The sequence below is a fragment of the Streptomyces sp. NPDC005791 genome (genome assembly GCF_042871485.1).
Classification (GTDB): Bacteria; Actinomycetota; Actinomycetes; order Streptomycetales; family Streptomycetaceae; genus Streptomyces.
On sequence record NZ_JBIAIP010000007.1, the window covers coordinates 1 to 56495 of the forward strand.

Below are 56495 nucleotides of genomic sequence, written 5' to 3' on the forward strand. Positions count from 1 at the left end.
ACTCTATCAGACTCTTTCGTGTCCGATTCCCGGCCGAAGCGGGTTCCTGCTGTTTCGCTTTCCAGTTCTTCGCTTTCGCGTTTCCCTTTCCGGCGGTTCCAACCTTACCAGACTCATTTCGTTCCGTTTCCGGTCCGAATTTTGATTCCGGCGGCCTTTGGAGTGGCCTTTGCCTTTCGGCTGATCCGACTTTATCAGAAGCAATTCGACCGAAGCGAATCCGGCGATTGCTTGAAAGAGAAGAATCGATCGGCTCTTGCGAGGACCATGTCCTCCGCACGAGCGAGATGAACTTTAGACGTTCCCTAGCGAACTGTCCAGCTCGCTCGAACCGTTAAAATCTACCTCTCCACGCGAACTGTGTCAACAGTTTTTGTGGGCGACCAGAAGACTAGCAGGTCAGCGGTCCCCCACGCACATCGGTCTTCAGGCTGCGGTCGGGAGCTCCGCGCTTCGCTCCCCTGCTTCGAGGTCGCCGGTGTCCCCGGCACGGGCCGCCCGGCCTCCTAGGACGTAGACGTAGGCGAGAAAGGCCAGCTCAGCCACGACTCCAATGGTGATGCGAGCCCAGGTGGGGAGGCCCGACGGGGTGACGAAGCCTTCTATGACGCCGGAGACGAACAGGACCAGCGCCAGGCCGATGGCCATGCCCAGGGCAGCCCGGCCCTGCTGGGCCAGGGCCGCGCGCCTCGTGCGCGGGCCCGGGTCGATGACCGTCCAGCCGAGGCGGAGTCCTGTGCCCGCCGCCACGAAGACAGCGGTGAGCTCGAGAAGTCCGTGCGGCAGGACGAGCCCGAGGAAGGTGTCCAGACGGCCGGCCGATGACATCAGGCCGATGCCGACGGCGAGGTTGAGCACGTTGACGAAGAGGATCCAGATCACGAATATGCCGAGAAAGGCCCCCAGCACCAGGCACATGGCTGCCGCCTGGGCGTTGTTCGTCCAGACCTGGGCGGCGAACGAGGCGGCCGGGTGGCTCGAGTAGTACGTCTCGTACTCGCCCCCGGGCCGGGTAAGGGCGCGCAGATCCTCCGGAGCGGCGATCGACGCCTGTACCTCCGGATGTGTGCCTATCCACCACCCGATGACCGCCGCCAGCAGTGTGGAGAGCACCGCCGTGGGAATCCACCAGCGCCGCGAGCGGTAGACCGCCGCGGGAAACCCCTCGGTCAGGAAGCGGGCGGCGTCGCGCCACGAGGAGCGGCGCGTCCCCGTCACGGTGGCCCGTGCGCGGGCCACCAGCTGGGTGAGGCGCGCGGTCAGCAGGGGATCCGGGGCGCTGGACTGGATCAGGGAAAGATGAGTGGCGGTGCGCTGGTACAGGGCGACGAGTTCGTCCGCCTCGGCACCTGTCAGGCTGCGCCCTCGGTGCAGGAGATGGTCCAGGCGGTCCCACTCGATGCGGTGGGTGGTCACGAAGACGTCGAGATCCATGGTCGGCTGCTGCTCCAGGCATGGGGGCGTACGGGTCCGTACTACGGCGGCGCGCTGCGGGTCAGCTTGGCAGACTGTGGCCCCGAGGGGCAGGCAAGGGCGGCGAGGGGTGGCTGGCGATGAATGAACTCGTGACCGGAGACGCGGTCGTACTGGGCTTGCGGCCGGCGAGGTTGCCCAGCCGGGCGCTGGCGACAGCCATCGATCTCGCGGTACTTCTGACCGTTTACGTGGTGCTGTCCGTCGGTCTGGCGGTGGCGACCGTGACGCTCGACGAAGCCGCGACCGCCGCTGTCGGCGTCGCAACGTTTCTGCTGGTCCTGGTGGGCGGGCCGGTCGCCGTCGAGACACTCACCCACGGCCGCTCGCTCGGAAAGCTCGCCTGCGGGCTTCGTGTGGTGCGGGATGACGGCGGACCGATCCGGTTCCGGCACGCACTCGTGCGGGGGGCGATGGGAGTGGTCGAGATTCTGGGGACCTTCGGAGTCGTGGGCTGCATCTCCTCCCTGGTGTCCGCCCGTGGCCGTCGGCTCGGAGACGTATTCGCAGGCACGCTCGTCGTGCGTGAGCGGGTGCCGGCAGGGAGGGCACTCACTGTGCCGCCGCCACCGCCCTGGCTCGTGGGACGTTTCGCGCAGCTGGACCTCTCGGGGGTGCCGGACGGCCTCTGGCTGGCGGTCCGGCAGTACCTGACGCGGATGAACCATCTGGACGGTGCGGTGCGCGGGGCCATGGCCGAGCGGCTGTCCACGGATCTCGCCGCGCGTACGGGTGTTCCGGTGCCGCAGGGGGTACCGGCGGCTGCTTACCTTGCGGCCGTGGTGCACGAGCGACAGGTGCGTGATTTCCGGCGGGTGGCCTCGGCGGTCGGTCGCAGTCACCCGACGCCGGGGGTGCCCGCGCCGGGGCCCCTGCCGCAGCCCGTGACCGGGAACCGGGAGGCCTCCGGCGGCCCGAGGTCCACCGAAGTCCGGCCGGGAGGGGCGGTCGTGCCCGTGGCGACGGCCGACGCGGGCCGGAACGGGGCCGTCGCTCCGCCCGCCACCGGGTTCGCCCCGCCGGCCTGAGCCCCCGCCCGAACCCCTCTGCGGCCTCTGGCCTGTCAGACGGGTCCGGGCCTCGCCGAAGGCGGGGATTCGAGGTGCTCGAGCTCGATGCCCGGTGCTGCCAGCACCACGTCACCCGCGAGGTGAACGACGTGCTGCTCACCGGTGTCCAGTGCGTTGACCTGGTACTCGTCCACGATCAGGGGTCCGTTGTCAGTGGCGTGCGCTTCACTGTTCAGCAGCGACCAGGACTGGTCGACGGTACGGGGGGCGAGAACCGGGTCCGTGAAGGTGACCAGACGGACGCGGGTCACGGGGGAATCGGGGGTGAGGCGCAGAAGTCGGGCAGTGGCGACGAGGAAAGCGGGGGATGTGCCGGAGAAGGTGTGGGCGCGGACATTGCCTTCGGTGGCATGAGTGCCGGTGGGATCGTTCCGCACCCAGGTGACCCCGTCGAGGGCGGCGCCCCGGATCTGCCAGCTCGCCGCGTGCAGTTCCAGACGGATGGGGCGGCCGAGATCGTCCAGGGCCAGATCGACGGAACCCAGGTGGGCACCTGAGGGGCCCGTCGTCTGGGAGACATAGCGCCAGCCGGAGGGGCCGGGCGCGCAGTGGAAGTGTTCTTCGCCGAGGGGGGTGTGGTCGTGGACATCGTGGAGCGAATAACGGCCGCGGGGCATGGGGTCCTTCGGGTTCCTCGGGCTGTGCGGGTGCGGTACGGGGCAGGCCCCCGACACGGGGGTGCGGGGGCCTGCGCTCGTACCTGCTGCTGAGAGCTGCGCCGGCCGGCGGCCGACGGCCGGCTCAGTAGCGGTAGAGGTCGGACTTGTACGGACCTTCGACCGGGACACCGATGTAGTCGGCCTGCTCCTGGCGCAGGGTCGTGAGCTTCACGCCCAGCGCGTCGAGGTGGAGTCGGGCGACCTTCTCGTCCAGGTGCTTCGGCAGCACGTAGACGTCGGTCGGGTACGCCTCGGGCTTGGTGAACAGCTCGATCTGGGCCAGCGTCTGGTCCGCGAAGGAGTTGGACATGACGAACGAGGGGTGACCGGTGGCGTTGCCGAGGTTCAGCAGGCGGCCCTCGGACAGCACGATCAGGACCTTGCCGTCCGGGAACTTCCAGGTGTGGACCTGCGGCTTGACCTCGTCCTTGACGATGCCGTCGATCTTCGCCAGGCCGGCCATGTCGATCTCGTTGTCGAAGTGGCCGATGTTGCCGACGATGGCCTGGTGCTTCATCCGGGCCATGTCGGAGGCCATGATGATGTCCTTGTTGCCCGTCGTCGTGACGAAGATGTCCGCGGTCTCCACCACGTCGTCCAGCGTCGTGACCTGGTAACCGTCCATCGCGGCCTGCAGGGCGCAGATCGGGTCGATCTCCGTGATGATCACCCGGGCGCCCTGGCCCCGGAGGGACTCGGCACAGCCCTTGCCCACGTCGCCGTAGCCGCAGACGACGGCGGTCTTGCCACCGATCAGGACGTCGGTGGCGCGGTTGATGCCGTCGATCAGCGAGTGGCGGCAGCCGTACTTGTTGTCGAACTTCGACTTGGTGACCGCGTCGTTGACGTTGATCGCCGGGAAAAGGAGGGTGCCGTCGCGGTGCATCTCGTACAGCCGGTGCACACCGGTCGTCGTCTCCTCGGTCACGCCGCGGATCTCGGACGCCAGCTGGGTCCACTTCTGCGGCGCCTCCCCGAGGGTCCGGTTCAGCAGGGTGAGGATGTAGGCGTACTCCTCGCTGTCCGCGGTCGAGGGGTCCGGGGCTTCACCGGCCTTCTCGAACTCGACGCCCTTGTGGACGAGGAGGGTGGCGTCGCCACCGTCGTCGAGGATCATGTTCGGGCCGCCGGTGGGGGTGTTCGGCCAGGTCAGAGCCTGCTCCGTGCACCACCAGTACTCCTCGAGGGTCTCGCCCTTCCAGGCGAAGACCGGGACGCCGGCGGGGGCGTCCGGGGTGCCGTTCGGACCGACCGCGATCGCTGCGGCGGCGTGGTCCTGGGTCGAGTAGATGTTGCAGGAGGCCCAGCGGACCTCGGCGCCCAGGGCGACCAGGGTCTCGATGAGTACCGCGGTCTGCACGGTCATGTGCAGGGAGCCGGTGATCCGGGCGCCGGCCAGCGGCTGGGCGTCGGTGTACTCCTTGCGGATCGACATCAGGCCGGGCATCTCGTGCTCGGCGAGGGTGATCTCCTTGCGCCCGAAGGCTGCGAGGGAAAGGTCTGCGACCTTGAAGTCCTGGCGATTGGCGGCCGTCGTCATAACGGGCTGCTCCTCGTGATGGGTCGAGGGTGGACTGGCTGGCTCTGCGGCGGCCACGGGCACACGAATGCCCGGGCGATCCGCAGTGCAGTCCGTCGGAGGCCCTCTCTCCCTCGGCCGGCCCGCTCCTGCGAACCGATCGACCGCCATCAGCAGCGACGTCTGGTACTGCCCCGAATCTACACCGAACGGCCCAGCGCGCCCCAGTCCGCCTGGGTGGCGGAGTGGGTCACGGGGCCGTTCGGGGCTGATCCTCAGCAGGTCAGTGGCCGGATCCGGCCGGTACGTCGCCGGGAGAGGCGGGGCCTCCCGGGGCCTTGCCCGGGTTGGTACCGGACGCGGCGGCCGCCTCGTCGTAGATGTCGGGCTCGAGGTAGATGACCCGGGCGATCGGGACGGCCGCGCGGATCCGGTTCTCGGCGGCGTTGATCGCCTCCGCGACCTCGGCGGCGGACTCCTCGGCCCGCACCGCGATCTTGGCTGCCACCAGCAGTTCTTCCGGGCCGAGGTGCAGTGTGCGCATGTGGATGATGCGGGTGACCGTGTCGCCGTCGACCACAGCGGCCTGGATCCTCTGGACGTCCTCGGTGCCGGCTGCCTCACCGAGCAGCAGCGACTTCGTCTCGGCGGCGAGGACGATGGCGATGACGATGAGCAGGATGCCGATGCACAGGGTGCCGATGCCGTCCCACACGCCGTTGCCGGTGCCGAGCGCCAGCCCGACGCCTCCGAGGGCCAGGATCAGACCGACGAGTGCGCCGAGGTCCTCGAGGAGGACGACGGGAAGCTCGGGTGCCTTGGCGCGGCGGACGAACTGCGTCCAGGACAGCTTGCCGCGGGTCTGGTTGGACTCCTTGATGGCCGTACGGAAGGAGAAGCTCTCGGCGATGATCGCGAAGACCAGCACGCCGACCGGCCAGTACCAGGCCTCGATCTCGTGCGGGTGCTTGATCTTCTCGTAGCCCTCGTAGATCGCGAACATGCCACCGACCGAGAACAGGACGATGGACACGAGGAAGGCGTAGATGTAGCGCTCGCGCCCGTAGCCGAAGGGGTGCTGGGGGGTCGCCTCGCGCTGCGCCTTCTTGCCGCCGAGCAACAGGAGTCCCTGGTTGCCCGAGTCCGCCAGTGAGTGGACGCTCTCCGCCAGCATCGATGACGAGCCACTGAAGAGGAACGCCACGAATTTGGCCACTGCGATCGCGAGGTTGGCGGCGAGTGCCGCCACGATCGCCTTGGTTCCGCCTGACGCGCTCATGGGTGCCTGGTGTCCCTTCCTCGGTGCTGCGGCACGGACGCCGCGTTACGGCCGGACATTGTTGCAGCCGCTGGTGCGGACGGTACGTCAGACCACCACGGTCGCACGGAAGAGTGTTCCCGTACCGGACACTTCGACCGTTTCGTCCGCAGGGACGAACACGGAATCACCGGGGGCGAGGCCGATTCCGCCGCCGGTCCCCGCGGCCTGCGGAGCACCTGCCGTGCAGAGCAGGATCTGCGGGGTGGCCGCCGTGAGGTCGACGGGGGCGCCGCCGGCCGGCAGGACGTAGCGCGACAGCCGGAATTCGTCGACCGGGGTCTCGTAGAGCTCCTCGCCGGTGGGTGAGGCCTCCGGGCGCAGGATGCCGGGCTCGGTGGCTTCGAAGCGGACGATGCGCAGCAGTTCGGGGACGTCGACGTGCTTCGGGGTGAGACCGCAGCGCAGCACGTTGTCCGAGTTGGCCATGATCTCGACCCCCAGGCCGCCGAGATAGGCGTGCGGGACTCCCGCGCCGAGGAACATGGCCTCACCGGGCTGGAGTTGTACGTAGTTCAGCAGCATGGCCGCGATGACGCCCGGGTCACCGGGGTAATGGTGGGCGATCTGCGCGTACGGGGCGTGGGCACCGCCGAGCCGTCCTGCGGCCTCGGCCGCGTCGGCGACCGTGTGTGCCATCTCGTCGGGGTCCGCCGTGAGGATCGCCGTGAGGACCTCGCGCAGGGCCCCCTCCTCGGGGTGGGCACGGAGCAGGTCCACGTAGGGCTTGAGCGAGTCGACGCCGAGGGCGGCTATCAGATCGGCGGCTTCGGCGGGCCTGCGGAAACCGCACAGGCCGTCGAAGGGCGTGAGGGCGCAGATCAGCTCGGGCTTGTGGTTGGCGTCCTTGTAGGTGCGGTGCGGCGCGTCGGCCGGGATGCCCCGGCGCTCCTCGTCCGCGTAGCCGTGCTGTGCCTGCGCGAGGTCGGGGTGCACCTGGAGGGACAAGGGGGCGCCGGCAGCGAGCAGCTTGAGCAGGAAGGGGAGGCAGGGGCCGAAGGCGCGGACGGCCGCGGCACCGAGTTCGCGTTCGGGGTCGGCCGCGATGACGTCCGTGAGGGCCTGCTCGCCCGCGCCGGAACTCGCGGTGTCCGCTTCGGCGGGCCGGGTGAGGCGTGAAGGGGCTCCCGGGTGGGCTCCCATCCACATCTCGGCCTGCGGTTCGCCGGTCGGGGCGGTGCCGAGCAGTTCGGGAATGGCGGTGGTGGACCCCCAGGCGTAGGGGCGCACGGTGTTGGAGAGCCGGTCCATGGAGATGTGTCCTCGTGGAAAGCGCGGGCGCGCGGGCGCCCGGGGCGGGGGCGGGCGGTCAGGCCCGGTAGGCGAGAGAGGCGTAGACGGCGGCGAAGTCGGTGACCGCGAGGAGCTCGGCGAGGGCTTCCAGCTCGGTGCCCTCCTCCGGTTCGAGTTCGCTGATGGCCGTGTCGTGGCTCAGGGCGAGCTCACGGGCGGCCGGGCTCGCGGTCAGGCCGCCGGCGGGACGGTCCCGGAGCAGGACGACACGGGCACGCATGGTTTCGGGCTCGTCCACCCGGTCCCGGAAGAAGTCGTCGGGGTCTCCCCCGGCGGCGAAGGCACCGGCGAGCAGTCCGCCGTGGGAGGGCAGCGCCTGCGGCAGTTCGGCCACGAGGGCCGGGCGTCCGGCGAGCTCGGCCAGGACGGCGGCGAACCGGCGTCCAACGGGGCCTGCCGCCTCGCCTTCGGTCCAGACGAGGGGGAGGCTGTCGGCGAGTTCCGCGGCGAGGGTCTTGGCCGGGTTGCTGTACGTGGCGATCGCCGGCCCGCAGCGCTCGGCGGTGCGGTCGAGGCGGTCGGCGACCTTCCGCAGCGTCTCCGGGGGCGCGTCGATCAGGCCCACCCGGTCCAGGAGGGCGAGCAGCGGGGTGAGCAGGGCCCAGAGCGTGCCGGGGCCCGCTGCCGAGGTCTCCGCGTCGTACTCGCCGTGCGGGGCGGACGCCATGGGTACGACGAGCCCGTGCACCCCGTCGACGGCTTCGCGCAGCGGGGACCGGACGGGGGCGACGGCGACGACCGTGCAGCCGCGGCGGTACGCCTGCTCGGCGAGCAGGGCGAGGCCGGGTTCCGAGCCGTCGGCCGTGGCGATCAGCAGCAGGTCCACGGGTCCGGCCCAGCCCGGCAGTGCCCAGCGCAGCGCTCCGGCGGCTGCCGCGACCCCGGTGGGGCGGATGGCGGTGACGGGCGCGGAGGCGCCCGCGAGCGCGCCGATCAGGTCGGCGACGCCGGATGCGGCGGTGCCGGGGCCCGCGACCAGGACGGCGCGGGGCCGGCCTTCGGGGGCCAGGGTTCCGATACCCGCCTCGGCGGCGTGCCGGGTGGCGGTGCGGACGCGGGCACCGGCCTCGGCGGCACCGCGCAGCAGACCTCGCCGGTCGGCTCGTGCCAGGGCTTCCGGTGCGTCGAGCAGCGACTCGTCGAGCATGTGGTGGGCCTCCGATCACCGTGCTGATCAGGGTGCGGGTTACGCGGGGCGGCGGGCCTCGTCGACGAGGAGCACCGGGATTCCGTCCCGGACCGGATAGGCGAGACCGCAGTCCGTGCCGGTGCAGACGAGCTCGGGGCTTTCGGCCGCGGACCGGTCGTCGAGCCCGGCGTGACAGGCCGGGCAGGCGAGGATCTCCAGGAGGCCGGCTTCGAGCGGCATGGGGTGGGTCCCTTCGGGCATGCGGTGCGGATCCGGTCCGGACCCGGTTTCGGGTCGGCGGAGCCTCGGGCGTGGTCAGCCTACCGCCGGGCCGAGAGGGTCGCGGCCCGGCGGGCCCCGCCCGACGGGGCATGCGTCGGTGGCACGCCTACGGCGGGCGGAGCGGGCCTCGCTGGTACACGGTGCGTGTGCCCCCGAGTGTCCCGGTCACGCGCGGACGAGGGCGAGGACCTCGTCGCGTACCGCCGTCATCGTCCTCTCGTCCCGTGCTTCGACGTTCAGGCGCAGCAGTGGCTCGGTGTTGGAGGCGCGGAGGTTGAACCACCAGTCGCCGCCGGTCACGGTGAGTCCGTCGAGCTCGTCGAACCGCACGTCGTCGCGGCCGTCGTACGCCGCCCTGATCGCCACCAGGCTGGCCGACTGATCGGCCACGGTGGAGTTGATCTCTCCGGAGCCCGCGTAGCGGTCGTACCGGTCGAGGAGTCCGGAGAGCGGGCCCTCCTGACCGCCGAGCGCGGCGAGGACGTGGAGTGCGGCGAGCATGCCCGTGTCGGCGTTCCAGAAGTCGCGGAAGTAGTAGTGCGCGGAGTGCTCACCGCCGAAGATCGCGCCGTGTTCGGCCATCTCGGCCTTGATGAAGGAGTGGCCGACACGGGTGCGGACGGGGGTGCCGCCGTTCTCGCGTACGACCTCGGGGACCGACCAGGAGGTGATCAGGTTGTGGATGACGGTGCCCTTGCCGCCGTTACGGGCCAGCTCGCGGGCGGCGACCAGGGCCGTGATCGCGGACGGGGACACGCCTTCGCCGCGCTCGTCGACGACGAAGCAGCGGTCCGCGTCGCCGTCGAAGGCGAGGCCGAGGTCGGCGCCCTCGGCGAGGACGCGGGCCTGGAGGTCGACGATGTTCTTCGGGTCGAGGGGGTTGGCCTCGTGGTTCGGGAAGGTGCCGTCGAGCTCGAAGTACATGGGTACGAGGTCGAGGGGGAGGCCCGCGAAGACGGTGGGGACGGTGTGGCCGCCCATGCCGTTGCCCGCGTCCACGACGACCTTGAGCGGCCGGATCCCTGACAGGCCGACGAGGCCCAGCAGGTGCGCGGCGTAGTCGGCGAGGGTGTCGCGCTCGGTGACCGTGCCGGGGACGGTGGCGGCCGTGGCGGGGAGGCCGTGTTCCGACCACTGCTCGACCAGCGTGCGGATCTCGGTCAGGCCGGTGTCCTGACCCACGGGCGCGGCGCCGGCGCGGCACAGCTTGATGCCGTTGTACCGCGCCGGGTTGTGCGAGGCGGTGAACATCGCGCCGGGCAGGTCCAGCGCCCCGGAGGCGTAGTACAGCTGGTCCGTCGAGCAGAGCCCGATGAGGGTGACGTCGGCGCCGCGCGCCGTCGCGCCGCGGGCGAAGGCGGCGGCCAGACCGGGTGAGGACGGCCGCATGTCGTGGCCGATCACGATCGCGTCCGCGTCGGTGACCTGGACGAAGGCGGCACCGAACAGTTCGGCGAGCCGCTCGTCCCACTGGTCGGGCACGACTCCGCGCACGTCGTACGCCTTCACGAGCTGCGACAGGTCAGCAACCACGGCCGGTCCTCCTGGGGATCTCTACGGACCGCCCAAACTACCCGGCGGTCCCGGGCCTCCGGTCAGGGGAGCATCCAGCCCAGTACCGCCGTGCTCTGGGCCATCACGACCAGGCACATGACCAGCAGCAGGCCGAGGCTCCACGGCAGGACCTTGCGCAGCAGATCGCCCTCGCGCCCGGCGAGACCGACGGCCGCGCAGGCGATCGTCAGATTCTGCGGGGAGATCATCTTGCCCAGCACTCCGCCGGAGCTGTTGGCCGCGGCGAGGAGTACCGGCGAGAGGCCGGACTCCCGTGCGGCGGACACCTGGAGCGCGCCGAAGAGGGCGTTGGCGGAGGTGTCGGAGCCGGAGACGGCGACGCCGAACCAGCCGAGCACCGGTGAGAGGAAGGCGAGTCCGGCGCCGGCTGCGGCGACGGACTGCCCGATGGCGGCGGCCTGTCCGGAGAGGTTCATGACGTAGGCGAGGGCGAGCACGGACGTGACGGTGAGGATCGCGTAGCGCAGTTCGTGCACGGTGGCCGCCCACTCCCGCGCGGCGGCGCCGGCCCGTACGCCGATGACGCCGGCGGTGACCAGGCCGGCGAGCAGGACGAGGGTGCCGCCCGTGCCGAGGAGCGGGAGGGAGAAGACGTTGGCGCCGACCGGTGCGCCGCCGGGTCCCGCGACGTCGAGGAACGGCCAGTCGAAGACCTGTGTCGCCTCGGCCAGCAGGCGCTTGACGGGCGGGATCTGGGCGACGGAGAACACCACCACGATCAGTGCGTACGGGGCGTAGGCGCGCAGCACCTCGCGGCGCGGGTCCTCCTGGTCCAGGTCCTCGGTGCGTACGCCCGTGAGCACGGCCGCGCGTACGGGTTCTTCGGCGGGCCTGCGTGCGCCGGGGACGGCGATCAGCGCGCCGGCGCCGACCAGCGCCGCCGCGATGTCGGCGAGTTGGGCGGAGACGAAGTTGGACGCGGCGAACTGGGCGACGGCGAAGGCCACTCCGCAGACGAGCGCGGGCAGCCAGGTCTCGCGCAGCCCTCGCCTGCCGTCGACGAGGAAGACCAGGATCAGCGGGACGACGAGCGCGAGCAGCGGCGTCTGGCGGCCGACGACGGTCGCGACGTCGTCCAGCGGCAGTCCGGTGACCTGAGCGAGGGTCACCACGGGTGTGCCCATCGCGCCGAAGGCGACGGGAGCGGTGTTGGCGACCAGCGCGACGACGGCGGCCTTCACCGGGTCGAAGCCGAGCGCGACGAGCATGACGGAGCAGATGGCGACGGGGGCGCCGAAGCCGGCCAGCGCCTCCAGGAGCGCGCCGAAGCAGAAGGCGATGACCAGGGCCTGGATGCGGGGGTCGTCGGAGACCCGGCCGAAGGAGCGTCGCAGGATGTCGAAGTGCCGGGTGCGGACGGTCATCCGGTACACCCAGAGGGCGTTGACGACGATCCACATGATGGGGAAGAGCCCGAAGAGGACACCTTGCGCCCCGGCGGACAGGGTCTGCCCGACGGGCATCTTGAACGCCAGCCAGCCGACGAGCACGGCGACGGCGAGCCCGATGAGTCCGGCGCGGTGGGCCTTCATGCGGACGGCGCCCAGCAGCACCAGGACGGTCACCAGTGGCAGGGAAGCGACGAGGGCGGACAGAGCGAGCGAATCGGCTACGGGTTCGAGTTGCTGGACAAACACACAGACCTCCCCGGATTCCGTGATGCGGAAGCGATCTCTCACGGGTGGGGGAATGGTCGTGTCCGCGACAAGCCGACGTCAATGCTCCGTGCCGGAGAACTTCCGCCGGACGGAGAGGTGGCGGGCGGGACCGGTGGGACGGAAGGGGTGTCAGGAGTCCGGGGAGCGCAGCACCCTGAGATGCCCCCGGCGCGCGACCTCCACCGGATCCGCCGCACGCGGTCCCCTGCCGCCCTGCTGGCGGTCCTGTGGCCGCGCCGCCTCGCGCACGGCGTTGGCGAGCGCTTCCAGATCGTCACCGCTGGGGCGGGTGGGGGCCGAGGGGTCGGAGAGCCGGACGACTTCCCAGCCGCGCGGCGCGGTGAGACGCTCACCGTGCTCGGCGCAGAGGTCGTAGCAGTGGGGCTCGGCATAGGTGGCGAGCGGGCCGAGGACCGCGGTCGAGTCGGCATAGACGTACGTCAGTGTCGCGACGGCGGGACGGCCGCACGCGGTTCGCGAACAGCGACGTACAGGGCTCACGATGTTGGACGGTACCGCACTCTTGAGCGGGCTGCGACGACGCGCCCCTGGCTCACCCCCTCGTGTCGCCCGGGAAGCCGCGCCCCGCACCGCTCCGGCGCACCCGCGCCGACCTGCGCGCCGGCCGGTACGCGCGGGCTGAGACACGGTCACCCGAAGGAACTCCGGCGGTCGGTCTACGACGGGTCGGCGATCGGAGCAGGGGCCAAAACCGCACCCAAGCCTGGCCTGAATGTTCATCCGGGAACATCCGAGGAGCATCCAGAGGCATCCGGCGGACCCCTGGAGAAGCCGTGATCGCCCCGGCCCGCGGAGCGTTACGCTGCGTCGGTGATGGACAGTCCCGTACCGCCCCACCCGTCCGAACCACGGCCCCGCCGCCGCGACCGCCATGGCCGCGGCATGCGCGGACCGGTCGCCCCGCCCCAGGTGCCGCTGTCCGTCAGCAGGGCCGAGACCTTCCGCGATCTCGTCCAGGACTCGGTGGAACGGCTGGAGCGGCGCTGGCCGCAGCTGGCGGATGTCGACTTCCTGGTCCTCGACGTGCCGGGATCGCTCGAGGAGACGGTGCCACTGGGGCGCGCGCTGTCGGCCGTGAAAGGGCAGCCCGCCCAGATCGTCGTCTACCGGCGCCCGGTCGAGATCCGCACCAAGAGCCGCGACGAGCGCGCCATGCTGGTGCACGAGGTCGTCGTGGAGCAGGTCGCGGAGCTGCTCGGCCTCTCACCCGAGTCGGTCGACCCGCGCTACGGGCAGGACTGAGAGCCCGTAGCGCGCTGCCTCAGTCGTCCAGGACCGACAGGTCCTGCTCCACGGCGGGCACCTCGACCGTGCCCCCGTCGTCCGGCAGTGTCTGCACGGTGAACATGTCGATGCCGCCTTCGGCGATCGTCAGCGTGCGGGCGGCGTGCACCGGGCCGCCCGACTCCGTCTCCACCGTCAGTGCGTAGCCGCCCTTCAGGCCCGCCGGAGTCTCGGGCGTGACCTCGAGCGTCGTACCGCCCTTGACCGTGTAGGTCTTGACGGTCGCCTCGCCGCTCCCGCTGCCCGCCGAAGCCGTGACCTTGACCTCGGCCGTTGCGCCCGGAGCTGCCAGGGAGAGCACCGAACCCTTCGCCCGGTTGTCGGCGACGCTCGCGCGTTCGCCCACGGGGCCGGTCGCCGGGATGAACGCGACCTCCTGCTTGGCGCCCGTACCGCGCACCACGCGCAGCGCGGCGACCACCGGGGTCCCACTGCCGTCCACGGGCGACAGCCGGAGCGTGCCGGGCTCTCCCCGGGTGACGTTCTTGAGGTCGACGCTCGCGGTCATCTGCGACTTGATGTGCAAAGTGGCGTTCCCCGCCGGTGCGAACGTCGAGTTCTTCCCCAGGAGCTGGACCTTCACATCGGCGTCGTCCTCCCCGGGCGCGTACGCCACCAGGCGTACGGAGGTGGCGTCGGCCGGGATGCCGGGCAGGACCTGGGTGCCTGCCGGGTCCGCGGAGGCGGCCAGCCAGTCGCTGCCCACCCCGTCCTCGGCGGAGTTCACGACCGCGCCGACACGTCCGGACCGGGTGGTGACACGAATGGTGACATTCTCGGCGACCTCGCTGGTCAGGGTCGAGATCAGCATCGGGACGCTCGACCTCGCCGGGACCGTGATGCCCTCCCCCACATCGGAGTCGAGGGGGCCCTCGGCGCCGTACAGCTCGATGTCGGCGACGGCTGCGGTGTCATCGGGGTTGGTCAGGTGGACGTAGTCCTGACGATCCGCGCCGGTGCTCGCGCCCGGGAACCAGAAGTCCGTGTCGGGAGCGGTGCAGCTGACACCGAGCAGGCCGCGGGCACCGCCCGCAGCGGCCGTGGTGGTCTGCTGGGCGGTCCAGCCGGGGGCGAACTTCCCGGTGGCGGTGCCGACGAGTGCGGGGGCGTCGGACTCGGCGGTGTCGGCCGTGACCGGCTTGCCGAGTTCCTTCAGGGAGACGACGGACTTGCCGTCCGCCGTCTTCTCCTGGTCCTTGTCGTCCTTCTTCTTGTCCGTCGGCTCCTCCTCGCTCGCCGGGAGGGGCTCGGCCGGCTCCAGCTCGGCCGCACCGGTCTCCCCGCCGCCCTCCCCCGACGGGGTGACGGAGGTGTACGTCGTCTCCGCCACCTCGGACGTGCTCGGCGCCGGGCAGAGCAGGCTGGAGCGCTCGACGGGGAGCCGGGCCGCGGCCTTCGTCTCCACCACGCTCTCGTCACCGGGCGCGGTGACCGCGGCGAGACCGGTGACGGCTGCGAGGGCGACGACGCCCGCGATGAGGGACAGGGGGGTGGACTTCACTCGGACTCGCCTCGCGATGCGTTGCCGTTGCCGTTGCCGTTCGGCCACGGGTCCTGGCCCGGGGTCGTGTTCTCGTCGTGCCCGTCCTGCCCTTGGTACGGAGCGGCTTCGCCCGTCCCCGTGGCGTAGGGCTGCTGCTGGGCGTATCCGTACGGGTCGTAGGTGCCCTGCTGCTGGTACGGGTCCTGCTGGTAGGGATCGGCCTGGTAGTACTGGCCGGCGTCCTGGCCGCCCTGGTACTGGCCGTAGTCGGCGCCCTGGTACTGCTGCGCCTCCCACTCCCCGTAGTTCTGCTGCGGGACCGCCGCATAGGTGTGGGTGCCGTCCTGGTCCGGGACCGCCGCGTACGTACCCGTGCCGTCCTGGTCCGGGACCGCCGCGTACGGATCGGCGCTCTGCTGGGCCGGGATGTACTCCGCCGCCTGCTCGGCCACGCCGGGAGCCGCCTCGCCGTACCCGGCCGCCGTACCGCCCTCCGCGTGTGCCGTCCCTGCGACGGCTTCGTCGCCCGCGTCCGCCGCTTCCGCCTGGGCCGCCGCGCGCAGCCTGCGTGCCCGGCGCCCCTCCCCGGCGACCGGCTCGGCTGCGACGGCCTCGGTCTCCTCGGGCAGGTCGTCGTCGATCTCCCGGCGACGCCCCGGCAGGGCCAGCACCACCAGGACGACCCCGAGCGCCACCTGCGCCCAGACCCAGACGGTGTGCGTGAGGGGTGCGTCGTAGGTCAGGTCCAGCCTGCCGCCCTCGGTGGGCAGCTCGAAGGCCTGCGCCCAGCCGTCCACGGTCTTCGGTGTGAGGGCCCGGCCGTCCAGCGTGGCCTGCCAGCCCGGGGCGGCCGCGTCGGCGAGGCGCAGCACCCGGCCGGAGTCGCCCTCGGGGATCTCGGTGTGGGCCTCGACGGCCAGCGATCCGACGGGAACGGGTTCGGCCCCGTCGCCGGAGGGGACGATCGCGAGCCGGGAGACCTGGCGGTCGACCCGCCACAGTGCGCTGCCGTCCAACTGGCTGAGCCGGCTCAGACCCGGCGTCGCATCCAGCACCCGGCTCATCTGCCGCGGCGCTCCGTCCCGTACGAGGACGTAGCGGATCGCGAAGCCGCTGAGCTGGCTGCCCTGGTCGGCGCCGGAGCCCGCGACCAGGTTGGCGACGACCTTGTCGAGGTGGGTGTTGCTGCCGCCCGCCTCGGTGAGCTCGGCGTCGCCCAGCCGGGCGCCCGAGCCGCGGACCAGGCTGTAGGAGACGGCGGACGGCGACGTGCCGCCGAGCACGAGGGTGCGCGCCTGGTCGCGGGTATTGCTCTCCTCCGCGACGAAGGCGGGCACCTGCACGGGGTCACGGCGCTCCACCGGGCCGGCCGCACCGTCGATCATCCAGCCGGCCGCGGCCAGCACCGGGGCTAGCCCGGCGGCCAGGGCGATCAGCGCGGCGACCGGCTGGCGCCAGCCGAAGCTCAGTGCGGCGACCCGCACCCGGGCGCCGTCCGCGCCGAGCAGGGCGGCGGCGAGCAGGGCGATGCCGTAGACGAGTGTGGCGGGCCCCGCCCAGGTGGAGCCGTTGGAGACCCCCGCGAAGACCAGGGAGACGAGCACGACGACCCAGGCGGAACGGATCGCGAACTGCCGCTCCCCGCGCAGCAGGGCGGCCAGCGCCGCCAGCACGATGCCGAGCAGCAGCACGCCGCCCGCGGCCTTGGGACCGCCCGGGCTGATGCCGAGCAGGTCGAGGGCGGACGCCGTACCCGCACCGATGTCGAACCCGGCCTCCTTCAGGAAGCCGGACGGGCTGGTCAGCAGGGACAGCGACCAGGGTGCGAGGACCAGCATCGGGGTGCCGACGGTGGCCAGGAAGCGCAGCCCGTACGCGGCGATGTCACCCCGGCGCAGCACGAGTACGCCGATGCCGAGGACCACCGCGAGCGGCCAGACGATCGGCGTGAAGGCCGTCGTGAGGGTGAGCAGCAGGGTGTACGCCCAGGTGGCGCGCCAGCTGCCGCGTGCGCCGGAGTCGTCGCCCCGCAGCCCGTGCGCGGCGACGGCCGCGCGGGCGATCAGCGGGAGCAGGACGGCCAGGACGGCGGTCCCGAGACGCCCGGTGGCCAGCGCACCGGTGGCGGCGGGCAGGAAGGCGTAGGCGACACTCGCCCAGGCCCGCAGCAGCCGGGACTCGAGCAGCGGCCGGGAGGCGAAGTACGCGGTGAGTCCGGCGAGCGGGACCGAGCAGACGAGCAGGAGGGTGAGCGCGAAACCCGTGGAGCCGAGGAACAACGCCGACAGGGCGGCGATCACACCGAGGTAGGGCGGCGCGGTCTGGGTCCCGCCGGTACCGACCGGATGCCACCCGTCCGCGTAACGCCCCCAGAGGTCGGCGACGTCGGAGGGGGCGGGAAGCAGCGCGCCGCCCGCGAGGGCGCCGCTGCCGAGGAGGCCACGGCAGGCCACCAGCGAGACGAGGAGGAGGAGCGCGAAGAGCACGGGGCCCGGCTTGCGGCCGACCTTCTTGAGCCGTGCGAACTGTTCGATCTCCAGGAAGTCGGCGTCGTCACCGCCGGGCCCGGACTCGACCGCTCCGTGCCGTGAGCCGCCGGAGTCGGAGTCGGTGCTGCTGCTGAAGTTGCCCGCGACCTGTTCGACGGTGGCGCGGACCGTGGCACCCGACGGCGGGAACAGTGACCGCAGTTCCGCCGCGTCCACCGTCCCTCTGCCGCGCGCGCGGCGTGCGGCGATGATCCGCCCGGGACGCAGCAGGGTGCCGAAGAGCCCGGCGACCTCGTCGAGTGCCTGCCCGGGCACCTTGCCGACGAGGTAGGCGAGGGTGCGGAGCAGGGTGCCGACGACGATGCGGAACACGGCCCACGGCAACTGCTTGCCGCGGGCGTTGACGAGCATCGTGTAGACGGCGCCCGCCTTGTCGACGCGGTGCGGGCTGGTGACGGAGCGTCCGGCACAGTCGATCGGGCGGCGTTCCCTGGCGGAGGCCTCGGCATGCCGGAGAACCGCGTCCGGGGCGACGAGAACCCGGTGGCCGGCCATGTGGGCGCGCCAGCAGAGGTCGACGTCGTCACGCATCAGCGGGAGCCTGCGGTCGAAGCCGCCGAGCTCCTCCCAGACGTCGCGGCGCACGAGCATGCCCGCGGAGGAGACGGAGAGCACCGTACGGACCTGGTCGTGCTGGCCCTGGTCCTGCTCGCGGCGGTCCAGTCCGGTCCAGCGGCGTCCGCTGTTGGCGATGGAGACGCCGACCTCGAGGAGTTGCTTGCGGTCGTACCAGCCGCGCAGTTTGGGTCCGACGATCGCCGCGTGCTTGTCGTTGTCGACGACGCGCAGCATCTCGGCGAGCGCGTCCGGCTCGGGAGCGCTGTCGTCGTGCAGCAGCCAGAGCCACTGGACGGGTTCACCGTGCGGAAGCTCCGGCAGGTCGTACGCGTCGTCGCGCCAGCTGCGGGTGACCGGGTCCCAGCCGCTCGGCCGCTTCAGGTACGGCAGGTCGTCGGGGGTGAGGACCCCCGCCGTGCGCGTCGCCTCGTCGACGGCTGTGCCGAAGCTCGTACGCCGTGCCAGGTGGAGGACGCGCTCGTCGCCGAGCGCCTCGGTGACCAGGCGGGCGGAGTCGTCGGCGCTGCCGGTGTCGGCGGCGACGACGTTCTGTACGGGGCGTTCCTGCCCGAGCAGTCCGCCGAGCACGCGGGGCAGCCAGCGTGCGCCGTCGTGCGAGACGAGCACGGCGGTGACGACGTGCCTGGGAAACTCTGGGGCGGCGGCGGCCTCGTTCGGCGCCGCCGAGTGGCTGTGCACGGACATCGGGGTACGGGCCCTCCGGCCGGGTCCGGAGGGGGTCCCCCCGGGGGCTGCATCGGTGTACACGCCCGCCCCGGCGGGGCGTTGGCGCGTCTCTCGGACGGGGCCCCACACTAACGGTACGGATGTCCGCCCCGCGCCGAGCGGTTGACCTGCGGGAACCGGAGACGGCCGGAGATGGTTGGACATGGCCGGACATGCCGGTGGCCTGGGGGCCGCACCCGGTGTACGGGGTGCGGCCCCAGGCCACCGTGGTTCCGGCTCCCGGGGGGCGTCCGGTTGTGCGGTGTCAGACGGCCGCCTTCTTCAGGCGCCGCCGCTCACGCTCGGAGAGACCGCCCCAGATTCCGAAGCGTTCGTCGTTGTTGAGGGCGTACTCAAGGCATTCGGAACGGACTTCACAGGCGAGACAGACCTTCTTGGCCTCGCGGGTGGAGCCGCCCTTCTCAGGAAAGAAGGATTCGGGGTCGGTCTGGGCGCACAGCGCGCGCTCCTGCCAGCCGAGCTCCTCGTCCGCGTCCTCGACCAGCAGTTGCTGGAACAGCTCGGTCATGTGCGCCCCTCGTCCGTCTCTTGCGTCCCCGTGATGCGGCCGTTATCGCCACGGCCGAACGACACGAGTGAAATTACAAGTGTGTAGCTCTGGGCCAGTCAAGCGAAGATCTGCTATTGGCCTCGGTATTCACTCTGCGGAACCAAGCGTATGCAGAAAGTGTTTAAATCACCAAAAACCTGACATATGCCATCGGCGCCGTCCACCGCCACTTCCCCGTGCGTGAGACGAGTGGCACCGCTCCGATGTTTCGATTTGATCACTGAAGCGACCAAGATCACAGTAGGGTCACGGTCCCTCGATCGCGTTTACGGACATGGCTGATGCGCCACCTTGCCTCCCCGACGGCTGCCAAAACCTTTCTTCACCCTCGGCAACCGATCGGGGTGAAACATTGCCGCCAAATCGGGCATTGGGTTGACAGAGGGAGGATCCAGCCGGTCTCCTTGACCTCATGCCAGCGACCGCAGCCACGTACACGACCCACATCCGTGGGTTCCGCACGGCTGTCCAGGCCCGCTGTTGCTGTTCCAGCTGTCACAGCTGTTGAAGCCCTGACGCTCCAGCTCTGATCCAGCCCCGTTTCACCGCATTCCGGTCCCCGTGACACCCCCATGCACGCGCATCCACATGCCGAGGAACCACCGCACCCATGAACAGCGACAGCGACCTTTCGATCGCCGGCGACATCCTCGAGGTCCAGCACCTCCTCCAGCCGGCCCGCTCCCACCCGTCCACCGTGGCCGGGTTCGTCGGACTCGCCCGCTCCATCGCCGCCGACCGCGACCGATGGGCCCCGCTCGTCCGGTACGACACCACGACCCGCTGGTACCACCGGCTGCACTCGGGCCCCGGCTACGAGGTGTGGCTGCTCAGCTGGGCCCCCGGCCAGGGCAGCGGCCGCCACGACCACGGCCCCTCCTCCGGCGTACTCACCCTCCTGGAGGGCGAGTTGACCGAGCACACGGCCCGCGGGGCGCAGGCCCTGGGCGCGGGCGCGCAGCGCGTCTTCGCGCCGGGATACGTCCACGAGGTCGTCAACGACTCCCTCGGGCCCGCCGTCAGCCTGCACATCTACTTCCCGGGCCTGACCGACATGCCGATGCACACGGCGCGGTGCGCCCGGGTGGCCGAGGACGTCGTCAGGGCCTGACACCACCGCCACGCGTACCGGGCCGCGCCTGACACACTGCTCTTCATGCGCATTGTGGTTCTGGCCGGCGGTATCGGTGGTGCTCGTTTCCTGCGTGGCCTCAAACAGGCCGCGCCCGACGCGGACATCACGGTGATCGGCAACACCGGCGACGACATCCATCTGTTCGGGCTGAAGGTCTGCCCCGACCTCGACACCGTGATGTACACCCTGGGCGGTGGCATCGACGAGGAGCAGGGCTGGGGGCGTGCCGACGAGAGCTTCCGGGTCAAGGAGGAACTCGCGGCCTACGGCGTGGGACCCGAGTGGTTCGGGCTCGGCGACCGTGACTTCGCCACCCACATCGTCCGTACGCAGATGCTCGGCGCGGGCTATCCGCTGAGCGCGGTCACCGAGGCGCTCTGTGCGCGGTGGAAGCCCGGGGTCCGGCTGATCCCGATGTCCGACGACCGTGTGGAGACGCATGTCGCGGTGGACGTCGACGGCGAGAGCAAGGCCGTCCACTTCCAGGAGTACTGGGTCAAGATGCGCGCCTCCGTGCCCGCGCAGGCCGTCGTACCGGTGGGGGCGGAGCAGGCCGAGCCCGCACCGGGCGTCCTGGAAGCCATCGCCGGATCGGACGTCATCGTCTTCCCGCCGTCCAACCCCGTCGTCTCGGTGGGCACCATCCTCGCCGTGCCCGGTGTCCGGGAGGCGATCGCCGAGGCCGGGGTCCCCGTCGTCGGGCTCTCCCCCATCGTCGGCGACGCGCCCGTGCGCGGCATGGCCGACAAGGTGCTGGCCGCGGTGGGCGTCGAGTCCACCGCCGCGGCCGTCGCCCGGCACTACGGTTCGGGGCTGCTCGACGGCTGGCTCGTCGACAGCGTGGACGCCGGAGCGGTCGACGAGGTCGAGTCGGCGGGGATCCGCTGCCGCGCCGTCCCGCTGATGATGACCGACCTGGACGCCACCGCGGAGATGGCCCGGCAGGCACTGGCGCTGGCCGAGGAGGTACGGGTATGAGCGGCGGCCCGGCCGACGGGGCACCCTCGTTCCGGGTGTGGGCCCTGCCCGGGATTCCCGAGGTGCGGGAGGGTGACGACCTCGCGAAGTTGATCGCCGGCACGGAACCGGGCCTGGTGGACGGCGATGTCCTGCTGGTCACCTCGAAGATCGTCTCCAAGGCGGAGGGCCGGATCGTCGAGGCCACGGACCGCGAGGCGGCGATCGATGCCGAGACCGTCCGGGTGGTCGCCCGGCGCGGGACGCTCAGGATCGTGGAGAACCGGCAGGGGCTCGTCATGGCCGCCGCCGGGGTCGACGCGTCGAACACGCCGGCCGGGACGGTGCTGCTGCTCCCCGAGGACCCGGACGCCTCGGCCCGGCTGATCCGGGACGGCTTGCGGGACACGCTCGGGGTCGAGGTCGGGGTCGTCGTCACGGACACCTTCGGACGCCCCTGGCGCAGCGGCCTGACGGACGTGGCGATCGGAGCAGCGGGGGTCAAGGTCCTCGACGACCTCCGGGGCGGCACCGACGGGTACGGCAATCCGCTGAGTTCCACCGTCGTCGCCACGGCCGACGAACTGGCCTCGGCCGGTGACCTGGTGAAGGGCAAGGCGTCCGGGCTCCCGGTCGCGGTGGTGCGGGGACTCCCTCATGTGGTGGCGGGCCCCGGCACGTCCGACGAGGGCGCCCGGGCGATGGTGCGGGTCGCTGCGGACGACATGTTCCGGCTGGGTACGTCCGAGGCTGTGCGGGAGGCACTGAACCTGCGGCGCACGGTACGGGAGTTCACGGACGAACCGGTCGACCCCGGAGCCGTGCGGCGTGCGGTGGCGGCTGCGGTGACGGCTCCGGCGCCCCACCACACGACACCGTGGCGGTTCGTCCTGCTGGAGTCGGCGGCGTCGCGGCACCGACTGCTCGACGCCATGCGTGACGCGTGGATCGCGGACCTGCGGCGGGACGGGCGCGGCGAGGAGTCGATCGCCAAGCGGGTGCGGCGGGGCGATGTCCTGCGCAACGCACCGTATCTGGCGGTGCCGTGCCTCGTGATGGACGGCTCGCACACCTACGGGGACGAGCGCCGGGACGCCGCGGAACGCGAGATGTTCGTCGTCGCGGCCGGTGCGGGCGTGCAGAACTTCCTGGTGGCACTCGCGGGTGAACGGCTCGGTTCGGCGTGGGTGTCCTCCACGATGTTCTGCCGCTCCGTCGTGCGTGAGGTGCTGGACCTGCCGGACTCCTGGGATCCGCTGGGCGCGGTGGCCGTCGGACACCCCGAGTCCACACCTCCGCCGCGGGCCACCCGGGACGCGGAGGCGTTCATCACGGTGCGCTGAGGCGGACCGTGGGCCTCCTGCCGGGGCGGACCCGGCCGGTCACAGCCGGGCGATGTCGCGCGGCGTCATCCGAGGGGCCCGGCGGGCCGGGAGCTGCCCCGAGAGCATGATCAGCCGGGTCGCGCGGTGACGCTGGCCCTCGTACGGGGCGAGGAGCGCGAGCATTTCCTCGTCGTCGGCGTCCCTGTTGCCCCCGAGCACGTGGCCCACGATGCCCGGCAGGTGGAGGTCGCCGACCGTCACCGCGTCCGCCGCGCCGTTCGAGCGCTGCAGTGTCTCCGCCGCGGTCCAGGGGCCGATGCCCGGGATCAGCTGCAGCCGGGCCATCGCCTCGGGGAGCTCCATCGCGGCCGCCTCCTCCATGCGCCGCGCCACCCGGACCGCGCGCAGGATCGTGGCGGAGCGCTTGGCGTCCACGCCCGCGCGGTGCCACTCCCAGGACGGGATCAGCGACCAGGTCCTGGCGTCCGGCATCACGTACAGGCCGTACGCGGCGAACGCCTGGCCGGCGGGGCCGGGGGCGGGGGTGCCGTAGGTGCGGAGCAGCAGCCGCCAGGCGCGGTAGGCCTCGTCGGTGGTGACCTTCTGTTCCAGGACCGAGGGGATCAGGGACTCCATGACCAGCCCGGTGCGCAGCAGGCGCAGACCCGGGCGGCTGCGCTGGGTCAGGGCGACCAGCCGGTGGCGCGGGCGGAAGGCGTCCGGGGTGTCGTCCGCGCCGAGCAGCGCCGGGAGCCCGTCCAGGAGCCACTGGGCGCCCGGCCCCCAGGCCGCGGCGTGGATCACGCCGTCGCCGGAGGCCGAGACGCGCAGGGTGCCGGGACCGGCCGGGGTGCGCGTGGCGCGCCAGAAGGTGCCGTCGGGCAGCGCCCGGTAGGCGGGGTCCGCAGGGCCGCGCCGCAGAGGGCTCAGGACCAGCCTCAGGTCGAGCGGACCCGGCGGTGTCCAGCTCCGGGTCCGCGCCGGGGCGCACTCCTCCGCAGCCGCCGGATTCTGCCGGGGCACGGCGGTGGTGCGGGGTACGAAGCGTCCTGCCACGGATGAGGTCCTCGGTCGTCGGGGGGTGCCTGTCGAGGGTACGGCCGACGACGACCGTTCACGGGCCGACGAGACCGTTCACGGGACGACGAGACCGTTCACCGGCCGACGACACCGTTCACTGGTCGGACGAGAAGCGGACCGAGCCGGCCGGAAGGACCGCGCCGCACCAGATCCGGATCCCGTCGCGCAGCTCGTTGTCGGCGCCGACCTGGGCGCCGTCACCGATCACCGCGCCCGTGAGGACGGAGCGGCTGCCGATCCGCGCGCCGGCTCCGACCAGCGAGTCGGTGATCACCGCGCCCGGTTCCACGACGGCGCCGGCCAGCACGGTGGAGCCCGAGATCCTGGCGCCCTGACCGATCAGCGCGCCCTCACCGATGACCGTACCGCCGGTGAGCTTGGCGTCGGCGGCCACGGAGGCGGTGGGCAGGACGAGCCGGTCGCCGCAGCGGCCGGGGACCGCGGGGGACGGGGCGCGGCCGAGGACCAGGTCGGCCGAGCCGCGTACGAAAGCCTGCGGGGTGCCGAGGTCCAGCCAGTACGTGGAGTCCACCATGCCCTGGAGATGGGCTCCGTCGGCCAGCAGGCCGGGGAAGGTCTCTCGCTCGACGGAGACCGGCCGGCCGGCCGGGACGGTGTCGATGACCGACCTGCGGAAGACGTACGCCCCGGCGTTGATCTGGTCGGTGACTATCTCCTCGGGTGTCTGCGGCTTCTCCAGGAAGGCCGTCACCCTGCCCGTGCCGTCCGTCGGTACGAGACCGAAGGCGCGCGGGTCCTCCACTCTGGTGAGGTGGAGGGAGACGTCCGCCCCGGAGGTGGCGTGCGCGGCGACCAGGGCCCGGATGTCGAGGCCGGTGAGGATGTCCCCGTTGAACACGATGACGGGTTCGTCCGGGCCCGCGGTCAGCCGCGACGCCACGTTGCGGATGGCTCCGCCGGTACCGAGGGGTTCGTCCTCGGTGACGTACTCGATGGAGAGGCCCAGCGACGCACCGTCACCGAAGTGCGGTTCGAACACCTCCGCGAGGTAGGAGGTCGCCAGCACGATGTGCTCCACCCCGGCCGCCCTGGCACGCGCCAGCTGGTGCGTGAGGAAGGGCACCCCCGCCGCGGGGACCATCGGCTTCGGTGTGTGCACCGTGAGCGGACGGAGTCGGGTGCCCTTGCCACCGACCAGGAGGATCGCTTCTCTTGCCTCTGTCACAGCACCGTCTCTGCTTCCTGCTGGGGCCGGGCCTCGTTCGGCTGGCCAGTGTATGCAGACCGTTCGGAGCCTCCCGGTCAGCGGCCCTGCAGCTTGGCCGAACTGGTCCGGGCCGTGCCGAGCTTCTTGTAGAGACGAATTCCGGGGCATTCGGTTGCGAACCCGTCGCGGTGCCCGGAGATGACGTGGAGTTTGGCCTTCGCGCCCTTCTTGTACTTGCCGCTTCCCCCGGAGACGAGCGTGACCTTGCCCTTGGGGTTGCGGCCGAACAGACCCAGCTTCCACGCGGTGAGTCTGGCGATCGCGGTGACCGCTGCGGCGGGCGGATTCTTCGAGCCGTAGCTTCCGAGTACGGCGATGCCCATGCTGTTCGTGTTGAAACCGAGGGTGTGGGCCCCGAGGACCGCCTTGGACACGCCCCCGGCGCGCCCTTCGTAGATGTTTCCGCACTTGTCGACGGCGAAGTTGTAGCCGATGTCCCGCCAGCCGCTGCTCTTGACGTGGTAGCGGTAGATACTGCGCAGGACGGAGGGCGCCTGGGCGCAGGTGTAGTTGTTGCCGGTGGCGCTGTGGTGCACGAAGGCTGCCTTGACGGTCGAGGTGTAGGCGAAGGTGCGTTCGCGCAGGCTCTCGTCGGCGCCCCAGCCCTTGCGGGTGACGATGCCCGGGCGCGGCCCCACGAACGGCTTGGCACCCGCTGCGACGACTGCCTGCTCCTCCGACTCGGCCTTGCTCAGAGGAAGGATCGTGGAGGCGCCCAGCGGGGCGAGGTCGGCGTTGACGGCGGAGCTCTCGGCCGCCGCCACGGTGAGAACCGCGGACTCCGGCAGGGCTCCGAGCTGGACGGCCGTGGCGGGCGTCGCCGTGCCCGCCGACGGTGTGACGGCGGTCGGAGTGCCGGTGGTGGGGCTCCCCTCGGCACGCGGCTGCTCCGGGTCCTCGCCCGGGTCGACGAGTTCCACCTGGAGACCCGCGGGGAGCGGCGCGGTGCCGGCCGCGTCGCTTCGCGGCCCGACGCCCTCGGCACGTACGCGTACCTCGACGCCGTCCGAGTCACCGACCCAGAGGGGAGCGGTGGAGCCCCGCACCGTGCCTGATTCACGCTCGGGGCTGCCCGCGTCGGCGGCGTGGTCGGTGTTGTGCGTCTCGAGGGACTGCCAGCCGGACCACCTGGTGGTGCCGGTCGCACGGGTGCGGACCTGGACGGTGCCGTGCAGTTCGGCGTCGGCGTCGTCCCAGACCACGCCGACGAGTGAGAAGCGGTGCGAGTCCCGCCGGAGCAGCCCTTGAGCGGCTGCGCGATCCATGGATGCGGTGGGCTGACCGGAGCCCCGCGGCGTCGCGTCGGTGAGCGGCCGCAGGGGCAGTGACTGGGTCGACCCCGCGGGCTCGGCCGGGGTGGCCGCGGGCGCCTGTGCGACCGGGGCCTGGACGGGGGCGGCGGGTGCGGGCGCGGCGAGCGGAAGGGTGAGTGCCGTCGCGCAGGTTACGCCGATCGAGGTTGCAAGAAGTGCACGCATACAGGAAAGCCTTGACGGAGTCCGGCATTTCCGGCTACTGGAGTGCAGCCACCTCCACCTGACGCCCCGTCTGCCGATCCGGTGTACGGGGCTCTCGTCACACCCCGTCGAGCCGACTCCGCCGCGTACCCTTGCGCGGATGAACGCCAGTGATCGCACCCCTGCCGACCTGCTGCGATCCGCGCTCGCCGCGGACCCCGCCCGCCCCCTCGTCACCTTCTACGACGACGCAACCGGAGAACGCGTCGAACTGTCGGTGGCCACCTTCGCCAATTGGGTGGCCAAGACGGCCAATCTGCTCCAGGGCGACCTCGCCGCCGAGCCGGGCGACCGGCTCGCTCTGCTGCTCCCCGCCCACTGGCAGTCGGCCGTCTGGCTGCTGGCCTGCTCGTCGGTGGGCGTCGTCGCCGAGGTCCAGGGCGACCCGGCGTCCGCCGAGCTGGTCGTCACCGGACCGGACACGCTCGACCGGGCCCGCGCCTGCCGCGGCGAGCGGGTCGCGCTGGCCCTGCGTCCGCTGGGCGGCCGGTTCCCGCAGCCTCCCGAGGGGTTCGCCGACTACGCCGTGGAGGTGCCGGGGCAGGGCGACCGCTTCGCCCCGTACACCCCGGTGGACCCGTCGGCCATCGCGCTGACGGTGGGCGGCACAGCCCTGACGGCGGACAAGCTGGTCGCGCGGGCCCGCGAGGACGCGGCGGAGCTGGGACTCGGTCCGGGGTCCCGGCTGCTGACGGGCCGTTCGTACGACACCTGGGAGGGGCTGTCCGCCGGGCTCTTCGCACCGCTGGCCGCCGGGGCCTCCGTGGTCCTGTGCCGTCACCTCGACCGGCTGGACGAGGACGGGCTGGCCAAGCGCGTCGAGAGCGAGCGGGTCACCGGCACCGCGGCCTGACGAGCGCGCGGTGCGACAAGCGCGCGGTATGACAGGAACACTCGTCCGGCCCATGGCGGGCCGAGCCCCCGGGACTGGGCACCGACGGCGGTACATGATCGGGCGGTACATGTCGGGCGGTACGCAGCACCGCCGAGAACACCGCCTGGATGCACAACCAAGCGTGAGGTTCAGCCGTCTACTCCTGCGACCGGCGGCTCCTCGCGCCGCCGAACGTGAAGGATGGACGCAGACGTGAGCGACAGCCCCGGCACCCCGGCCGAACCGGACCGCCCGGACGACTCGGCCGGGGGCGGGCCGGAGGGCGGGTCGCAGGAGACCTCCGCGGCTGCCGGCACCTGGGGCAGTCGGCCCGGGCGCGGACCGCAGGCCCCCGGGCGCCCCTGGCTCCGCTGGACCGCACTGGGCGCGTCGTTCCTCCTGCTCGTCGCCGCCGGGGCCGGCTGGTGGCTGTACAACAAGCTCGACGGCAACATCAGGACCGACACGAGCGCCGCCGCCGAGCTCAAGGCGTACGAGAAGGAGCGCCCGCTGCCGGTCGCGCGGGACGCCCAGAACATCCTGCTCATCGGCTCCGACACCCGCTCCGGCGACAACAGCACGTACGGGCGGGACGACGGCGGCAGCCAGCGCTCGGACACCACGATCCTGCTCCACCTCGCAGCCGACCGCGAGAGCGCGACGGCGGTGTCGGTACCGCGCGACCTGATGGCCGAGATCCCCAGCTGCCACACGACTGACGGCAAGGCCACAGGGAAACGGTTCGCCCAGTTCAACTCGGCCTTCGAGCTGGGCGGCACGGCCTGCACCATCCGTACGGTGGAGAAGATGACGGGCATTCGCGTCGACCACCACATGGTCATCGACTTCCACGGCTTCAAGGACATGGTCGACGCCGTGGACGGCGTCGAGGTCTGCCTCAAGGAGCCGGTCGACGACGCCGACGCCCGTCTCGAGCTGCCCGCGGGCCGCCAGAAACTCGACGGCGAGAAGGCCCTGGGATACGTACGGGCCCGGAAGTCGATCGGCGACGGCAGCGACACCGAGCGCATGGACCGGCAGCAGAAGTTCCTGGGAGCCCTCGTCAACAAGATGCAGAGCAACGGGGTTCTGCTGAACCCGACGCGGCTCTACCCGGTGCTGGACGCGGCGACCAAGTCGCTCACCACGGACCCGGGCCTCGATTCCCTGCGGGACCTGTACGACCTGGTGCGCGGGATGCGGAACGTGCCGACCGAGAAGGTGCAGTTCCTGACCGTCCCCCGGCGGGCCTACCACGCCGACGCGAACCGGGACGAGCTCGTGCAGCCGGACGCGGACCGGTTGTTCACGCGACTGCGCGAGGACGAGCCCGTCGCCGTGGCCCCCGCCGCCGACATCAATTCCGGTGACGCACAGGAAAAGCACAGCTCCGCCACGGACCCGTCCGGACAGAAGTCCGACGACGCAGAAGCGAGCCCGACCCCCGCACCCACCTATTCGGGGTCGAATGCGGCGGATGACCTGTGCGGCTCGTGAAGCGATTCTCAAGACATGGACGGCAATCGGAACGGAATAGGCGGAATGACCAGCTATAAGGGGCGTGGACTGTGTCACGCGCGCACCCTGGGGCCGATTCCGCCGGATAGTGTGACGCGATCCGGTACGCGTGGCCATCAGGCCGCGCACGGCCGGAGCCATGACGGACGGCGACCGACCCACCCCGGGACAGAGTCGATCCGGCCTGAGCAGGCGGACCGGGCGCGCGCCCTCGCGTACCTCATGGGCCTGCCCGCCACCGCGCTGAAGCAGAAAGCCGCCGGCGCCGGAGGCATTCAGGCGATGGCGTCGCCCCCGGGAAGGAACGTCGAGGGTGCGGGGGTGCCCGTCAGCGGTCCGGCGATGGCGCCGGAAGACATACAGAGAGCAAGCGCCGGCAAGGCGGAATGCGCGAAGTGACGACGGGTCGTCGCGCCACAACGGAATTCTGAGGAACAGGGGGGTCCTGGTGGGACGGAGCAGCATGCGCGGGGAGGGGACACGGCCACGCGGCCGGCACGACGGGCCGCCGGGCAACGGCGGAGGCGATGCGGCCGGCGTCCGGGCCGGGCGGAGCGGCCACGACCGGCAGGGCCGGACGGCCCCGCCGCAGGGCGGGCCCGAGCAGACGGGCGGTCAGGAGCCGACGGGGCCCGACCGCCGTACCCGGGGGGCCGCCAAGGGCGGGAAGCGCAGAGTGCTGCGCTGGGTGGCGTCGGTCCTCGCGCTGCTCATACTCGGCACCGGCGGCGCCGGTTACGTGTACTACAAGCACCTCAACGGCAACATCAGGAAAGAGGATCTGACCCTCGGCGACAAGCAGATGGCCGACCACAAGGCCAACGCCGCCGGGCAGACCCCTCTGAACATCCTGCTCATCGGTTCCGACGCCCGGGACTCCACGGCCAACCAGAAGCTGGGCGGCGCGAAGGAGACCTTCGGAGGCACCCCGCTCGCCGACGTGCAGATGCTGCTCCACCTCTCCGCGGACCGCAGCAACATCTCGGTCCTCAGCATGCCGCGCGACACCATGCTGAAGATGCCCAAGTGCACCGACCCCGACACCGACGAGGTGTACCCGGCCGGCACGGTGGACGTCCAGACCAACGAGAGCCTGGGGCGCGGCGGCCCCGGGTGCACGGTGGCCGCCTGGTACGAACTCACCGGCGTCACCATCGACCACTTCATGATGATCGACTTCGCGGGTGTGGTCTCCATGGCCGACGCGGTCGGCGGCGTCCCCGTCTGTGTCGACGCCAACGTCTACTCGCACACCGGTGACGGAAAGGGGTCGGGCCTGAAGCTGGAGAAGGGCACCACCTCCGTCAAGGGCGAGCAGGCCCTCCAGTGGCTGCGGACCCGGTACGGCTTCGAGGACAACACGGACCTCGGCCGGACCAAGGCCCAGCACCAGTACCTGAACTCGATGGTCCGCGAGCTGCGCAAGGGCACCAAGCTCACCGACCCCGTCAAGCTGATGGACCTCGCCGAGGCTGCCACCAGCGCGCTCACGGTCGACACGGGGCTCGACACCGTCAAGAAGCTGTACGACCTGGCCGAGGAGCTCAAGAAGGTCCCGACCGACCGCATCACCATGACGACCATGCCGAACGTCTACGGCACGGGACAGTTCCGCGGCCGTGTGTATCCCAAGCCCGACGAGGCCGAGCAGGTGTTCCGGATGATCCGCGAGGACATCCCGCTGGACGGCAAGGCGTCGAAGCGTAAGACTCCCGTCGTCGAGGACCAGGCCGCCCCCGACGCCGAGATCGCGGTCAGCGTGCGCAACGCGACCTCCACGGACGTCCTCGGTCCGGCCCGGGGCCGGGCGGGCACGGTCGCGGAGTCGCTCACGGAGGCGGGATTCGTCAAGGCGACGGTCGACTCGCAGAACGTCGAGGCGGTCGCCACGACCGGCGTCCTCTACCCCAGCGCGGACATGGAGGGCGACGCGCAGGCGGTCGCCAAGGCGCTCGGAATCCCCGCGGCCCAGGTGAAGAAGTCGACCGACGTCTCGGGCGTCGTCCTGGCCGTGGGAGCCGACTGGCGCGAGGACGGGGCGTACCCCGCGAAGGCCGCGGAGGAGAAGACGCCGGACTCGGCGAATCCCCTCAACGGCGCGGACGAGCAGGCGTGCATGAAGGTCAACCCGAGTTTCACCTGGTGACCTCGGGCATGCGAGGAGGGCCCCTCCGGCGACGGCGGGGCCCTCCTCGCTGTGCGGACGACGGTCAGGCCGTCTGCTCCCGCACAGCCGGGCGGCGGCTGGCGATGACCTTCCTCGCCAGCGAGCGGGGGCTGGTCAGGAAGCCGTACCCCCAGGACATGTGCATGGTGGCCAGCGCCACCGGGATCTGCGCCCGCGCCTTCAGCGACAGGCCCTTCCCGGCGGGCAACGACCCGGCGACGATGGCCGCTGCGTACCCGGCCGGCACGACGAACGCCCACGGGGTGACGGCGGCGCCGACGACGATGCCCGCGGCTATGGCGCAGACGGCGGTCGGCGGGGCCAGATAACGCAGGTTGATCGAACCGGAGTGGTAGCGGGCCACGACGTGGCGCCAGCGGCCGTACTCCTTGTACTGCTTGGACAGGGCACGGATGCTGGGGCGCGGGCGGTACTGCACCTTCAGCTCGGGCGAGAACCAGATCAGGCCGCCCGCCTCGCGGATCCGGAAGTTCAGCTCCCAGTCCTGGGCGCGGATGAACTCCACGTTGTAGCCGTCGGCACGCTCCAGCGCCTCGCGGCGGAAGACCCCCAGATACACGGTCTCCGCCGGGCCCGCCTTCCCCCCGGTGTGGAAGGCCGCGTTGCCGACGCCTATCTTCGAGGTCATCGCGGCGGCGACGGCGTCCTCCCAGGCGTTCTCGCCCTCGGCGTGCATGATGCCGCCGACGTTCTGCGCACCGGTCTCCTCCAGGAGCCGGACCGCGGTCGCGATGTAGTTCGGCGAGAGCATGCCATGGCCGTCCACCCGTACCACGATCGGGTGCCGGGACGCCTTGATCGCGGCGTTGAGCGCGGCCGGGGTGCGGCCGGTCGGGTTGGGGACGGTGTGGACCCGGGTGTCCTCCCGGACCAGCTCGGCAGCGATCTCGTCCGTACGGTCGCTCGAAGGTCCGAGGGCGATCACCACCTCCATCTCCCCGGCGTACTCCTGCTCCAGGATGTGCCGGACCGAGTTCCTGAGATGGCGTTCCTCGTTGAGCACCGGCATGATCACGGAGACGGCGGGGTACTGCGCGGCAGACATGTGGTCCTCGGGGGGTCCTCGGGGGTGCCAGGGTTCCGGGGGTTTCGCACCCCAGGAGGCGGCGTGATTCGGCCGCCACGTTACCGCGAACGGGGGACTGCGGCGCGCGCCGCCGGGTCTCCTCCCGGTCTGCAGATCGTATGGGCCTACCGTGCGAAAGTCCCACTCGCACCGCGGAGGTGTCCCTCGTGCCCACGCCGCACCGATCGCCCCGTCCCCCGCACCCCCGGACCGCTCCACCGCAGCGCAGGCCGCCACGGCAGCCCGCAGTCGGCGGCCCCGCCGCCGGGCGGAACCGGGCCGGTGCCCGGAAGTCATCACCCCGATGGGGCATGCGGGTCGCCACCGGACTGTCCGTGCTGGTGCTCGGCGCGAGCGGCATCGGCCATGCCGTGGTGAGCGGTCTGGAGACGGGGATCGACCGGGTCGACCCGTTCAAGGACATGAAGAACCGTCCCCAGGGCGGCCACGGCATGAATTTCCTGCTCGTCGGCACCGACGGCCGCGACACGATCAGCGCGACGGAGAGGGCGAAGTACAAGCTGGGCGGAGAGCCCTGCCACTGCACCGACACCCTGATGCTCGTGCACGTCTCCGCCGACAAGCAGCGGGCCAGCGTCGTCAGCCTGCCGCGCGACAGCTATGCCGAGCTCCCGGCCCACACCGACAGCACCACCGGCAAGGAGCACTCCCCCCATCCGGTGAAGCTGAACGCCGCCTACGCGGAGGGCGGGCCCCGTCTCACCGTGCGGACCGTCGAGCAGATGACGGGCGTCAAGATCGACCATTACCTGGAGATCGACTTCACCAGCTTCATGAAGACGGTCGACACCCTCGGCGGGGTGAAGATCTGCACCGCCGAGCCGCTCAAGGACTCCTACACCGGCCTGGACCTCACCGCAGGCACCCACGAGCTCGACGGTGGCCAGGCCCTCCAGTACGTACGCTCCCGGCATCTCGACGGGGCGGCCGACCTGGGACGGATGCAGCGCCAGCAGAAGTTCATGGCCGCGCTGATCAAGCAGACGACCAGCAGCGGCGTGCTGATGAACCCGATGAGATTCCAGCAGGTCGCCTCGTCGATGCTCGCATCGGTCCGCGCCGACAAGGGGTTCGGTACGGATCAGATGCTGGAGCTCGGCAGGGCCATGCGCGGCTTCACCCCGGCCTCGTCCGAATTCGCCTCCGTCCCCCTCGAGGAGGAGGGCTACCAGGTCAAGGGCATCGGCTCCACGGTGAAGTGGGACGCCGAGAAGTCGAAGAAGTTGTTCCGGGCCCTGCGCGAGGACCAGCCGCTCGCCCCGCACCGGCAGGACAGGCCCGAGGCGACACCCGTCGGTGTGGCACCGGAACAGATCCGGGTGCAGGTCTACAACGGGACGCCGAAGGACGGGTTCGGCCAGAAGGTCGACGCGGCACTGCGCGGCACGGGGTTCGACACCACCCGCTCCCCGCTGAACGGCGGACCGCGCAATCTCCGGCGGACACTGGTCACCTACGACCCGCGGTGGGACCGGTCGGCGAAGTCCCTGGCCACCGCGCTGCCCGGCTGCGAGCTCAGGGCGGTGAAGGGGCAGGGCCGGACGATGAGGGTCACGGCGGGCTCGGACTTCACCAAGGTGCAGCAGGTGAAGGCCGAGGACGCGCAGCGTGGCGCATTCGACACGGTGACGGGCGACGAGGTGGTCTGCCCGTGACCGCCCCCGGGTGGTCACCCTCGCGACGCCGGGCGCCCGTGATCAGTCGTCGATGCCTTCGGCCGCCCGCTGTTCGCGCAGCTCCTTGATCGCGCGGCGCCGGGCGAGGCGGTGCGTACGGCGGATCTGGGCCTCCTGGTAGCGCCGCTTGTCGCGCTCGGTCTCCGGAGCCACCTGCGGCACGTGGCGCGGCTTGCCGTCCTCGTCGACCGCCGCGAACACCAGGTAGGCGCTGCCGACCTGCTGGGCGGGGGTCGATTCGTTCCACCGCTCGGCCATGACGCGGACGCCGACCTCCATCGAGGAGCGGCCGGTCCAGTTGACCTGGGCGCGTACGTGCACGAGGTCACCCACGCGGACGGGCTCCAGGAAGACCATTTCGTCCATCGAGGCCGTCACGGCCGGCCCGCCGGAGTGCCGGCCCGCGACCGCGCCGGCCGCGTCGTCGACCAGCTTCATGATCACACCGCCGTGCACCGTGCCCAGGAGGTTGGTGTCGTTGCCGGTCATGATGTGGCTGAGGGTGGTCCGGGAGGCGGAGGTCGGCTTGACCGGAATATCGCCCTCCGGCGGCGGGGACTGAGTCGACCGGGACTGATCTGTCATACCGTCCACCTTATGCGGGGGCTTGCACCCGGTTGCATTGCATCAGCTTCGCAACAGCCGTGCCCCGATCCCCCGTACACCCTGTAAGAGGCACAGGTCGAGACGGCACACTGGTCCGCATGAGCGATTGGCCCGAAGGACGGAACGGCGGACCCGACGAGCGCTACGGGCGGGGCAGTGCGAACTCTCAGCCCGAGAGTGCCCGCGCCATGCCGCACGTCCGGCGGCGCCCCGCACCGCCGCAGTCCCCGCCCCGGATCCCGCCGCAGCAGGGCCAGGGCCAGGGCGGCTACGGCGAGGCCCCCGGCTACGACAGCGGCTACAACACGGGCCAGGTCTACGGCGGCGGTCAGCGCGGCGGAGGTCAGGGCGGCGGCCGCGGCGGTGACAGCGGTTACGTACAGCCCCGCGCTGCGCCGAACTGGGGCCGGCGGATCAAGGTCGGCGCACTGACCCTGGTCGTCGTGGTGCTCGCCGTCTCCGTCGGCACGTACTTCTGGGCCGACGGCAAGCTCAAGCGCGAGGTCGACCTCGCCAAGGTCATCGACCGCCCCGCCGAGGGCGATGGCACGAACTACCTGGTCGTGGGCTCGGACAGCCGCGAGGGCATGACGGCCGAGGACAAGAAGAAGCTGCACACCGGCTCCGCCGAGGGCAAGCGGACCGACTCGATGATGATTCTGCACGACGGCTCCAACGGCCCGACGCTGATCTCCCTGCCCCGTGACTCCAACGTCGAGATCCCCTCCTTCGTCGGCTCCGAGTCCGGCAAGAAGTTCGAGGGCACGGGCCGCCAGGTGAAGCTGAACGCCGCCTACGCGGAGGACGGCCCTGAGCTGCTGGTCCGCACGGTCGAGTTCAACACCGGGCTGCGCATCGACCACTACGTCGAGATCGGCTTCGGCGGCTTCGCCAAGATCGTGGACGCCATCGGCGGCGTCGAGATGGACATCCCCAAGGCGTTCAAGGACAAGAAGTCCGGCGCCGACTTCCAGGCCGGCAAGCAGACGCTGAACGGCGAGCAGTCCCTCGCCTTCGTCCGCACCCGGTACGCCTTCGCGGGCAGCGACCTCGACCGTACGAAGAACCAGCAGAAGTTCCTCGCGGCCCTGGCCTCCCAGACGGCGACCCCGTCCACGATCATCAACCCGTTCAAGCTCTACCCGACGATGGGCGCGGGCCTGGACACGCTGATCGTCGACAAGGACATGTCGCTCTGGTCGCTCGGCAACATGTTCTTCGCGATGAAGGGCGTCACCGGCGGCGAGGGTACGTCGATGAACATCCCGCTCTCGGGCCAGACCGTGAACGGCAACCTGGTCTGGGACAAGGACGAGGTCAAGAAGCTCGTGGACCAGCTGAAGAACGACGAGAAGGTCACGGTCAAGGGCAGCTGACCGGCGGCATCACACGACGAGGGCGGGCCGGGGATGTCCCCGGCCCGCCCTCGTCGTACGTACCTGCCGCGCTGCCCGGTCAGCCCCGGGAGGCGTGCTCCACGAATGCCGCCCAGACGGACGGGGCGAATCCGAGCCGAGGGCCGGACGTGTCCTTGGAGTCGCGGACCAGGACGGATCGCGGGCGGGCGGCGACCTCGACACAGTCGTTGCCGTCGCTGCTGTCGCTGTAGCTGCTCTTGGACCACTCCAGCCCGGATGCTTCCTCGGCAATGACCTTGCGGATCATGTCTCTCCCAGCACTTGCTCGATGAAGGCCAGCGACTCCCCTGGCGAGAGAGCCCGAGCCCGGATGATGCCATACCTCAGTTCGAGGATTCGGAGCTGCTTCGGGTCGGATACGGGGCGGCCGGCGAACTCGTTGTCCGTACGCCCCACAGCCGAGCCGTCCCCGAACTTCAACACCTGGATCCGCCCACCCGTGCCGGGGTGATCTCCCCGGCACGTAGGCATCACCTGGATCTCCACGTTCGGCAAGTTCCCTACCGCTACGAGGCGTTCAAGCTGTCGGCGCAGCACCATTGTCCCTCCGATGGGGCGGCGCAGCGTCATCTCTTCCTGGACGAAACTGAATTCCGGGGCTGGTTCGCGCTCAAAGACTGAACGCCGAGCCATGCGGGCGTCCACCATGCGGGAACCCACGACCCGGTGAGCCGCGACGCGGCATCCCGCGACGCATAAGGCTTTTAAAGAACCTGGAGAAATTACCCTTCCCACCCCACCCGACCCCACACCGCCCACATCACTCGCGCGGGTGACATAGGGCAACTGAGCTGGATTTAGGGTGGCTTAGCAGGCATATGCTCGCCCCGACCACCACAGACATGCGACGGCCCCCGACGAGACGCCAATCTCGGTCGAGGGCCTGACCACCGAGGAAGTGTGGAGCTTCCCGATGGATACCCAGCAGATTATCGCGCCCCCGTGCGCCCCGCCCCCGTCATCCGGGGACGTCACACCGTCATCCGGTGTCATCCACCTCAACGTCCGGCACGCCGCCGCGTTCACGGTGATCGGCAACCACCTGGCCCAGCACCGCGGCCTCTCGCTCGTCGCGATCGGGCTCGCCGTGCACATCCAGTCGCTGCCGGCCGGAGCCAAGATCGGCATCAAGCACCTCGCCGAGCGCTTCCCGGAGAGCGAGACCCGCATCGCCGCCGCCCTGCGGGAGCTGGAAGCCTCCGGTTACCTCCACCGCAGCCGCGTACGCCTCCCCGGCGGCCGCATCGTGACGCGCACGCTCTCGTACAACCAGCCGGGCGCGGACACGCCCACCGCCCCGCCCCGGCCGCAGACCAGGCCCAGGCCGGCCGTACCTCCGCCGCACGCGGCCCGTCAGAGCGAGCCCGCATCCGAGCCACCCCGGGAGCTGCCCGAGCCGGCGGGCGCCGGTGCCCCCGACCCTGCGCCGAAGCCGCCCGCACCCCTGCCGGTCACGACGCCGCAGCCGGAACCCGCAGCGGCTTCAGCACCCGCACCGCACGCGCAAGCCGCCCCCGTCCTCGTACCGCCTCCCACCGCACGCATCGCCCCACCACCGCCGCTGCCCCAGCCTCAGGCGCTCACCGAGGAGCTCCAGCGGGCGGCTTCCGCGCTCCTCGCCGACCTGCGCCGCCGCGCACCCCAGCTCACGCTCTCCGAGCAGGACGTCAACACCCTCACTCCCGGTGTCGCCGCCTGGCTCGAACGCGATGCCCACCCCGACACCATCCGCCACGCCCTGACCCACGACCTGCCGGTTCCGCTCCGGCATCCGGCGAAGCTCCTGCGCCACCGGATCACGACCCTGCTGCCGCCACCACTGCCCGGCGCCCACGATCTCGCGCCCCCGCCGCGCCCCGGAGTGATCGTCATCCCGCTCCAGAACTGCGACCGCTGCGACCGCGCCTTCCGCTCCCGGCACCCCGGACACTGCCGCGACTGCCGTGCGGAGGCACAAGCAGCGGCCTGACCCGGCACACCATCCACCGACCCGAACGGACCTCCATGGTCAGCTCACCCCACGAGGCGATGCACCGCGTGTTCCAGGAGTACCCGGAGCTCTTCTCCCGGGTCTCCGAAGTGCTCGGAGTCTCCTTCCCGCCCTTCGTGTCCGCCGACGTCGTCACCACCGACCTCACGGAGTCCCGGCCCGTCGAACGCCGCGTGGACACCCTGCTGCGCATCGAGACGGAGCACGACGGGCCCTTCCTCCTCGCTGTGGAAGCCCAGGGCAGGAAGGACCCCGACAAACCGACCAGCTGGGCGTACTACGTCTCCTACTTGCTGGAGAAGTACCGGCTGCCCACCACGCTGCTGGTCGTCTGCCAGGACCGGGCCACCGCCGCGTGGGCCGCCCGTCCGGTGCCACTCGGCTCGCCCCAGTGGCCTGTACTCACCCTCCGGCCGCTCGTCGCGGGCCCGCACAACATCCCCGCCGTCACCGATGTGGCCGAAGCACGCAAGGACCTGGCACTCGCCACGCTGTCCGCCATCACACACGCGGGCGAACCGGACGTCGGTGCCATACTGAAAACGCTGTCCGCAGCCCTTCGGGACGCCCCGGACGACATCGCCGCCCCCATCGTCGTACTGACCGCACAAGGCCTGGGCAACCGCCCCGCCGCACAACAGTGGAGGAACCTGGTGGCCGTGGATCTCTCCTTCTACATCTCCCCCCTCTCGGAAGAAATCCGGGACGAAGGCCGTGCCGAGGGCGAGGCGCGGGGCCGTGCCGAAGGTGAGGCGCGGGGCCGCGCCGAAGACATCCTGCTCGTGTTCGACGAGCGCGGCATCGATGTGCCCGACGGCATCCGCAACACCATCACCGGCTGCCGCGACCTCGACGTCTTGCGCCGATGGCTTCGCCGAGCCGCCACCGCCGCCACCGCCGACGAGATCCTTGACGGGGAACGGCCCGCCTGAGCCGGCCGCTCCTCCATGGGCACAACGGAAAGGGAGCCCCCGCCGAAGCGGGGGCTCCCTCGTCCGACGTGCCGGGACTACGGCAGGTTGCGGGCCATCACGATCCGCTGGACCTGATTCGTGCCCTCGTAGATCTGCGTGATCTTGGCGTCGCGCATCATGCGCTCCACCGGGTAGTCACGGGTGTAGCCGTAGCCGCCGAGGAGCTGGACGGCGTCCGTGGTGACCTCCATCGCGACGTCGGAGGCGAAGCACTTGGCCGCCGCGCCGAAGAAGGTCAGGTCGCCGTCGAGGCGTTCGGACTTGGCCGCCGCCGCGTACGTGAGCTGGCGGGCCGCCTCCAGCTTCATCGCCATGTCGGCGAGCATGAACTGGATGCCCTGGAAGTCGCCGATCGGCTTGCCGAACTGCTTGCGCTCCTGGACGTAGCCCTTCGCGTAGTCGAGGGCGCCCTGGGCGATACCGAGGGCCTGGGCCGCGATCGTGATGCGGGTGTGGTCCAGGGTCTTCATCGCGGTGGCGAAGCCGGTGCCCTCCTCGCCGATCATGCGGTCGGCGGGGATACGCACGTTGTCGAGGTAGACCTCGCGCGTCGGGGAGCCCTTGATGCCGAGCTTCCTCTCCGGGGCACCGAAGGAGACGCCCTCGTCGGACTTCTCGACGACGAACGCCGAGATGCCCTTGGAGCGCTTCGTCGGGTCGGTGACGGCCATGACCGTGTAGTACTCGGACTCGCCCGCGTTGGTGATCCAGCGCTTCACACCGTTGAGGACCCAGAAGTCGCCGTCGCGGACGGCCTTGGTCTTCATGCCCGCCGCGTCCGAGCCGGCGTCCGGCTCGGAGAGGGCGTACGAGAACATCGCGTCGCCCTTGGCGAGCGGGCCCAGGTACTTCTTCTTCAGGGCCTCGGAGCCGGAGAGGATCACCGGGAGCGAGCCCAGCTTGTTCACGGCCGGGATGAGGGAGGAGGACGCGCAGACGCGGGCCACCTCCTCGATCACGATGACCGTGGCGAGCGCGTCGGCGCCCGCGCCGCCGTACTCCTCCGGGACGTGCACCGCGTGCAGGTCGGAGGCGATCAGCGCGTCGAGGGCCTCACGGGGGAACCGGCCCTCCTCGTCCACCTCGGCGGCATGCGGAGCGATCTTCGCCTCGGCGAGGGAACGGATCGTCTCGCGGAGCATGTCGTGCTCCTCGGCCGGACGGTACAGGTCGAAATCGGTCGAACCCGCCAAGACGCTCACTCCCCAGGGATGCTAACTACCGTTAAGTAACCTGATTTTAGTGGCCCTGCCGCGCAGGGGCCTACGGGCGGGGTACGTGAGCTTGCCGACAACCCCCCGGACCGCCGGAAAACGGGGGTCGGGCGGGCCCGGTTATGCTCGGCTCCGCACGTCTGTCCGCATCGTTCAGGAGCACCCATGGCCCTCAGGATCACCGTGATCGGCACCGGCTACCTCGGCGCCACCCATGCTGCGGCCATGGCGGAGCTGGGCTTCGAAGTCCTCGGGCTGGATGTCGTGCCCGAGAAGATCGAGATGCTCTCGGCAGGCAAGGTGCCGATGTACGAGCCGGGGCTCGAGGAGATCCTGCGGAAGCACGTCGCGGGCATCCCCGGGTCCACCGGGCGGCTGCGGTTCACCACCTCCTGGGAAGAGATCGGCGCGTTCGGCGATGTGCACTTCGTCTGCGTCAACACTCCCCAGAAGCACGGCGAGTACGCCTGCGACATGAGCTACGTGGACAGCGCCTTCGAGTCGCTGGCTCCTCAGCTGACCCGGCCCGCCCTGGTCGTGGGCAAGTCCACCGTCCCGGTGGGTTCCGCCGCCCGGCTGTCGGCACGGCTGGCCGAGCTGGCTCCGGTGGGCACGGACGCGGAGCTGGCCTGGAATCCGGAGTTCCTGCGTGAGGGCTTCGCGGTGAAGGACACGCTGCACCCGGACCGGATCGTGGTCGGCGTCGAGAGCGAACGAGCCGAGAAGCAGCTGCGCGAGGTGTACGCCGGACCCGTCGCCGAGGGCTCCCCCTTCGTGGTGACGGACTTCCCGACCGCCGAGCTGGTGAAGACCTCCGCGAACTCCTTCCTCGCGACCAAGATCTCGTTCATCAACGCCATGGCCGAGGTCTGCGAGGCCGCCGACGGTGATGTGGTGAAGCTGGCCGAGGCCATCGGCCACGACGAGCGCATCGGGAAGAAGTTCCTGCGGGCCGGGGTCGGTTTCGGCGGCGGCTGTCTGCCCAAGGACATCCGGGCCTTCATGGCGCGCGCCGGTGAGCTGGGCGCCGACCAGGCGCTGACCTTCCTGCGGGAGGTCGACTCCATCAACATGCGCCGCCGGGGGCACATGGTGGAGCTGGCCCGCGAGGCCGTGGGCGGGGCGTCGTTCCTGGGTAAGCGGGTCGCGGTGCTGGGCGCCACCTTCAAGCCGGACTCCGACGACGTACGCGACTCGCCGGCCCTGAACGTCGCCGGGCAGATCCATCTGCAGGGCGGCCAGGTGACCGTCTTCGACCCGAAGGGCATGGACAACGCCCGGCGGCTCTTCCCGACCCTCGGTTACGCGGACACCGCGCTGGACGCGGTGCGCGGTGCCGATGTGGTGCTGCACCTGACGGAGTGGCGCGAGTTCCGCGAGCTGGACGTGGCGGCGCTGGGCGAGGTCGTGGGGCGGCGGATCGTCCTGGACGGGCGTAACGCCCTGGACCCGGCGGTGTGGCGCGAGGCCGGGTGGACGTACCGGGCGATGGGCCGCCCGAAGGCCTGACACGGGAAGGCGGCGGCCCCGGGGGCCGCCGCCTTCCAGCCGAGCCCCACGGGTCAGCGCGTCGGGCCGTCCAGCTCGTCGATCGTCGCGTGGGACGGGCCGACGCGGATGCTCAGGTCGCGGGAGACCGCCTCCGCGTCACGCAGGACACGGACCGCGTTCCGCCACGTCAGCTTGGCGATGTCGGCGTCCGACCAGCCGCGGGTGAGCAGCTCCGCGATCAGGTACGGGTAGCCGGACACGTCCTCGAGCCCCAGCGGGAGGAACGCCGTGCCGTCGTAGTCGCCGCCGACGCCGATGTGGTCGATCCCGGCGACCTCACGCATGTGGTCGAGATGGTCGGCGATCGTGGCCACGGTGGCCATCGGGCGCGGGTTGAGCGCCTCGAAGTCCGCGTGGATCCGCATGGCGGCCGGGGTGGTGTCCAGGTGGTGCAGGCCGTGCTCCCGCATGTTGCGGTCGGCGGCCAGCGTCCACTCGACGGCCGCGGGGAGGACGAACTTGGGTACGAAGGTCGCCATGGCCAGTCCGCCGTTGGCCGCGAGCATCCGCAGCACGTCGTCGGGTACGTTGCGCGGGTGGTCGCAGACCGCGCGGGCGGAGGAGTGCGAGAAGATCACGGGCGCCACGGAGGTGGCGAGCGCGTCGCGCATCGTGGTGGCCGCCACGTGGGACAGGTCGACGAGCATGCCGATGCGGTTCATCTCGCGTACGACCTCGCGGCCGAACTCCGAGAGGCCACCGACGCGCGGGGAGTCGGTCGCCGAGTCCGCCCAGTCGGTGTTGTCGTTGTGCGTGAGCGTCATGTAGCGGACGCCGAGGGTGTGCAGCGCGCGCAGGGTCCCCAGCGAGTTGTTGATGGAGTGACCGCCCTCGGCCCCCATCAGGGAGGCGATACGCCCTTCGGCGCGGGCCTTCTCCATGTCGTCGGCGGTCAGGGCACGCCGCAGGTCGTCCGGGTAGCGGGCCAGCATCTCGCCGACCACGTCGATCTGCTCCAGCGTGGCGCTGACCGCGTCGTCGCCGGCCAGCCGCGGTGCCACGTAGACGGACCAGAACTGGGCGCCCACGCCGCCGGCCCGCAGCCGCGGGATGTCGGTGTGCAGGGTCCCGGTCTGGTCCTGGGAGATGTCACGGATGTCGAGGTCGTAGCCGACCTGTTCACGCAGGGCCCAGGGGAGGTCGTTGTGGCCGTCGACGACGGGGTGGTCGGCGAGCAGGAGACGGGCCCGGTCGAGGTTGTCCATGCTCTCGCCTACTTCCCGAAGCCGAAGGAGTCCGCGCCCTGGGTCTTGGCGCGCAGTCGCTTGCCCTTCTCCGTCGCCTGCTCCTTGAGCTCCTGCTGGAAGTCCTTCATCCGCTCCAGCAGCGCACGGTCGTGGGCGGCGAGGACGCGGGCGGCGAGCAGGCCCGCGTTACGGGCGCCGCCGACGGACACCGTGGCGACCGGGACGCCGGCCGGCATCTGGACGATGGACAGCAGGCTGTCCATGCCGTCGAGGTACTTCAGCGGAACCGGGACGCCGATCACGGGCAGCGGGGTGACGGAGGCGAGCATGCCGGGCAGGTGGGCCGCCCCGCCCGCTCCCGCGATGATCGCCTTGAGACCGCGGTCCGCGGCGTTCTCGCCGTACGCGATCATCTCGTGCGGCATGCGGTGGGCGGAGACGACGTCGACCTCGTAGGGGATCTCGAACTCGTCGAGGGCCTTGGCGGCCGCTTCCATCACGGGCCAGTCGGAGTCCGAGCCCATGACGATGCCGATGACGGGGGCGGAACCTGGTGCGGTCATTCGGTGATCGTTCCTCGCAGGTAGTCGGCCGCGTGCCGGGCGCGCTCCCGCACGTCCGCCAGATCGTCGCCGTAGGTGTTGACGTGGCCCACCTTGCGGCCGGGCTTCACGTCCTTGCCGTACATGTGGATCTTGAGCTGCGGGTCGCGGGCCATGCAGTGCAGGTATGCCTGGTACATGTCCGGGTAGTCGCCGCCGAGGACGTTGCACATGACCGTCCAGGTGGCGCGCGGGCGGGGGTCGCCGAGCGGGAGGTCCAGGACGGCCCGCACGTGGTTGGCGAACTGCGAGGTGACCGCACCGTCCTGGGTCCAGTGACCGGAGTTGTGCGGGCGCATCGCGAGCTCGTTCACGAGGATGGCGGGCTTCCCGTCGGGTCCGCGCGTCTCGAAGAGCTCGACCGCGAGGTGACCCACCACACCGAGCTCCGCGGCGATCCGCAGGGCGAGCTGCTGGGCCTCGCCGGCGAGGCGTTCGTCCAGGTCGGGCGCCGGTGCGATGACGGTGTCGCAGACCCCGTCGACCTGGACGGACTCGACGACGGGGTAGGCGACGGCCTGGCCGTGGGGCGAGCGGACGATGTTGGCCGCCAGCTCCCGCCGGAAGTCGACCTTCTCCTCCGCGAGGACGGGGACACCGGCCCGGAAGGGTTCGGCGGCGTCCGCCTCGGAGCGGACCACCCAGACGCCCTTGCCGTCGTAGCCGCCGCGGACCGTCTTGAGGATGACCGGGAAGCCTCCCACCTCGTCCGCGAAGGCGGCGGCGTCCGCCGGGTCCGCGACGATGCGGTGGCGGGGGCAGGGCGCGCCGATCTCCGTGAGCTTCGCGCGCATCACCCCCTTGTCCTGGGCGTGCACAAGAGCGTCAGGGCCGGGGCGTACGGGAATGCCGTCCGCCTCCAGGGCCCGCAGGTGCTCGGTCGGCACGTGCTCGTGATCGAAGGTGATCACGTCACAGCCGCGTGCGAAGGCGCGCAGGGTCTCCAGGTCGCGGTAGTCGCCGACGACGACTTCGCCGACCACCTGGGCGGCCGACTCCTGGGGAGTGTCACTGAGGAGCTTGAATTTCAGGCCGAGGGGGATGCCGGCCTCGTGGGTCATCCGGGCGAGCTGACCGCCGCCGACCATGCCGACTACAGGGAACGTCACGGGTCCAGGGTATCGGGCGTGCGACAGCTCCCCTCACGCTCTCCCGCCGGGCCCCCGCCCCTGCGCGAAGGATGCCTCGTCACGCGGCCGGCCGGCTCACAGGCATCACACGGGCGGGGTCGTTAGCATGGCCGGGTTGACGAAACCGAACGGACGGGGCTGAGCGATCACCATGAGCGAACGGGGCGCACTGCGGGCCCGGCTTGATCTGCTGGCCCGGGAGGTCGCCAAGTTCGGTGCGGTCGGCGCCCTCGGGCTGGTCGTCAACATCGTCGTGTCGAACCTGATCTGGCGCACCACCGAGATTCCGGTGGTGCGGGCCGGGCTGATGGGGACGGTCGTCGCCATCCTCTTCAACTACGTCGGCTTCCGTTACTGGACCTATCGGGACCGCGACAAGAGCGGCCGGACCCGGGAGCTGACGCTGTTCCTGCTGTTCAGCGCCGCCGGGGCGGTGATCGAGACCGGCGTCCTCTATCTGGCGACGTACGGCTTCGGCTGGAACAGCCCGGTCCAGAGCAACGTCTTCAAGATCGTCGGCATCGGGATCGCCACGCTGTTCCGCTTCTGGTCCTACCGCACCTGGGTGTTCAGGGCGCTGCCCGCCAAGGAGGCCGTGCTCGACGCGGAACGATTTCTGGAGCAGCGACGACCCGCCGACGAGGTGACGCCCGGCCCCGTGCCCCACTGAGTCCGGGTTTCAGCGGACCGGGCGTACGGACTCCTTGCGGCTCGGTACGACCCGGCTGAGGAAGAGGGCGAACACCGGCGGCTGCTGCTGGAGCAGTTCGAGCCGGCCGCCGTCCGCCTCGGCGAGGTCCCGGGCCACGGCGAGGCCGATCCCGGTGGAGTTGCGGCCGCTGATGGTGCGCTCGAAGATCCGTGCCCCGAGGTCGGCGGGTACCCCGGGGCCCTCGTCCGTGACCTCGACGACGACCTGGTTGCCGGCGACGCGGGTACGCAGCGCGACGGTTCCGCCCCCGTGCATCAGCGAGTTCTCGATCAGCGCGGCGAGCACCTGGGCCACGGCGCCGGGGGTGCCGACGGCCTCAAGACCGTGCTTGCCCGAGCAGACGACGGCGCGGCCGGCGCTGCGGTAGGCGGGGCGCCACTCCTCGATCTGCTGCTTGACGACCTCGTCGAGGTCGAAGACGACGGCGGAGCCGGTGCGCGGGTCACGTGAATTCGTCAGCAGCCGCTGCACCACGTCCGTGAGCCGCTCCACCTGGGTGAGGGCGATGTTCGCCTCCTCCTTCACCGTCTCCGGGTCGTCGGTGACCGAGATCTCCTCGATCCGCATGGAGAGTGCGGTCAGGGGGGTGCGGAGCTGGTGCGAGGCGTCCGCGGCGAGGCGTCGCTCCGCGGTCAGCATCCGGGCGATCCGCTCGGCGGACGAGTCCAGGACGTCGGCGACCCGGTCCAGCTCCGTCACCCCGTACCGCTTGTGGCGGGGACGCGGGTCCCCCGACCCGAGGCGTTCGGCGGTCTCGGCGAGGTCGGTGAGCGGGGAGGTCAGCCGGTCGGCCTGGCGTACGGCGAGGAGCACGGCGGAGATGATGGCGAGCAGCGCCACCGCTCCGATGATGAGCAGCGTCCTGCCGACCTCACGGGTCACGGCGGAGCGGGACTCCTCGACGGTGACCTTCTCGCCCTGCTCCCCCGTCTCCGTGCTGCGGATGACGTTGCTGTCCGTGGGGCGCTCGCCGACCTCGATGGGGGTGCGTCCGGGGATCTCGACGCGGGCGTAGCGGCTGGTGTCCACCTGCTCGGCGAGGACCTGGGAGGTGATCCGCTCGGCGCCGAGCAGCCGGCTCTCGACGACGCTGATCAGCCGGAGGGCCTCGGAGTCGACGCTTTCCTGGGCGCTGTTGCTGATGGTGCGGGTCTCGACGATGACGAGGGAGACGCCGAAGACGGCGATCACGACGAGCACCACGGCGAGTGTGGAGTTGATCAGTCGGCGACGCATGACTGTTCTGTACGTCAGCTCTTCTCGAACCGGAAGCCGACGCCCCGGACGGTGGCGATGTATCGCGGATTGGCCGCGTCGTCGCCGAGCTTCTTGCGGAGCCAGGAGATGTGCATGTCGAGGGTCTTGGTGGATGACCACCAGGTGGTGTCCCAGACCTCGCGCATCAGCTGGTCGCGGGTGACGACCCGGCCGGCGTCCCGTACGAGGACCCGCAGCAGGTCGAACTCCTTGGCGGTGAGCTGGAGTTCCTCGTCACCCATCCAGGCCCGGTGGGACTCGACGTCGATCCTGACGCCATGGGTGGCGGGCTGCGGGGCGGGCTCGGTGGCGCCGCGGCGCAGCAGGGCGCGGACCCGGGCGAGGAGCTCGGCGAGGCGGAAGGGCTTGGTGACGTAGTCGTCGGCGCCGGCGTCCAGGCCGACCACCGTGTCGACCTCGTCGGCCCGCGCGGTCAGCACCAGGATCGGTACGGCGTGACCGTCGGCCCGCAGCCGCCTGGCGACTTCGAGGCCGTCCATCCCGGGCAGCCCCAGGTCGAGGACGACCAGGTCGACGCCTCCCTGGAGCCCGGCGTCGAGTGCGGTGGGACCGTCCTGGCGGACCTCGACCTCGTAACCCTCACGACGCAGGGCGCGGGCCAGTGGCTCCGAGATGGATGCGTCGTCCTCGGCGAGCAGTACACGGGTCATGCAGTGATGGTAGTCCGCGCAGGCCTGGTGGGGTGAGGCCCTGGTCAAACCCTGCGGGTCAGGGCCATGAATCGGACATCCTCCTTTGAATATGGGACTGTGGTTCCACGGCTACCTGTGATCCATATCTCAAGTCCTTCCATATCCCCGCGTGTCATGTCGTATGGTTGCCCGACGCCTGTTGCACCACCGAAGGACCTTTGGGCAGCTTTTCGCGCCAAGGGTCTCTTTTGTGTACGGGCCGGTTCCCGCCGGCCCCGACCAGTGAATGACCTGTGGGCCGGGCCCGGAGCGCGAGGACGCGCACCGGGCGTGGATCCCGGAGCGGTCTGTCCCACGACCTCGTCCCCGAACTCCCTGCGGAGCGGGTGGCCGGATCGAATCCCTCGAGGCGTCAGGGGTGGGGCCTGTCCGCCCGGTGCCGGCTACCCCCCACCGGGCGCGTACCGCTCACGAGGCGGCGCGTCCCGACCAGCAAGGATCGACCATGGCGTCCAGCCTGACGAAGGACTCGGCCAGTACTTCCGGTTCGCAGAAGACCTTCTTCGGCCACCCCCGCGGCCTGGCCACTCTCTTCATGACGGAGATGTGGGAGCGCTTCAGCTACTACGGCATGCGCGCCCTTCTCCCGCTCTACCTGATCGCTCCCAACGGGCTTCACATGAACCCCGCCACGGCCACGGCGATCTACTCGGTCTACCTGTCGCTGGTGTACCTGCTCGCCATGCCCGGCGGCTGGTTCGGCGACCGTGTCTGGGGCCCCCGCAAGACGGTCGCCGTCGCGGGCGGCGTCATCATGCTCGGCCACCTGACGCTGGCACTGCCCTCCGAGGGCACCTTCTTCGCCGGGCTCGGCCTCGTCGCCATCGGCTCCGGCCTGCTGAAGTCGAACATCTCCACGATGGTCGGCCACCTCTACGACGGCCCGGACGACCCGCGCCGTGACGGTGGCTTCACGATCTTCTACATGGGCATCAACATGGGTGCCTTCGCCGCCCCGCTGGTGATCGGCACCGTCGGCGAGAACGTCAACTGGCACCTGGGCTTCGCCCTGGCCGCGCTCGGCATGGGCCTCGGCGTCGTCCAGTTCCTGCTCGGCACCCGCCACCTCGACGAGCGCAGCCTCGTCGTTCCGAAGCCGCTCTCCGCCGACGAGCGCGCGTCCACGCTGCGCAAGTCGATGATCTGGCTGGGCGTCGCTGCCGTCTTCTACATCGGTACGGTCGTCACCGGCGTCTACACGCTGAACTGGCTGCTGGTCCCGATCACGGTCGCCGGCCTGGTCATCCCGGTGATGGTCCTGACCCGCATCAAGCGGGACAAGGAGCTCAGCCAGGCGGAGCAGGCGAAGATGTCCGGCTACATCTGGTTCTTCGTGGCCGCCGCCATCTTCTGGATGATCTACGACCAGGGCGGTTCGACCCTGGCGATCTTCGCCGACTCCTCCGCGGAGAACTCGGTCCTCGGCTGGGACTTCCCGGTCTCCTGGTACCAGTCGGTCAACCCGGTCCTGATCATGGCGCTGGCCCCGGTCTTCGCCGCCTTCTGGCTGGCCCTGAACCGTCGGGGCAAGGAGCCCAGCACGATCGTGAAGTTCAGCTCCGGTCTGGTGCTGGTCGGCGCGTCGTTCTTCCTCTTCCTGGCGCCGCTGTCCATCGCGGGTGACGGCCACAAGGCCGCCGCGATGTGGCTGGTCGCGATCTACTTCGTGCAGACCGTCGCCGAGCTGACGCTGTCCCCGGTCGGCCTCTCGGTCACCACGAAGATGGCGCCGGCCAAGTACGCCAGCCAGATGATGGGTGTCTGGTTCCTGGCCGTGACCGCCGGTGACTGCACCACGGGTCTGCTGTCCATCGCGGGAGTCGAGCTCAACGGCACCGGGGTGGTGGCCCTCCAGGCCGCCCTCGCGGTCGCCGCCGGTGCGGCGATCTTCATGTACCGCGGCAAGGTCAAGACGCTCATGGGCAACGTCCGCTGACACGGACACCGCCGTACGACTGAGGCCCCGCACCGGTGGTGCGGGGCCTCAGTCGTACGACGAGAGCTCTTCGGGACTACGCGGGCGCCGCGAGCTCCGCCCATACGGTCTTGCCGGGCTGGTCCGGCGTGCGCGACACACCCCAGTCGAGGCAGAGCCGCTGCACGATGAACATGCCGTGTCCGCCGGGCCGCCCCGCGCGGTGCGGGGTACGCGGCGCCGGCTGCCCCGCGCCGCCGTCGGCGACCTCGACCCGGAGCATCTTGGTCGAGCAGGCGAGGCGCAGCTCCTCGGGGCCGCCCGCGTGCAGACAGGCGTTCGTGACCAGCTCGGAGACGACCAGCAGGACGTCCTCGGCGGCGGCCCGACGATCGGCGCTCGACGCGGGGAGCCAGCCCCAGTCGTGGAGCGCCTGCCGGGCGAAGTCGCGGGCCATCGGCACGATACCGGTGGCCTCTCTCAGCGAGAGCGTGCGCCACTGCCGGTCAGCGGGCACGGCAGAGGCGGGGCCTGTGCCGTCCGGCTCGCGGCCGAGGCCGCCCGGCGGATGCTGCCGGGTGGTGCTCATCAGCGCTTCACCTCACCGATTCACCTGTGTTGCCACGAACAGATACTGATCAGATACAGAGTGTGCGGGTCTCATGCTCCCGACGGGGTGTCTTCTGCCCGGTCACATGGTGACGACACCCACTTCGCCTACGCCAGAAGCGTGAGCCGTGCGACGACGGGGGCTCCCGAAGCCGGGGATCCGCACGGGAAACGCCGCTGTCAGCTACTCAGAGCGTCTTCGAGCGAGTCATGGACGACGAAAACCGCCTCAGCGCCCGTGATCTCGAAGACGCGAGCCACCACGGGCTGCATTCCGGCCAGGTGGACCGCTCCCCCGGCGGCCTCGGCCTTCAGGCGCGCCCCGAGCAGCACGTTGAGCCCGGTGGAATCGCAGAAGTCGAGTCGCGAGCAGTCGACCACCAGGCGCGTACGCCCTTGTTCGACCGCGCTCTCCAGCGGTTCCCGCAGCAGATCGGCGGTGTGGTGATCGAGCTCACCCACCGGCGTCACGACTTCACTGCGGCCATCGGACCGGACCTCGACCTGAAGCCGACCCCGGTTCGCACTGCCGACCGTCCCGCGGTCCATGCCCGTCCCTCTTCGCCGTCCGTCACTCACTGCCCGCGTCATTGTGTACGCGACTTCATCGTGGCTGCCCCCGACGTGCGTAAAACATTACGCGTTTCCCTCGCCACACGGTAGTCGAAGAACTCAACAAACCGGACATACAGGCGTATTTGGCGCTTGTAACCTACCGCTGGAACCGGGTAAGGGTAGAAGAGACATCACAACCAGAGATTCGATTCGGCTTCGGAGGCGCCGCTTCACCGCAGGAACACGTATGGGCATCGGCAGCCATATGCCGAGAACGATGGAGGAGAACCATGTCACCCCGGCTCGACGTATCGCGTACCCACATCGCGACGTCGGCATGTCCTCAGGGACCGACCGATTCCGACTCCGCTGCCGCGAGCGCCGTACCTGGCCCGCGCGTCGGCATCAGCATCACCGGCACCACCACCGGACCGACCGCCGACGACCACCTGGTCGGCGAGGAGTTCGAGGGCCTCGAGGGACTCCCCGAGATCCCGCCCTACACCGAAGTCGGCGCGCTGGACGCCAGGGCACTGTCCAAGACGCTCTTCGCGCGGCTCGAAGTCCTCCACGAGGGCACCCCCGAGTACGCGTACGTCCGTAACACCCTCGTCGAACTCAACCTGGCCCTGGTCAAGTTCGCCGCCTCCCGGTTCCGCACCCGCAGCGAACCCATGGAGGACATCGTCCAGGTCGGCACGATCGGCCTGATCAAGGCGATCGGCCGTTTCGAGCTGAGCCGGGGCGTGGAGTTCCCGACCTTCGCGATGCCCACCATCATCGGCGAGATCAAGCGCTTCTTCCGCGACACCAGCTGGTCCGTGCGCGTCCCGCGCCGACTGCAGGAGCTGCGGCTCGACCTGGCCAAGGCGGGCGACGAACTGGCCCAGAAGCTGGACCGCGCGCCCACGGTCGCCGAACTCGCCGACCGCCTCGGCCTCAGCAGGGACGAGGTCGTCGAGGGCATGGCCGCGAGCAACGCGTACACCGCAAGCTCGCTGGACGCCAAGCCCGACGACCACGACGACGGCAACGAGACCGCCCTCGCGGACCGTCTCGGCTACGAGGACCACGGCCTCGAGGGCATCGAGTACGTCGAGTCCCTCAAGCCGCTCATCGCCTCGCTCCCCCTGCGCGACCGCACGATCCTCTCCATGCGGTTCGTCTCCAACATGACGCAGTCGGAGATCGGCGAAGAGCTCGGCATCTCACAGATGCACGTGTCCCGGCTGCTCTCGCGGACCCTGGTCAAGCTCAGGAAGGGCCTGACCGTGGAGGAGTGACCCGACGCCACCGGCACCACCGGTACGTCGTTGCGGAAGGACCTGCCCCGGCCGACGGGCGGGTCCTTCCGCATTGTTGACGAAGTGCCACGGTCTGGGCGACATTGGGCAGGGTTCTGGGGGGAACACATGGCTCTTGGGCAGAGCGGTCCGGCGGACCGTGCCGTGCTGGACGCAGCGAGAACGCTGGAAGCGGCGATGGGCGACCGGCTCGGCCGGGAGTGCCTGTACGTCCCGTCCTGCCGGCTGGGCCTCTATCTGGCGCTGCGCCACTGGTGCGGACCCGGCGGAAGAATCCTGATGTCCCCGGTCAACGACGACGTCATCCTCTTCGTCGTCCTCGCCGCCGGCCTGCGGCCCGTCCAGGCCCCGCTGTCCGCCGTGGACGGCTCGATCGACACGGACGCCGTCCCCGACACCCTGTGGAACGGCCTCTCCGCCGTCCTCACCACGAACCTGTACGGAAATCCCGACCCGGCCGGGCGGCTCCGCGAGCGCTGCGACCGTCTCGGCATCCCGCTGGTCGAGGACGCCGCGCACGCCATCGGCAGCGTCACGGACGGAAAGCCCGTCGGCTCGTACGGGGACGCGGCCGTCTTCAGCCTCTCCAAGCACGTCGGTGCGAAGGCCGGAGGCTTCCTCGCCGTCGCCGACCCGGCCCTGCGTGGCCCGCTGGAACAGGCCCGGGACGCCCTGCTCGACCCGGCCCGCCTGGCCGCCGAACTCGCCTACAGCGTACGCCCGTACGCCGAGTCTGCCGTGCGTGGACTACGGCTCGCCCCGGCCGCCTGGTGGGCGCTTCGGATGCTCGGTCTGCAGGAACGGGAAGAGATCCGGATGCCGTTGCGGCCCGCGCAACTGCGGCAGGCGCTGGACGCCGCGCCTTCCCTGGCGGCCTTCCACTCCTGGGTCCGCGTCGACATGCACGACTACCGCATCGCGCCGGGCCGATTACGGCTGCGGCGCCTGGGGCACCGGCTGAACCGCCTCGACGGACGGCTCACCGCGCACCGGGTGGGTACCGAGCGCCTCCTCGCGACCCGCTGGGCGCCCCCGGTCCCGGCCGGCGCCTGCGTACAGCCGCTGTTCCGGGTGCCCTTACTGGTGGCCGACCGGGACGCGGCCGTCGCCGCACTCGCCCGCCACCGCGTCACCGTCGGCTACCTCTACGACCCGCCGCTCGACGTCTACGCGGGCGAAGCGTTCACCGACCCGTCCCCCGCCCCCGCCGGGGCGGCCTGGTTCGCGCGGCACGCCCTGCCCGTGGACCCGCTGCGTGCCGGTCCCGTCATCGAGATCCTCACCTCGGCGGGCGCCGGGACCGCGGGAGAGCTGCCCGGTGACTGACACCGCGAGAGCCGGCCCGCCGGAGACCGACGCGGCGCCCTCACCCGCCCCGGAGGACGGCGCGAGCGGCGACTCGATGTTCCGTAACGCCTACGCCCTGATGCTCTCCACCGGTGTCTCCGCCGCCCTCGGCCTGGGCTTCTGGCTGGTCGCCGCCCGCTACTACACCGAGGAGGCCGTCGGCCAGGGCTCCGCGGCCATCGCCGCGATGCGGCTCCTCGCCTCGGTCACCGCGACCACGATGATCGGCGCCGTCGTGCGCTACGTGCCCCGTGCCGGACGCGCCACCGCATCACTCGTGGCCCGTACCTACCTGGTCAGCTCCGTCGTCGTCAGCCTGGCCTGTGTGGTCTTCCTGCTCACCCTGGACCTGTGGGGTGATTCGTACGCACCGCTCGGCACCCTGTCCGCGGGGCTCGTCTTCACCGGGTCCTGCGTCGCCTGGGCGATCCTCACGCTCCAGGACGGGGTGCTGACCGGCCTGCGCAAGGCCGTCTGGGTCCCCGTCGGCAACGCCGTGTTCTCCATCGGCAAACTGCTGCTCCTCGCCGCGTTCGCGGCCGCCCTGCCCGTGCTCGGCGTCTTCGTGTCCTGGGCCGCTGCCATCGCCCTGTCCGTCCTGCCGCTCGGATGGCTGATCTTCGGCCGGCTGATCCCACGCCAGGCCGGAGCCGACCGGGACCGCGAGCCGCCCCGGATGCGTGAGGTCGGCAGATTCCTCGCCGGGGACTCGGTCGGCGCGCTCTTCAGCCTGGCCATGATCAACCTGCTGCCCGTGATGGTGGCCGTGCGCTTCGACGCCGCGCACAACGGCTTCTTCTACATCGCCTACACCGTCGGCGGCACCATGGAGTTCATGGCCATCAACATGGCCTCCTCCCTCACCGCGCACGCCTCGCACAGCCCCGGTCACCTGGCCGAAGGCGTACGCGGGGCGCTGCGCCGCATGACGGTCCTGCTGGTACCCGTCGTCGTCGTACTGGTCCTCTTCGCCCCGCAGATCCTCGCCCCCTTCGGCGCCGACTACGCCGACCACGGCACCCTGGTCCTGCGGTTGCTGGCCGCGGCAGCCCTGCCCCGGGTCGTGGTCGAGTTGTACATCGGCGTGCTGCGGGTCCAGGGCCGCACCGGGGCACTGGCCGCCCTTCAGGGCGCGATGTGCACCCTCGTCCTGGGCAGCGCGGGCGTGCTGCTCGGCCCGATGGGCATCGCCGGGGCCGGCTGGGCGATGCTGATCGCCATGACCGCGGTGGCGGCCGTGTCCGCCCTGGGGCTGCGCTCGGCCCTCACCGGGCGGACGCTGTGGGGGGCGCGGCGACGGGAGCCGCGGCGCGAGGAGTACGGGACGGGCTGGGCCCGGCTCGCGGCGCGGAACACCCGGGAGCGGCGGGCCGGAACGCTGTGGCTGTGGGGACTGCTGGGGCTGGCGGCCGGACTGTTCTGGACGCCGCTGTCGCGGGCGGCGCACGCCGGACGGGCGCGGCTGACCGGTGCGGAGCTGGTCCAGGCCCTGCCCCCGGTCACCGTGGCCTCCGGCGTGCTCGTGATCGTCGTCTACACCGCGGCCGTCGCCCTGCGCCGCCCCCGTCCCACGTTGCTGGGCACGGCCCTGCTGGTGACCGTGGCGGCCCTGCACTCCGCCCCGCTGATCCTCGGCATCCGGCCGGCCGCCGCCTCGCGGGAGTGGCACGGCACGCTCGCCGGCTTCCTCGCCGGAGCGGCGGGGCTGGACTCCCCGGCCGCGGTGCTCCGGGCCCTGCCGTTCGCCCTCCAACTGCTCTGCCTGGCGCTGGCCGCGGTCCTGCTGCGGACGGCGGGTGCGCACTGGCGGGTCACGGCGGCGGTGGTGTGGGTGCTCGGGGTGGCCGGGTGGGCCGCGCAGGACGCCTTCGCCGAGGCCGGACTGCCCGTGTTCGTCGGGCTGTTCGCGGCCACGGCGATGACGTACGGCGTCCGCGGGTGGGTCAGCGGCCGGGGACCGGCTGCTTGAAGTAACCGTCCTGGCCGGCCGTACGGTAACCCTCCAGGCCCGGACCGTCGTCCACCGTGAGGTCACAGCCCTTGCCCGGGACCGCCCGGTTCCAGTGCACCAGAGCCTTCGCCCCGGGCATGGTCCGGGCCACCTCCGGGATCTCCTCGTACCACTCGCGCTGGCGGTCCTCGTCCGCGGGATCGGGCACCGTGGCGAACTCGGCGAACATCAGCGGCTTCTCGGCGCTGATGTGGGTGCGCAGCCACTCGTACGTCGGCCGCTGGCTGCGGTCGAAGTCCTTCCAGTCCGTGGTGTCGTGGCAGGTGAAGTAGTTGTACTGGTCCATGCCGATCCAGTCGACGTAGTCGTCGCCCGGGTAGAGCCGTTCGAAGAGCTTCCCCGACGGGAGGTAGCCGGACACCGTCCACACCCACACCACGTTGTCCACACCCAGCTCCTCGAACCGGTCGTGGATGTGGCGGTAGGCGGCGACGTACTCCTCGGGGGTGCCCGCGTCGCCGACGCGGGCGTCGACCTCCTGGTCGAAGGAGAAGAACACCCGCTTCCCGTACGCCTTGATGCGCCGCGCCTGCGGGTCGATGACCTCCCGGTCGTGCTTCCCCGAGGCGATGTTCGCCCAGCCGAGCTGGTCCTCGGTCCAGTTGGCGTGGTGGGGTTCGCGCCACACCGTGGACTCCCAGGCCAGCATCAGCATCCGGTCCCGGCCGAGGATCTGCTCGTCGGGGGTCAGGAGCTGTCCGTCGAGACGGGTGTTCGACATGTCGTGGTAGGTGTACAGGAGGTCGAGCTTCCGGCCGATCTTCTCCTCGAAGGCGTACACCGCGTCCTTGAGCGAGCCGTTCTCGGCGTACGGCACGTAGGCGCCCCACCAGGCCCCGCACGGAGGCACGAGGGTCACCGTGGGGGCGCAGGTCCCGCCGGACACCGGGCCGGTCGCGGCGTCGGCGGGGAGGGCGTCGGCGGACGGCGCGCCGTCGTCGCCCTCGCCGGAGGAGGGCAGTGCGGTCCAGGCGAGGAGTCCGGCCAGCAGCGCCGCGACGGCGGCCAGGGCGAGCACGAGGTACGTACGGGGGCGGCGCCCCTCCGGTGCGCGGTGGCGGGTCACCCGCGCCTCACCGGTGTCGCCCGGGACCGTGCGACGGCGCCCCGGGCGGCGGGCAGTGGCAGGCCCGGGAGAGCCGAGGCCAGGGTGGTGACCGCGGCGAGCGTCACCAGGAACGCGGTGCCGGAGAACCCCTCCACCAGGAACAGCGCGGTGGCCGCGATGACGGCCACGGAGAGCCCGAGGGGCGCGGCGAGCGCGACCGCTTCGAGACGCGCCCCCGGCCGGAGCAGTCCGGGCCGCGGACACAGCAGGGCGAAACCGGGGCCGAAGCAGACGAAGAGCAGCACGGGCGCCCAGCGCAGGGGCGAGCCCGCCGGCAGCGCCGTCGCGGCGAGCGCCGCCCACCCGGAGAGTGCCAGGGCGGCTCTGGTCAGGGCCCGGCGGGTGGGGAACGTCGGTTGCCGGTTCTCGGACACGTGGTTCTGCCTTCCTGATCTGGGCTTCCTGGCATGGGCTTCCTGATGGTCCGGGCTCCTTGATCCGGGGCTGCCGTGCGGACGGGTCTCAGGGGCGGCCGACCGGACGGGTCTCGGAGCCGTCGTAGTGCAGGACGACGCCGTGACGGGTCCGCTCGACCACGC

Annotated in this window: 48 protein-coding genes and 1 pseudogene (1 of these 49 running past the window's edge); 18 read left to right on the plus strand and 31 right to left on the minus strand. The window is 71.1% G+C overall.

From position 1 onward, the window contains the following. Nucleotides 1–426: 426 nt before the first annotated feature. Complete coding sequence (locus ACFYSH_RS15365) at nt 427–1434, minus strand: stage II sporulation protein M (protein WP_359472056.1); 1008 nt, start codon at nt 1432–1434, stop codon at nt 427–429. Nucleotides 1435–1553: 119 nt separating this feature from the next. Here ACFYSH_RS15365 and ACFYSH_RS15370 point away from each other — a divergent pair, with 119 nt between their 5' ends. Further along, on the plus strand, nt 1554–2501 hold the full coding sequence (locus ACFYSH_RS15370) for an RDD family protein (RefSeq protein WP_388752818.1): 948 nt from the start codon (nt 1554–1556) through the stop codon (nt 2499–2501). A 35-nt stretch (nt 2502–2536) separates the two neighbouring features. On the opposite strand, the gene ACFYSH_RS15375 is transcribed toward ACFYSH_RS15370, so the two are convergent. The 9 genes from ACFYSH_RS15375 to ACFYSH_RS15415 form a co-directional block, all read right to left on the minus strand. Next, nucleotides 2537–3160 carry a hypothetical protein gene (locus ACFYSH_RS15375; RefSeq protein WP_359472052.1) on the minus strand — a complete coding sequence of 208 codons (624 nt, stop codon included), beginning with the start codon at nt 3158–3160 and terminating at the stop codon, nt 2537–2539. A 124-nt stretch (nt 3161–3284) separates the two neighbouring features. Further along, nucleotides 3285–4742 carry an adenosylhomocysteinase gene (gene ahcY, locus ACFYSH_RS15380; RefSeq protein ID WP_359472050.1) on the minus strand — a complete coding sequence of 486 codons (1458 nt, stop codon included), beginning with the start codon at nt 4740–4742 and terminating at the stop codon, nt 3285–3287. Between the two features lie 262 nt (nt 4743–5004). After that, entirely contained in the window at nt 5005–6000 is a 996-nt protein-coding gene (locus ACFYSH_RS15385) for a cation diffusion facilitator family transporter (RefSeq protein ID WP_359472048.1), read from the minus strand. Nucleotides 6001–6087: 87 nt separating this feature from the next. Further along, nucleotides 6088–7290 (minus strand): mannose-6-phosphate isomerase, class I, encoded by a 1203-nt coding sequence (gene manA / locus ACFYSH_RS15390; protein WP_388752822.1) that lies wholly within the window; start codon nt 7288–7290, stop codon nt 6088–6090. A gap of 58 nt (nt 7291–7348) precedes the next feature. Further along, complete coding sequence (locus tag ACFYSH_RS15395; protein ID WP_359472044.1) at nt 7349–8479, minus strand: SIS domain-containing protein; 1131 nt, start codon at nt 8477–8479, stop codon at nt 7349–7351. 39 nt (nt 8480–8518) lie between these two features. Further along, nucleotides 8519–8701 (minus strand): Trm112 family protein, encoded by a 183-nt coding sequence (locus tag ACFYSH_RS15400; RefSeq protein ID WP_015577430.1) that lies wholly within the window; start codon nt 8699–8701, stop codon nt 8519–8521. A 207-nt stretch (nt 8702–8908) separates the two neighbouring features. Continuing rightward, nucleotides 8909–10276, minus strand: a complete 1368-nt coding sequence (locus ACFYSH_RS15405; RefSeq protein WP_359472042.1) for a phosphomannomutase/phosphoglucomutase — start codon at nt 10274–10276, stop codon at nt 8909–8911. Nucleotides 10277–10338: 62 nt separating this feature from the next. Next, on the minus strand, nt 10339–11955 hold the full coding sequence (locus ACFYSH_RS15410) for an L-lactate permease (protein ID WP_359472040.1): 1617 nt from the start codon (nt 11953–11955) through the stop codon (nt 10339–10341). Between the two features lie 150 nt (nt 11956–12105). Beyond that, nucleotides 12106–12477, minus strand: a complete 372-nt coding sequence (locus ACFYSH_RS15415) for a DUF3499 domain-containing protein (protein WP_053929176.1) — start codon at nt 12475–12477, stop codon at nt 12106–12108. Between the two features lie 333 nt (nt 12478–12810). Between ACFYSH_RS15415 and ACFYSH_RS15420 the strand changes: the two genes are divergently transcribed. Continuing rightward, nucleotides 12811–13239 carry a metallopeptidase family protein gene (locus ACFYSH_RS15420; protein ID WP_359472037.1) on the plus strand — a complete coding sequence of 143 codons (429 nt, stop codon included), beginning with the start codon at nt 12811–12813 and terminating at the stop codon, nt 13237–13239. Between the two features lie 19 nt (nt 13240–13258). Here the strand turns inward: ACFYSH_RS15420 and ACFYSH_RS15425 are convergent, their stop codons facing one another. The 3 genes from ACFYSH_RS15425 to ACFYSH_RS15435 form a co-directional block, all read right to left on the minus strand. Beyond that, entirely contained in the window at nt 13259–14782 is a 1524-nt protein-coding gene (locus tag ACFYSH_RS15425; protein WP_359472035.1) for a DUF5719 family protein, read from the minus strand. Then, a complete protein-coding gene (locus ACFYSH_RS15430; RefSeq protein ID WP_359472033.1) occupies nt 14779–18576 on the minus strand; it encodes a glycosyltransferase family 2 protein in 3798 nt (1265 codons plus the stop codon). Before ACFYSH_RS15430 ends, ACFYSH_RS15425 begins: the two co-directional genes overlap by 4 nt. 286 nt (nt 18577–18862) lie before the next feature. After that, nucleotides 18863–19126, minus strand: coding sequence for a WhiB family transcriptional regulator (locus ACFYSH_RS15435; RefSeq protein ID WP_018846780.1), 264 nt, complete (start codon nt 19124–19126; stop codon nt 18863–18865). Nucleotides 19127–19778: 652 nt separating this feature from the next. Here ACFYSH_RS15435 and ACFYSH_RS15440 point away from each other — a divergent pair. From ACFYSH_RS15440 to ACFYSH_RS15450, 3 genes are read left to right on the plus strand one after another with little or no spacing between them, the layout of a single operon-like run. Beyond that, complete coding sequence (locus ACFYSH_RS15440; RefSeq protein ID WP_388752829.1) at nt 19779–20279, plus strand: cysteine dioxygenase; 501 nt, start codon at nt 19779–19781, stop codon at nt 20277–20279. A gap of 45 nt (nt 20280–20324) precedes the next feature. Next, nucleotides 20325–21281, plus strand: a complete 957-nt coding sequence (cofD, locus tag ACFYSH_RS15445) for a 2-phospho-L-lactate transferase (protein WP_359472028.1) — start codon at nt 20325–20327, stop codon at nt 21279–21281. Next, the gene (locus ACFYSH_RS15450) at nt 21278–22603 is read left to right on the plus strand and encodes a coenzyme F420-0:L-glutamate ligase (protein WP_388752833.1); all 1326 of its coding nucleotides are present in this window, start codon (nt 21278–21280) and stop codon (nt 22601–22603) included. Before cofD ends, ACFYSH_RS15450 begins: the two co-directional genes overlap by 4 nt. A gap of 39 nt (nt 22604–22642) precedes the next feature. Here the strand turns inward: ACFYSH_RS15450 and ACFYSH_RS15455 are convergent, their stop codons facing one another. From ACFYSH_RS15455 to ACFYSH_RS15465, 3 genes are all read right to left on the minus strand, one after another. Continuing rightward, on the minus strand, nt 22643–23641 hold the full coding sequence (locus ACFYSH_RS15455) for a DNA-3-methyladenine glycosylase family protein (RefSeq protein ID WP_388752836.1): 999 nt from the start codon (nt 23639–23641) through the stop codon (nt 22643–22645). 118 nt (nt 23642–23759) lie between these two features. Next, nucleotides 23760–24851: an NDP-sugar synthase gene (locus ACFYSH_RS15460; protein ID WP_359472024.1), complete on the minus strand. Its 1092-nt coding sequence runs from the start codon at nt 24849–24851 to the stop codon at nt 23760–23762. A 77-nt stretch (nt 24852–24928) separates the two neighbouring features. Further along, on the minus strand, nt 24929–26371 hold the full coding sequence (locus tag ACFYSH_RS15465; protein ID WP_359472022.1) for an N-acetylmuramoyl-L-alanine amidase: 1443 nt from the start codon (nt 26369–26371) through the stop codon (nt 24929–24931). 139 nt (nt 26372–26510) lie between these two features. Between ACFYSH_RS15465 and ACFYSH_RS15470 the strand changes: the two genes are divergently transcribed. The 3 genes from ACFYSH_RS15470 to ACFYSH_RS15480 all read left to right on the plus strand — a co-directional run bounded on the left by ACFYSH_RS15470 (nt 26511) and on the right by ACFYSH_RS15480 (nt 30948). After that, nucleotides 26511–27263 (plus strand): TIGR03089 family protein, encoded by a 753-nt coding sequence (locus ACFYSH_RS15470; protein WP_359472020.1) that lies wholly within the window; start codon nt 26511–26513, stop codon nt 27261–27263. A 222-nt stretch (nt 27264–27485) separates the two neighbouring features. After that, nucleotides 27486–28781, plus strand: coding sequence for an LCP family protein (locus ACFYSH_RS15475; protein ID WP_359472018.1), 1296 nt, complete (start codon nt 27486–27488; stop codon nt 28779–28781). A gap of 469 nt (nt 28782–29250) precedes the next feature. Continuing rightward, nucleotides 29251–30948: an LCP family protein gene (locus tag ACFYSH_RS15480; RefSeq protein WP_388752841.1), complete on the plus strand. Its 1698-nt coding sequence runs from the start codon at nt 29251–29253 to the stop codon at nt 30946–30948. A 64-nt stretch (nt 30949–31012) separates the two neighbouring features. Here the strand turns inward: ACFYSH_RS15480 and ACFYSH_RS15485 are convergent, their stop codons facing one another. Beyond that, nucleotides 31013–32035 carry a glycosyltransferase family 2 protein gene (locus ACFYSH_RS15485; RefSeq protein WP_388752844.1) on the minus strand — a complete coding sequence of 341 codons (1023 nt, stop codon included), beginning with the start codon at nt 32033–32035 and terminating at the stop codon, nt 31013–31015. Nucleotides 32036–32367: 332 nt separating this feature from the next. On the opposite strand from ACFYSH_RS15485, the gene ACFYSH_RS15490 reads away from it, so the two are divergent. Then, entirely contained in the window at nt 32368–33732 is a 1365-nt protein-coding gene (locus ACFYSH_RS15490; RefSeq protein WP_359472014.1) for an LCP family protein, read from the plus strand. A gap of 42 nt (nt 33733–33774) precedes the next feature. Here ACFYSH_RS15490 and ACFYSH_RS15495 read toward each other — a convergent pair whose 3' ends face one another. After that, nucleotides 33775–34338, minus strand: coding sequence for an acyl-CoA thioesterase (locus ACFYSH_RS15495; protein WP_359472011.1), 564 nt, complete (start codon nt 34336–34338; stop codon nt 33775–33777). Between the two features lie 119 nt (nt 34339–34457). On the opposite strand from ACFYSH_RS15495, the gene ACFYSH_RS15500 reads away from it, so the two are divergent. Continuing rightward, nucleotides 34458–35735 carry an LCP family protein gene (locus ACFYSH_RS15500; protein ID WP_359472009.1) on the plus strand — a complete coding sequence of 426 codons (1278 nt, stop codon included), beginning with the start codon at nt 34458–34460 and terminating at the stop codon, nt 35733–35735. A gap of 79 nt (nt 35736–35814) precedes the next feature. On the opposite strand, the gene ACFYSH_RS15505 is transcribed toward ACFYSH_RS15500, so the two are convergent. Continuing rightward, the gene (locus tag ACFYSH_RS15505; RefSeq protein WP_359472007.1) at nt 35815–36024 is read right to left on the minus strand and encodes a DUF397 domain-containing protein; all 210 of its coding nucleotides are present in this window, start codon (nt 36022–36024) and stop codon (nt 35815–35817) included. Next, nucleotides 36021–36428: pseudogene (locus ACFYSH_RS15510) on the minus strand (DUF5753 domain-containing protein); the annotation flags it as partial. The gene ACFYSH_RS15505 and the pseudogene ACFYSH_RS15510, both read right to left, overlap by 4 nt. 262 nt (nt 36429–36690) lie before the next feature. Here ACFYSH_RS15510 and ACFYSH_RS15515 point away from each other — a divergent pair. After that, nucleotides 36691–37746 carry a helix-turn-helix domain-containing protein gene (locus tag ACFYSH_RS15515; RefSeq protein WP_359472005.1) on the plus strand — a complete coding sequence of 352 codons (1056 nt, stop codon included), beginning with the start codon at nt 36691–36693 and terminating at the stop codon, nt 37744–37746. Nucleotides 37747–37781: 35 nt separating this feature from the next. After that, entirely contained in the window at nt 37782–38699 is a 918-nt protein-coding gene (locus ACFYSH_RS15520) for a hypothetical protein (RefSeq protein WP_388752849.1), read from the plus strand. 77 nt (nt 38700–38776) lie between these two features. On the opposite strand, the gene ACFYSH_RS15525 is transcribed toward ACFYSH_RS15520, so the two are convergent. Further along, a complete protein-coding gene (locus ACFYSH_RS15525) occupies nt 38777–39934 on the minus strand; it encodes an acyl-CoA dehydrogenase (RefSeq protein WP_359472071.1) in 1158 nt (385 codons plus the stop codon). A 186-nt stretch (nt 39935–40120) separates the two neighbouring features. On the opposite strand from ACFYSH_RS15525, the gene ACFYSH_RS15530 reads away from it, so the two are divergent. Then, on the plus strand, nt 40121–41464 hold the full coding sequence (locus ACFYSH_RS15530) for a UDP-glucose/GDP-mannose dehydrogenase family protein (RefSeq protein WP_359472001.1): 1344 nt from the start codon (nt 40121–40123) through the stop codon (nt 41462–41464). 53 nt (nt 41465–41517) lie between these two features. Here the strand turns inward: ACFYSH_RS15530 and ACFYSH_RS15535 are convergent, their stop codons facing one another. The 3 genes from ACFYSH_RS15535 to ACFYSH_RS15545 are packed head-to-tail and all read right to left on the minus strand — an operon-like array spanning nt 41518 to nt 44404. Continuing rightward, the gene (locus ACFYSH_RS15535; protein ID WP_359471999.1) at nt 41518–42711 is read right to left on the minus strand and encodes a dipeptidase; all 1194 of its coding nucleotides are present in this window, start codon (nt 42709–42711) and stop codon (nt 41518–41520) included. 8 nt (nt 42712–42719) lie between these two features. Next, complete coding sequence (gene purE / locus ACFYSH_RS15540; RefSeq protein ID WP_359471997.1) at nt 42720–43256, minus strand: 5-(carboxyamino)imidazole ribonucleotide mutase; 537 nt, start codon at nt 43254–43256, stop codon at nt 42720–42722. Then, nucleotides 43253–44404: a 5-(carboxyamino)imidazole ribonucleotide synthase gene (locus ACFYSH_RS15545; RefSeq protein ID WP_359471995.1), complete on the minus strand. Its 1152-nt coding sequence runs from the start codon at nt 44402–44404 to the stop codon at nt 43253–43255. The genes purE and ACFYSH_RS15545 overlap by 4 nt, the downstream gene beginning before the upstream one ends. Before the next feature lie 172 nt (nt 44405–44576). Between ACFYSH_RS15545 and ACFYSH_RS15550 the strand changes: the two genes are divergently transcribed. Then, the gene (locus tag ACFYSH_RS15550) at nt 44577–45095 is read left to right on the plus strand and encodes a GtrA family protein (protein WP_359471993.1); all 519 of its coding nucleotides are present in this window, start codon (nt 44577–44579) and stop codon (nt 45093–45095) included. Nucleotides 45096–45104: 9 nt separating this feature from the next. Here ACFYSH_RS15550 and ACFYSH_RS15555 read toward each other — a convergent pair whose 3' ends face one another. Beyond that, entirely contained in the window at nt 45105–46373 is a 1269-nt protein-coding gene (locus tag ACFYSH_RS15555; RefSeq protein ID WP_388752855.1) for an ATP-binding protein, read from the minus strand. Between the two features lie 14 nt (nt 46374–46387). Continuing rightward, nucleotides 46388–47065, minus strand: a complete 678-nt coding sequence (locus tag ACFYSH_RS15560; RefSeq protein WP_351269997.1) for a response regulator transcription factor — start codon at nt 47063–47065, stop codon at nt 46388–46390. A gap of 487 nt (nt 47066–47552) precedes the next feature. Between ACFYSH_RS15560 and ACFYSH_RS15565 the strand changes: the two genes are divergently transcribed. Continuing rightward, nucleotides 47553–49043 carry an oligopeptide:H+ symporter gene (locus ACFYSH_RS15565; protein WP_359471988.1) on the plus strand — a complete coding sequence of 497 codons (1491 nt, stop codon included), beginning with the start codon at nt 47553–47555 and terminating at the stop codon, nt 49041–49043. Between the two features lie 76 nt (nt 49044–49119). On the opposite strand, the gene ACFYSH_RS15570 is transcribed toward ACFYSH_RS15565, so the two are convergent. Together ACFYSH_RS15570 and ACFYSH_RS15575 are read right to left on the minus strand one after the other, a co-directional pair. Further along, entirely contained in the window at nt 49120–49611 is a 492-nt protein-coding gene (locus ACFYSH_RS15570) for an ATP-binding protein (protein WP_359471986.1), read from the minus strand. Nucleotides 49612–49811: 200 nt separating this feature from the next. Then, nucleotides 49812–50180 carry an STAS domain-containing protein gene (locus ACFYSH_RS15575; protein WP_359471984.1) on the minus strand — a complete coding sequence of 123 codons (369 nt, stop codon included), beginning with the start codon at nt 50178–50180 and terminating at the stop codon, nt 49812–49814. A 296-nt stretch (nt 50181–50476) separates the two neighbouring features. On the opposite strand from ACFYSH_RS15575, the gene ACFYSH_RS15580 reads away from it, so the two are divergent. The 3 genes from ACFYSH_RS15580 (at nt 50477) to ACFYSH_RS15590 (ending at nt 54806) form a co-directional block, all read left to right on the plus strand. Then, nucleotides 50477–51469, plus strand: a complete 993-nt coding sequence (locus tag ACFYSH_RS15580; protein ID WP_359471982.1) for an RNA polymerase sigma factor SigF — start codon at nt 50477–50479, stop codon at nt 51467–51469. A 198-nt stretch (nt 51470–51667) separates the two neighbouring features. Continuing rightward, complete coding sequence (locus ACFYSH_RS15585; protein WP_388753302.1) at nt 51668–52816, plus strand: DegT/DnrJ/EryC1/StrS family aminotransferase; 1149 nt, start codon at nt 51668–51670, stop codon at nt 52814–52816. Continuing rightward, nucleotides 52809–54806: a lipopolysaccharide biosynthesis protein gene (locus ACFYSH_RS15590; RefSeq protein ID WP_388752860.1), complete on the plus strand. Its 1998-nt coding sequence runs from the start codon at nt 52809–52811 to the stop codon at nt 54804–54806. Before ACFYSH_RS15585 ends, ACFYSH_RS15590 begins: the two co-directional genes overlap by 8 nt. Here the strand turns inward: ACFYSH_RS15590 and ACFYSH_RS15595 are convergent. The 3 genes from ACFYSH_RS15595 to ACFYSH_RS15605 form a co-directional block, all read right to left on the minus strand. Beyond that, nucleotides 54781–55914: a glycoside hydrolase family 26 protein gene (locus ACFYSH_RS15595; protein ID WP_388752863.1), complete on the minus strand. Its 1134-nt coding sequence runs from the start codon at nt 55912–55914 to the stop codon at nt 54781–54783. The two genes, ACFYSH_RS15590 and ACFYSH_RS15595, sit on opposite strands and share 26 nt — an antisense overlap. After that, nucleotides 55911–56330: a hypothetical protein gene (locus ACFYSH_RS15600; protein ID WP_388752866.1), complete on the minus strand. Its 420-nt coding sequence runs from the start codon at nt 56328–56330 to the stop codon at nt 55911–55913. The genes ACFYSH_RS15595 and ACFYSH_RS15600 overlap by 4 nt, the downstream gene beginning before the upstream one ends. An 88-nt stretch (nt 56331–56418) precedes the next feature. Beyond that, nucleotides 56419–56495 carry the 3' portion of a hypothetical protein gene (locus tag ACFYSH_RS15605; protein ID WP_359471974.1) on the minus strand. It continues 1849 nt past the right edge of the window, so 77 of the gene's 1926 nt are visible here — the last part of the coding sequence; the start codon falls outside the window, past its right edge; its stop codon occupies nt 56419–56421.

Bases quoted from the DNA above. Each gene is read 5' to 3' on its own strand.
- ACFYSH_RS15365 (WP_359472056.1), bottom strand. From the start codon at position 1,434: ATGGATCTCGACGTCTTCGTGACCACCCACCGCATCGAGTGGGACCGC.
- ACFYSH_RS15370 (WP_388752818.1), top strand. From the start codon at position 1,554: ATGAATGAACTCGTGACCGGAGACGCGGTCGTACTGGGCTTGCGGCCG.
- ACFYSH_RS15375 (WP_359472052.1), bottom strand. From the start codon at position 3,160: ATGCCCCGCGGCCGTTATTCGCTCCACGATGTCCACGACCACACCCCC.
- ahcY (WP_359472050.1), bottom strand. From the start codon at position 4,742: ATGACGACGGCCGCCAATCGCCAGGACTTCAAGGTCGCAGACCTTTCC.
- ACFYSH_RS15385 (WP_359472048.1), bottom strand. From the start codon at position 6,000: ATGAGCGCGTCAGGCGGAACCAAGGCGATCGTGGCGGCACTCGCCGCC.
- manA (WP_388752822.1), bottom strand. From the start codon at position 7,290: ATGGACCGGCTCTCCAACACCGTGCGCCCCTACGCCTGGGGGTCCACC.
- ACFYSH_RS15395 (WP_359472044.1), bottom strand. From the start codon at position 8,479: ATGCTCGACGAGTCGCTGCTCGACGCACCGGAAGCCCTGGCACGAGCC.
- ACFYSH_RS15400 (WP_015577430.1), bottom strand. From the start codon at position 8,701: ATGCCGCTCGAAGCCGGCCTCCTGGAGATCCTCGCCTGCCCGGCCTGT.
- ACFYSH_RS15420 (WP_359472037.1), top strand. From the start codon at position 12,811: ATGGACAGTCCCGTACCGCCCCACCCGTCCGAACCACGGCCCCGCCGC.
- ACFYSH_RS15430 (WP_359472033.1), bottom strand. From the start codon at position 18,576: ATGTCCGTGCACAGCCACTCGGCGGCGCCGAACGAGGCCGCCGCCGCC.
- ACFYSH_RS15435 (WP_018846780.1), bottom strand. From the start codon at position 19,126: ATGACCGAGCTGTTCCAGCAACTGCTGGTCGAGGACGCGGACGAGGAG.
- ACFYSH_RS15440 (WP_388752829.1), top strand. From the start codon at position 19,779: ATGAACAGCGACAGCGACCTTTCGATCGCCGGCGACATCCTCGAGGTC.
- cofD (WP_359472028.1), top strand. From the start codon at position 20,325: ATGCGCATTGTGGTTCTGGCCGGCGGTATCGGTGGTGCTCGTTTCCTG.
- ACFYSH_RS15450 (WP_388752833.1), top strand. From the start codon at position 21,278: ATGAGCGGCGGCCCGGCCGACGGGGCACCCTCGTTCCGGGTGTGGGCC.
- ACFYSH_RS15465 (WP_359472022.1), bottom strand. From the start codon at position 26,371: ATGCGTGCACTTCTTGCAACCTCGATCGGCGTAACCTGCGCGACGGCA.
- ACFYSH_RS15470 (WP_359472020.1), top strand. From the start codon at position 26,511: ATGAACGCCAGTGATCGCACCCCTGCCGACCTGCTGCGATCCGCGCTC.
- ACFYSH_RS15475 (WP_359472018.1), top strand. From the start codon at position 27,486: ATGGACGCAGACGTGAGCGACAGCCCCGGCACCCCGGCCGAACCGGAC.
- ACFYSH_RS15485 (WP_388752844.1), bottom strand. From the start codon at position 32,035: ATGTCTGCCGCGCAGTACCCCGCCGTCTCCGTGATCATGCCGGTGCTC.
- ACFYSH_RS15490 (WP_359472014.1), top strand. From the start codon at position 32,368: ATGCGGGTCGCCACCGGACTGTCCGTGCTGGTGCTCGGCGCGAGCGGC.
- ACFYSH_RS15495 (WP_359472011.1), bottom strand. From the start codon at position 34,338: ATGACAGATCAGTCCCGGTCGACTCAGTCCCCGCCGCCGGAGGGCGAT.
- ACFYSH_RS15500 (WP_359472009.1), top strand. From the start codon at position 34,458: ATGAGCGATTGGCCCGAAGGACGGAACGGCGGACCCGACGAGCGCTAC.
- ACFYSH_RS15505 (WP_359472007.1), bottom strand. From the start codon at position 36,024: ATGATCCGCAAGGTCATTGCCGAGGAAGCATCCGGGCTGGAGTGGTCC.
- ACFYSH_RS15515 (WP_359472005.1), top strand. From the start codon at position 36,691: ATGGATACCCAGCAGATTATCGCGCCCCCGTGCGCCCCGCCCCCGTCA.
- ACFYSH_RS15520 (WP_388752849.1), top strand. From the start codon at position 37,782: ATGGTCAGCTCACCCCACGAGGCGATGCACCGCGTGTTCCAGGAGTAC.
- ACFYSH_RS15530 (WP_359472001.1), top strand. From the start codon at position 40,121: ATGGCCCTCAGGATCACCGTGATCGGCACCGGCTACCTCGGCGCCACC.
- ACFYSH_RS15535 (WP_359471999.1), bottom strand. From the start codon at position 42,711: ATGGACAACCTCGACCGGGCCCGTCTCCTGCTCGCCGACCACCCCGTC.
- purE (WP_359471997.1), bottom strand. From the start codon at position 43,256: ATGACCGCACCAGGTTCCGCCCCCGTCATCGGCATCGTCATGGGCTCG.
- ACFYSH_RS15550 (WP_359471993.1), top strand. From the start codon at position 44,577: ATGAGCGAACGGGGCGCACTGCGGGCCCGGCTTGATCTGCTGGCCCGG.
- ACFYSH_RS15555 (WP_388752855.1), bottom strand. From the start codon at position 46,373: ATGCGTCGCCGACTGATCAACTCCACACTCGCCGTGGTGCTCGTCGTG.
- ACFYSH_RS15560 (WP_351269997.1), bottom strand. From the start codon at position 47,065: ATGACCCGTGTACTGCTCGCCGAGGACGACGCATCCATCTCGGAGCCA.
- ACFYSH_RS15565 (WP_359471988.1), top strand. From the start codon at position 47,553: ATGGCGTCCAGCCTGACGAAGGACTCGGCCAGTACTTCCGGTTCGCAG.
- ACFYSH_RS15570 (WP_359471986.1), bottom strand. From the start codon at position 49,611: ATGAGCACCACCCGGCAGCATCCGCCGGGCGGCCTCGGCCGCGAGCCG.
- ACFYSH_RS15575 (WP_359471984.1), bottom strand. From the start codon at position 50,180: ATGGACCGCGGGACGGTCGGCAGTGCGAACCGGGGTCGGCTTCAGGTC.
- ACFYSH_RS15580 (WP_359471982.1), top strand. From the start codon at position 50,477: ATGTCACCCCGGCTCGACGTATCGCGTACCCACATCGCGACGTCGGCA.
- ACFYSH_RS15585 (WP_388753302.1), top strand. From the start codon at position 51,668: ATGGGCGACCGGCTCGGCCGGGAGTGCCTGTACGTCCCGTCCTGCCGG.